Here is a 57,671-nt window from a genome sequence, read left to right on the forward strand (position 1 = left end):
CGGATCCTCCAGCAAAAAAAGATGCGCTTCGAAAATTTCCGCTTTTTGCGCGCCTAGTCTTTCCTCGGTTTTTACGCGGATCTCTTCGATCTCGCCTTTGGATTTCTCGATGGCCTGCCGGAAACGGCCGGCTTCCGCCTCAGCATCCGTAATCGTCTCCTGCTGCGGGATATAGGATGAATGGTTAAACCGAAAAACCTTTGCGATAGCAACTCCGGGAGATGCGGCAACACCGGTAATTATATTAGCCATACTGCGTACCTCACTAATGTTTGTTTTTCTCAAGCCTGGTTCTTAACGCTGATTTGCGACAGCTTCGTAGCTTTCAAGGATCAGCCCGTATACCGGATGTCCTTCCTGAATCGAAGTATAATGCGACACGGTCTGTCCGATACCCTTGTCTTTAATCGATTGCTGCAGCTCGACGGCTTCCGGATCATCGGCGTTAACGAAGTGAAGCGCCGCCGCCATTACTTTTGCCAGCTGAACGGGCCTCATCCCTTGCTCATGGGCTTGCAAAGCCGGCTTCACGAGACGGTCATTGGGCGACAGCTTGCGGATCGGCGACCGTCCAACGCGGGTAACTTCATCGGTCAGCTGGTCGTTGCGGAACCGTCCGATAATCTTCTCGATATATTGATCATGTGCATCTTGGTCGAAGCCATATTGCGCAACAAGTACGGCCCCCGTCTCCTTCAAGGTCGCCTTCACTTCGCCAACGATGGTCTCGTCGGCCATCGCCTTCTGGATCGTCTCGTAGCCGCGAAGGCTTCCCAGGTAGGCGGCGGCGCAATGTCCGGTGTTCACCGTGAACAATTTACGCTCGATATAAGGCATCAGATTGCTTACGTAATGGACGCCGGCAACCGGTTTGTACCCTTCGAGCATCGCGGATTCGTCCACGACCCACTCATAGAATGGCTCAACCGTCACCTCAAGAGGGTCCTCATTGTGCTGAATCGGAACAATCCGGTCAACGGCCGCATCCGGAAAAGCAACCAGCTTGGATGCCTTCGCCTTTGTCTCTTCATCGAGATGCCCGAATACATGCTCTTTCAGCTGGGTGCTGCCGCCGATAGCGTTCTCGCAGGCGATGATATGCAGCTGCCCTCCTCCTGATTCGATCCGCTTCTCGATACCGCGGGCGATGCCCGCCGCAATATGCTTCAAGATGTTGACGCCTACGGCTGTAGTCACCAGGTCGGCTTCCGCTACCGCCGCCGCAACATCGTCTATTTTTGTTCCGTCAATGGCGGTTACGCCTGTCACCTGCAGCTGGTCCTTGGCTTCGTTCGCCAGCGTTACGGTGTAGGCACCGCGCTTCTGAAGCTCCGTAACAAGCACCTGGTTGACGTCGGAAAAAATAACTTCATAACCCGATTGCGAAAGTAGGAGTCCGATAAATCCTCGTCCGATATTGCCCGCTCCAAAATGCAAAGCCTTCATTATTCCATCCCGCTTTCGAAGATCTCGATCATCTCTTCGGCCGTGGAAGCCTTCAAGATCCGTTCCAGATTGTCGTCATCGGAGCAAACCATCGCTACATTCGTCAGAATGTCCAGATGATCGTCGCCAACCGCCGCAATGCCGATAACCAGATGCGCGATATTTCCTTCGCCGAAATCGATGCCAGCCGGAATTTGAACGATGGACAGGCCCGTCGACTTGATGGAGCCTTTCGATTCGTTTGTTCCGTGAGGGATAGCAAGGCCGCCGCCCATGTAGGTGGATAGGGACTGCTCGCGTTCAACCATGCTTTCCACATAGCTGGGATCAGCGTGACCTGCGTTAACCAGCAATTGGCCCGCCATGCGAACCGCTTCGAATTTATCCTTTACCGCTGCATTCAATTTCACTTTATCCGTAGACAAAATACTCATTGTACGTCACTCGCTTCCGCTTTTATATTGAAAAACATTCTAAGATGTATGGTTAAGTAATCTCGAATTGCCTCTTCATCGCCAGCCTCGAGCAGATCAATCATGACCGTATCGAGCAGCATGGCGCTTATTTCGCTTAATACCTCGAGCGCTTCCTTCGTTAAGGTCCGGGGCGCCAGCATTAATAAAAAGTGGCTTAAACGGGACGGCGATGCCGTCTCCAAAGTAATGGGAGCTTCCAACCGGTATAACGATAGCGATGGCCTCGTTATTTCTTTGCCGCGGGTATGAAATAAAGCTACCGCGGTGCCCGGTATCATCTGACTGCCGCTTTGTTCCCGCTGCAGCAGCCGCCGCGCTGCAAGACCGGCATCCGTCAGCACGCCTTTGGCTGCTTCCCGCGCGCAGGCTTCTTCCAGAATAACCGGCAAGTCTCGGCTCTCTTCCTTGATCAACACAACCTCAAAGCGCCGGATCAGGCTCACCATCTCGTCGAGCGTCGTCTTAAGGCTTACCAGCTGCTCGAAGGTAGAGGCTTCGCTTCCCGTCTTCTCTTCCTTGGTCAAAGTGCCGTCCCGTTTCTGGATTAAGCCCGTCTGGACGAAAACCCTCAATCGGTCCGTCTCTGCTTGCGTTAAGAGAGGACTAACCTTAATATATTGCTCGCCGTTAAGAGGCAGATCTACCGTGGATATGATCAGATCGTATTTGTCCTTCTCCGTCCTCGAGGCTTCGTACCACGATACCCGGTCAACGATATGAATTTCCGGCAGTTCCTTCTGGAGCCTGATCTGCAGCAGCTTGGAGGAGCCGATTCCGCTTGAGCAGACCAGGATAGCCCGGACATTTTGCCGCAGCTGCTTCAGCCGCTCGAGCGATGCTCCGAAATGCATGACGAGGAATCCGATTTCCTCATCCGGCACAGCCACATCGGTAAAGACGCGGTTTGCCGCTTTGCGGACGATATGAAATAAAGACGAATAATCCTTCTTAATCTGATCGAGAAGCGGATTACGGATATTCGTGCCTTCATGCAGCCTCTGCAAGGCGTCCTTCAAGTGGAGGAATAGCCCGTCGCGCAGAGAGCGGTCTTTGTTGTATTCGGCATTCATGGCCTGCTGCACATGCTCGATCAGGGAACGAACCGTATCGGTTAAAAATAAATCATCCGCAGGCAGCACGGATAGATCGTCGCTCTGGACGGAACGCAAAAGCTTGCCGATATAAGCCGTCTCTGCCGGCGGAAATGCTCGTTCTGTCAGCGCGGCTAACCTTTCCGTCAGATATACCGCATCGGATTCCTGACGTAACGCCGCAACGGAAGAAGCCTCAACCGTCTTGCCCGCTTTGATTCGCCGCAGCGCAATGGACAGCCTGATCAACAGATCGGTATAAGCGCCCTCGCTTAACCGGCTGCCTCCGTATTCTTCCCAGCTCCATAAGATTTTCTCGACGGCTTCCATCTCCGATTGACCAACAATCGCAAGCAGCCGCCGGTCAACGGGATGAGCCGGAAGCTCGTTGCGGCTGGAGATCAGCTCCGTATCTTCGAACCGGTCCCTTATGATCTGGCGAATCATCTCCCGCATATGCTCTTCCTGCCCGGTAAGCTCAATCCCGTAGCCTCTTCTCCGGGTCAAGGTAGCCTCGAACCTCTGCACCCATTGGTCAAGATCGTCCAGATCATTGGCTACGGTAGGAATCGTCACCTTGAACTCATGCGCCAGAGCGAACAGCTTAACTGGCTCCTCGCTCTCGAGAAGGAGGCAAAGCAAATAGATCTGTCTCTCCTCCGGCGAGTATTCAATCTCTTCCGATACGCTAACGAGCTGGGCTAATCGGTCAAGCGCCGCTTGATTGCCTTGAAGCCTTATGCCGGAGCCTGATTTTTTAAGCAGCCTTGCACCTTCGGCACGCAGGATCTCCTCCACCGCTGCCAATTCCCGGTGTACGGTTCTGGAACTCACCTGAATTTCTTCCGCGATTTGCGCCGCCGTCAGATCGTGATCATTCCGCAGCAGCAGCTCTAGAATTCGGCGGGACCGGCTGGATATACGCATTCACACAACCCTTCCTATAACGATAGAATGGCCCCAGCGCCGGAAAATAATCTCCAGCGCTGGCAGCCTTGATGAGAAAGGATTCTTACGAAAGCCGGTCTACGAGTTTGTCATACTCCGGACTTTTCAAGAAATTATCGATTGAAATATGCTCGGCTTTCGGCGCCTGAATTTTAGCGCGGTCCGTCAGCGTTTTGTGCGTAATGACGATGTCGGCATCGCCGGGAATATCGCTGATTGCCGTATTAATGACGGTAACGTCCGAGCCTGCGGCTTTCATCTTCTTGCGAAGAATCGATGCTCCCATTGCGCTGGAGCCCATGCCGGCGTCGCAGGAGAAGACGATTTTATGAACGTCCTCTTTCGCTTTGACCGTTTCGCTTGCTGCCTCAGCATGCTGAACGGCTTGCGAAGCCGCTGCCGGAGCCGCTGTTGCAGCTGCCGCCGTATTGCCTGCGGCCTTCATTTCCTTCATTCTTGCCGAAGCTTGTTCGAGATCGTCTCCGTCTTCAGCTTCTTTCTTCGTCGTCTTGAGCAGCAGTGCCGCAATGACAAACGATACGATAGCGGCGGTTACGATACCGCTCAGAGCCGCAAGAAGGCCGCCTTTTGGAGCCATGGCAATGTAAGCAAAAATACTGCCCGGCGAAGGTGGTGCAACTAGACCCGCTCCAAACAGGGAGAAGGTGAAGGTACCGGTAACGCCGCCGGCGATAACGGCCAGAATCAGACGCGGATTCATCAGGATGTACGGGAAGTAAATCTCGTGAATACCCCCGAAGAAGTGAATGATCGCTGCGCCGGAAGCCGACTGCCTCGCCGAGCCGCGGCCGGCAATCATGTAAGCAAGCAGAATGCCGAGGCCTGGACCCGGGTTCGATTCCAGCATGAAGAGAATCGATTGCCCCGTCCGGGACGCCTCTTCTAATGCGATAGGGCTCAATACGCCATGGTTAATGGCATTGTTAAGGAACAAAATTTTTGCCGGTTCAATAATAATGTTAGCTAGCGGGATCAGGTTATGGTTAACCAGGAATTCCACGCCGTTAGATAAAATCTTGGTTAATTGCTCGATAACCGGACCAACGCCGGTATAAGAAATCAGCGTAAGAATCGCGCCGATAATGCCAAGCGAGAAGTTATTCACCAGCATTTCGAAGCCGGATTTGATCTTACCCTCGATCGATTTATCGAATTGCTTCAGTACCCACGCGGCCAGTGGACCGCAAATCATTGCCCCGAGGAACATCGGGATGTCCGTGCCCACGATAATGCCCATCGTCATCAGAGCGCCGATAACGCCGCCGCGCTGCTTATGAATCATCGTACCGCCCGTATAACCGATCAGAAGCGGAAGCAGATACTTGATAATCGGATCAACAAGCTTTGCAAGGGTTTCGTTCGGCAGCCATCCCGTAGGAATGAACAACGCCGTTATGATCCCCCATGCTATAAAAGCACCAATATTGGGCATAACCATACCGCTGAGAAAACGTCCAAACTTCTGGACTCCCACACGAATTCCCCCGGTTGGAGAACTGTTTTGCACTTGCTGCATTTTTGGGTTCCTCCTCTATAAAATCGCTTTCTTTTTACCGGACCGGCAGTGCCGCCCGGGTTACTATCATCGTAAAGGATGCCTTCTGCCAGAACAACAAAAGGAAAACGAGGTTTTGTCAATCATACTGTTGACAACATTTAATTAGATTATCAACGACAAAAAGCCACCCCTTATAAAAGGAGTGGCCTATTGGTTTCGGGTGGAGGATGCTTAATTCAAATCGGCTCCGCCCATCCGCTTATTTTCCAGAAACTTTCTTAGTATTCGCCTTTAATGACAAAAAACGAACCGCGAATGGTACCGGCCAGCTTGGATTTCTGTCTGGCGAACTTGAACTTTCCTTCCAGCTCCTGCGGCACTTCCATCCCCTCGGAAAGCTTGAAGCCAACAGCCCGCTTTTTCGCGTCGTCTACCGTATACATAACGTTGAGAGCCAGTCCGTCCTCATAGAAGACGTAGGTAAATTTGATATTCTCGACTTGGAACTGCGACGTCTCCAGCGGTTTTGCCGAGAATTCGATATTGCGTTCCTGCAAGATCCGGTTCACGTAATCCAGGGCATCCTGACTTTCGCTCGCGGGCACAACCGTAAACTCATGCTTGTATTTGGTCATAAAATAACGGGCTTCGTTCGCGCGAAGACCAGCCAGCGTCTCTGCTACAGGCGAAGACTCCAGGCCAACAGTAGACACATTTTTAAAATCGACGGTGTAGGACATTCCCATTCCTCATCTCTCACGAAATTTTCCTATTTACAGCATTTCTAATCTATCAGATATTATACCAAAAAATGTTTGCTAGAAAGCTTCTTATTGGAAAGTTTCCTTCGTGAGCGAATGGGATTAAACCTCTTTTTGTTTCTTGCGGTTAGACAATAATAAGGCCGGAAGGAAGGAAACCGCGGCAAAACCGACCGACCACCAGAAAGCGACCTGATAAGCATCGGCAAGGGAGGCAAGGCTGCCGCCGGCACCGCTTTTCAGCTGATGTCCGATGACCGTTGCCAGAACTGCCGAACCAAACGCTCCCCCAATCGTCTGGAAGATCCGCGTCGAAATGCTGGCATGCGGAATTTGCTCCTTCTGCAGCCCTTCATAAGCGGATACCATAATCTGAATAAAGATGCCGTTCATCGCCGCCCCGCGCACAAGCTGTGCCAAGCCTAGCACGAAATGGCTCGTATCCGTTCCCGCAAAAGCAAACGGAATGCTGGACACCAGCGTGACCGCCAGACTGACAAGCACAATGCTCCTGGAGCCTGCTCGGTCAGCCAGTTTACCGATCCAGCTCCTCGTCAGCAGCATCCCAACCCCCTGAGGAATCAACAGCAGCCCCGTCGTCAGCACGCTTTCGCCGCGAACCTGCTCGTAATAGAGCGGGAGCAGCAGCATGGCACCGTTCATGACCATACCGGAGAAGAACAAAATAATATTGGACGCCAGGAAATGCCGCGAACGAAAAAGATGCAAATCAAGCAGCGGGGCTTGCTTCGTGCGCAAGGCATAAACGACATAGGCAGCCATCAGCGCAATCCCCGCCGCAAGCGGAATCATGGCCCCTGCCGAAGAAAGCCCGTTGGAGCTGGTCTCTGAAATCCCGTAGATAAGGGCGGCGAATGCCGGAGACAACAGCAGAAGCCCAAGGACGTCAAATTTCGGTTTGTTTGCGGCAGCCTCACCCTTTGGAATGTGCCGCCAGGACAGCCATAACGCGACCAGCATAACCGGAATGTTGACGTAGAATATCCAGCGCCAGCTCATGTTGTCCATAATGAGCCCACCCACGACCGGACCAAGAATCGGACCGATCAGCGTTGGGATACTAATAAGCGCGATCAGCCTTCCGAGCCCGCGTCCCCCAGCCGATTGAACAAGCACGTTCGTTATCGTAGGGACGAGCAGTCCCGCTCCCGCTCCTTGCAATAACCGGAAGCCGATTAAGCTTTCGGTGCTCCATGCCAGCGAGCATAGGAGTGACGAGACCAGGAACACCCCCAGCGAGAACAGATATAAGTTCTTTCCGCCGAACCGCTGTATGGCCCATCCCGATACCGGAACCGCTAATCCCATCGTGAGCACATAGCCCGTAATAACCCATTGAGTAGTCGATACCGTGCTGTGCAAATCAACCGCAAGCGTGTTGATTGCCACGTTGATCATGGTTGAGTCCAGTAAGGGAACAATAGCTCCTAGAACAAGAATAAGCGCGATTTTTAAAATGCCGGGATCAATCTTTTCCTTTGGAGCTTTTATTGCCTTTGCGTGGCTTTTGGCCATTCTGCTCACCTCTTCGCAATTTAGGGTACGGTACGTACCGTACCTTATTGCAATACAATATTATAATTCTAGCGAAAATGCAATATACTATTTACAAGAGTCTAGAAGGACGTTGTCCTAACACAACCCGGGAGATGGAACACGCTATGACGGAATCGCGGCAAGATCGCAAGAAGAACAACGAGGATCAACAAGCGGGGGGATCGCGGAGACGCGGAGACGTTCTGGAGAATGCCATATTGACCGCTGCATGGGAGGAGCTGCGGGAAACCGGCTACTCCAAGATGACGATGGAGGCCGTTGCGACCCGGGCAAAGACAAATAAGACCGCCGTTTACCGCAGGTGGCCGAATAAGGCGAAGCTGGTCATCGCCGCAATGATCAAGCATATGCCCAAGCCCTCGCTCGACACTCCCGATACGGGCAGCTTGCGGGATGATGTCCTTTCCTTGATGGATCGGATTATTAGACCCATGCAGCTGATTGGGGCCGAGACCATTCATGGGCTGATGGTTGATTTGCACGGGGACGAGCTTCACGCCAAGATGACATTGTCGCCAAGAGCGGAAGATCCGCTGTCCGTCGCCATGACGAATATTTTGAAGAATGCCGAAAAGCGCGGCGAGGTCATACTCGAAGGGCTGCCGGAACGCGTGATCACCCTTCCCGTCGACCTCGTGCGGTACGAGGTGCTCACCACTCATACGCCGCTGACCGACGAGGCTATTCTCGAGATTGTGGACACGATTTATTTGCCTCTCGTATGGAAGACAAGCAAACAAGGCTGAACCGAATTGCCCCGGCTCAGCCTTGTTTGCTTTTGTTTATTTCCTCCCACTTATCCTTCAAAAATTTCAAATCTTCTTTGACCCTGGCATTCTCGTTTTATCGGCTCCTTTTTAACTTCTTTCAAGCACACATTCAACCGGAGGAACTTCAATAAATCCCTCAATACTAGGCTGCCTTAGCGACCCGCCTTCCGTCCATTCCGCATATTTGATTTTTACGGTCTTTTCTGGCCGCACCCCTATGGCATCCTTATGACGTTGCGGAAGGTTATCAAAAGGAAGATGGCCGATAATCATTCCCCTCAATTCTTCCGTCAACTCTCTCCAATCGTTAACCGTCATCTTCCCTGTGCCGGTATGCCCTATATAATGCAGCCTGCCATTGGAATCGTATAATCCAAGCAAAATGGAATTAATCGTATGATGACGGAGCGTAAATCCGCCAATGACAGCGATGAGATCCTGAAAGTTTTTCACCTTTAGCCAGTCATCCCTTTTCTTCCCGATAGCGTAGGAGGAATTCAGCCTCTTAAGCACAATCCCCTCCATTTCTTGCTTCTTTACGGCATCCAATAAGCCTGTGGCGTAGCTGACTGACGGGACCAACTGGATATGCTTATTCGGCGTAATGATTCGAGTCAGTAGCTCTGCTCGCTCATGAAACGGCTTATCTTGGATCCACGCCCCATTGAAGTAGACAATGTCAAAAATCATATAAAAAATCGGCACCGTTTCAATGGCCCTCTCTATCCGATCCCTGTTCCGGACACCGTCCCTTCTCATCACCCGTTGAAAGGACGGCTTGCCATGCTCTCCCAAGGAGACCACCTCGCCGTCTAAGACGACGGATTGGCTTGCGCAATACTCGCTTAGGTTCCCAATCTCCGGATAATGCATGGTCCTTTCATTTTTCTTGCGATTATAAAGCTTCACTTCACCGCGATCGGCATAAGTTAAAATCCGGACACCGTCCCATTTTACCTGCGCGATCCACTCTTCACCCGTTGGAATGGCTGCGCTCTTCACGGGCTCCATTGGTAAAATAGGCTCCACACTGATTACTCCGTTTTTTGGATAATACATAGTTTGAGCCAAAAGAATCGAAAATATAGAGAAAATACAGGGGGCGGGCATTGGTGGGCGTGGAAGAAGTCGTCGTTGATGGCAAAAGGATTGCCATTACTCATCCCGACCTTATGATTTGGGAATCGCAGGGGATTTCAAAGCTTGACTACATACACTATTTAGTCCGTGTATCGGGCTACATGATTCAACATGCAAGGGACAGGCTGCTCATGTTGTGGCTCTACCCGCATGGAATAGCCGGAAAGAGAATCGAGAAAAGGTCCGTTCCTGCATCGGCACCGGAATGGGTTAGCCGGGTTTACTATAAAAATAAAGAACGGATCTTGCTAAACGATACGGCAACCTTGGTGTGGGCCGCGAATTACGGCGCTCTGGAATTTCACGTTCCGTTCGACCGCTATGATAAAACCGATTTCCCTATGGAAATGGTATTTGATCTGGATCCTCCCGATGACGCAAGCTTTAACCGCGTTACGGAGGTAGCCTTGAAGCTGAAGGAGCTTCTCCATTCCCTTGGATTGCTATCCGTTCCAAGAACCTCAGGCTCTTCGGGGCTTCAGGTTTATGTGCCTATTGAGCCGGTTTATACTTTTGAACAAACCAGAAAAATAACGGCATTTATTGCCGATTATTTCAGAGAACAAATGCCGGAGCAGATTACGCTTGAAAGAGTCGTTTCGAAAAGAGGCAGCAAGCTGTATTTCGATTACTTGCAGCTGTGGAGAGGAAGAACCATGCCTGTCGTTTACTCCCCTCGAGCCAAGCCACACGCAACGGTTGCAACCCCGTTAACATGGCCGGAGCTGGCGGAAGGGATTCAGCCTTCGGACTATACGATGTTGAATATAGCGGGAAGAATAAGCGAAAAAGGGGATTTGTTTCAGCCGCTGACTGCCAACAGGCAGAATCAATCCCTTCATGAAATTTTAGCGTTTATTGAAAGAAACAAGGGATAAGGCCATCCTTCATGGATGTCCTTATCCCTCTTGGGAATTCAACACCGTTTTCTTCGTGCAAGAAGATTAAATCCTAGCGAATCGGGTATTTGAACGTAAGGTTCTTATACGGCTAGGAGGAATGATCATGGATAATAAGAAGACGGAGCAATTAAAGAAATACACCGTTAACAACGAAGGTATGCAAGACTTGACCACCAACCAGGGGTTAAAAATGGCTGAAGACGAGTTCTCCTTAAAGGCGGGGCAACGCGGCCCTACACTTTTGGAGGATTTTCACTTTCGCGAGAAAATGACGCACTTCGATCATGAGCGCATTCCCGAGCGGATCGTTCATGCCCGCGGCGTAGGCGCTCACGGTTTTTTCCAGCTTTACGAATCCTTAGAGGAGTTCACCAAGGCCGATTTTCTTACGGATCCATCTAAAATTACGCCTGTATTCGTGCGTTTTTCCACGGTGCAAGGATCAAGAGGATCGAGCGATACCGTTCGGGACGTACGCGGGTTCGCGACCAAGTTTTATACGAATGAAGGCAACTACGATTTGGTGGGCAACAACATGCCTGTTTTCTTTATTCAGGATGCCATCAAGTTTCCCGATTTCGTCCATGCCGTTAAGCCCGAACCGCATAACGAAATCCCGCAAGGGGCCAGCGCGCATGATACGTTCTGGGATTTTGTCGGGCAAAATCCGGAGACGGCCCACATGGTGATGTGGGTCATGAGCGATCGGGCCATTCCGCGCAGCCTTCGCATGATGGAGGGCTTTGGCGTGCATACCTTCCGCCTCGTGAACGCGGCAGGACGATCTCATTTCGTCAAATTCCATTGGAAGCCCGTCTTGGGGATTCATTCCTTGGTTTGGGATGAAGCTCAGCAAATCGCGGGCAAAAATCCGGATTTCCATCGGGAGGATTTATATGAGGCGATCGAAAAAGGCCAATATCCCGAGTGGGAGCTTGGCTTGCAGCTTATTCCGGAAGAGGATGAGCATAAGTTCGATTTTGATCTGCTGGACCCCACCAAGTTGTGGCCCGAAGAGGAAATTCCGGTGAAACGGGTCGGTAAAATGACCTTGAACCAAAATGTCAGCAATTTCTTCGCGGAGACGGAGCAGGTGGCCTTCCACCCCGGTCATGTCGTGCCCGGTATCGATTTCTCGAACGATCCCCTTTTGCAAGGGCGGTTATTCTCCTATACCGATACACAACTATCCCGGCTAGGCGGTCCCAACTTCCACCAAATTCCGATCAACCGGCCCGTTTGCCCGTTCCATAACAATCAACGAGACGGCATGCATCAGATGAGCATTCATCAGGGACAAACCAGCTATCATCGGAACGGATTAAACGTCAATCAGCCGGCGCCGGTTCCCGAAGAGCATGGCGGTTATGCGCATTATCAAGAGCGAATTGACGGCCGAAAAATCAGAGGACGCAGCGAAAGCTTCCTGGACTTTTTTTCGCAAGCGAAGCTTTTCTACAATAGTCTGGCCCCTTATGAGCAAGAGCATGTCAAGAAGGCATTCAGCTTTGAGCTTGGCAAATGCAAATCCGATCTCGTAAAAGCAAACGCTATCGCCCTGTTAAATCATGTCGACCGCAGCTTGGCGCAAGAGGTGGCGGACCAAATCGGAGCCCCTCTTCCCGATGAGAACCGGGAAGTGAAATCCGACAAAAAATCACCCGCCCTCAGCATGGCCGATACCGTCCTTCTCCCCGATACGAAAAAAGTCGCCATCGTGCGGGTTGGCGATCCTGATGTGGAGCGGTTCGCCGATTGGACAACGGCTCTAACGGAAAAGAACGTTAATTTTACGATTGTTGGCCATAAGCTCCATGACTTGCCTAACCCGCTGAAAGTAACGGCAACTTTCGAGACGACGGACCCTACTCTCTTCGATGCCGTTTTATTGGTAAGCAGCGAGTCTACGATTCCCGCGCCTGCCTTGGCATTCATCGAAACGGCATATAAGCACTATAAACCGTTGGCGCTGGCTCTCAGCGATCATCAAGCGTTAGCGTCGGCAAGGGTGAGATCAGACGAGGCTGGCGTGTACGATTTAGCTCATTCCACGATTGAGGCTTTCATTAACGGAATCGCACAGGGCCGTTTCTGGAAACGACAGCTGTAAGTCCAATCTCATAAGAAAACCGGTTTGTTGGAATACTCTTTATGGATCATGCAGGAGGTGAACGTACAGTGAGCACAAAGGCAAAGCCCGATAATAACACCCCAAAGAGCAGCCCGTCACGGTCTAACGACCCGAACGATCAAGGAAAACCCAAGATGCAAAATAATTCGAAGTAAAGCGGAACGCATTACAAAACCCGGTCTAAATGACCGGGTTTTACTGTATGACAATATGCAATATCCGAGCTTAAATCTGTGCTTCCACGCCATGATCCGGAACGACGGAAGCCGGCTTTACTAATGCTTTCTTCTCCCAGACCCTGCTTCTCCAGCGAAGCAGCATCATAACTCCGCGCAGCCATTCATCCACGGTAAAGGCAATCCATACGCCAAGCAGGCCAATCCCGAAATGAACCCCGAGCAAATAAGCAAGCGGTACCGAGACTCCCCACATGGAGATGACGCCCGCTAATACAGGGAACCGTGCATCCCCGGCGGCACGCAGCGAATTGATGATGACCATATTAAAGGTGCGGCCGGGTTCAAGTATGATGGAAAGCAAAAAGATGCTCGCCCCGGCAGCAATGATTTCAGGGTCCTTTGTAAACAGCCCGATCAGCTCATGCCGGAATATCGCGGCCGTGCCAACAACAGCCAGCGTTAACAGGAAGCTGATTCGTACGCTTTTCATCAGTCGCCGGTAAGCTTCCTTCATTTCTCCCGCACCGACCATTTGTCCGACGATGATCTCCGTACCCATCCCAATCGCCAGAGCCAGCGCCATAAAATAGTTCGATACGTTCATGACGTACACATGCGTGTTTAACGCGGTGATGCCAATCATATTGACGAAACCAATGATCATCAGGTATTGCGACTGGTAAGAGAGATGCTCCCCTGCCGCGGGCAAGCCGATGCTCAGGATTTGTTTTGCGTAAGAAGCTTTCCAGCGCACGTAATCCTTCCGTTGAATCGGTACGGCAATTCGGCGGTACAACAGGATAAAGAGAACAACGATGCCAAGCAATCGGCTTACGACCGTTGATATAGCAGCTCCCGTAACTCCCCACTCCGGGAAGCCCAGGTTGCCGAAGATAAGCAGATAATTCCCTCCCATATGGAGGAGGTTGACGCCTAGCGTTACAAACATAACGCTCTTCGTATTTCCCGTTGAACGGATAACCGACGAGACCGCGTAGGAAAGCGCCTCGACCCAAATAAATCCGCCGATAATCTTTAAGTAGTGGTTCGCGATTCCGATTTGTTCGGGGTTTAAGTGTAACATCCGCAGAAGCGACTCCCCAAAACATACGATAACAATGCTGACGACGATTCCGAAGATCAGATTCATCGAGATCGCCATTGCCGAAATACGGCTCGCCTCTTTCGCCCGCCGGGCGCCGATATACTGGGATACCGCAACGCTGGTGCCAATGCCGACAAAGCCGAACATCATAATGCAAAAATAAATGATTTCGTTCGCTAAGCCTACTGCGCCCGTTGCCTTGTCGGAGATGCGGCTTAACATAAACACGTCAACCGTGCCCAGCAGCATCCGCAGTACGGAGTCTACGAAGATAGGCCAGGTTACGGCATAAAGACTAAGCTTTTTCCAAGATGGAGTATGGTCTGATAAAGTCACGTATACAAGCTCCCACTATGTTTATTCTCTGTCGCCTTCCCTAGTGTAGCGCTCGCAACTTCATACGTCTATGGGGGAAATAATGCTTAATCAAAAGCAAAGGCGCCCAATCGAGCGGGCGCCGGGTCATGAATATTATTGAGCGGTCCAGCCTCAGTCACCATGTCGCCTGCCGGAGACGCAAGATCGTTCAATCATCGGTTTCTTTAGAGTTAAGCTTCTATTTGTTTCATCTCAGCGCGTTTTGCGTCAAGTTCTTTATTAATATTGTCAACGTCCTTATCAGACAGCGGATAGAGCTGCATCACAATCATTGAAACAATAGCAAGAACAGCAGGTATCCAAATAGCCGTCATATTAATCCCTGAAAGGGCGTGAGCTGTCTGGTGCGCAGCATCTCCATTAAATCCATATGCTGCAAGGAACCATAATGGAACAGCACCTCCTAGAGTAAAGCCAATCTTGAAGAAGAGCCCCATAATCGCATTGATGATAGCAGCATTGCGCTTACCAGACTTCAATTCGCCATATGAAACCACTTCGGGAACAAGCGCCCACATGAAACCAGTCGCTGAGGACAAGCCCCACTGCTTGATGAAAGTCGAAACATAGGCCAACCAAAGTTGATCATGCATACCATCGAGACTCCAAATCCAAGTTAGGATTTCGCCGACAACAAACATACCGAGGAAGAGCTGGAAAAAGCCTTTTTTGCCGAAGGTTTTCTTGAGTTTTGGCCAGAATACAGTAAAAGCGATACCAGGTATCGAGGCAATCAGCCCTACAGCACCCATCCAATCGGAATGATCGACAGTATATTGATAGAAAAATCCATTAACCGTATTCATGAAAAACATAAATGTAAATGCCAACATGAAGAAAATGCCCAGGATAATCAAAGGCTTATTATTCTTAAATTCAACAAAGAAGTCATAGACTTTGACTTGTGCCGATTGTTCGGCGTTGGCGACAACGCGTTCTTTCGTAAACTTGTAGCAGAGGAAAAGCGCAATGGCGCCAATAACCATATAAACGGCATAAACACCAAACCATGCATGATCTGCTGAAGGGTCAGTATACGTCCCCATGTTCAGTTTTAATCCAAACAGACCCGTGTCTTTAAGTGAACGATCTTTAGGCGCCACCATTTGAACAAACATGGGGAATAGAGTATAAACAAGAAGATTGGCAACATTTGCAAGCGTCATGCGAGTCGTTGTGATTTGGTCAACAGATTCAGGGTTACGGGTCAATGAGGCGTTCAGCGAGCCGTAAGGAATATTAACGACGGAATATACCAAGTCGAGCAACAAATAAGTAATAAAGATAAAAGGAACAGAACCACGGACGCCGGGAATAGGCGCAAACAGCAGCGCACCCAAGATAACCAGCGGAATACCGGCACGAAGTAACCAGGGACGATATTTACCTGCTCTTGATGAGCGTTTATCGACATAAGTCCCGACCATCGGATCCCATAATACATTGACGATACGGACAAAGAGGAAGATAAATCCCGCAGTTGCCGTACCGATCGCATTGACAGTCGTCAGAAAGAGGGCCAGAAAGCCTCCGACAGTACCAAAAACAAGATTTTGAGCAAAATCTCCGAAGCCGTAGCCCATACGTTCAATAAGATTGAGCTTGCGATATTCTTCCTGCTGAACAACCTGTGTGTTATCACTCATGATGAATGCTCCTTTACTTTCTCCATTAAACATTTGAGATATTAGCTGTTAGGGACGCGTTAATTGCAGCCTTTGAAGTCCATTCTACGAAACCTAATAAAAGCCCTTACATTTTCGAGAATTCATTTAAAGTCAGGCAAATAAAATAAAAAAAAATTCTTATATAAAATACCCGTCCTATGCTACGTTATACCCGCCCTGCTAATGTTATGGCCTAATCTTTGTTTGTTTATTAAATAAACAAAGATATCGCTTATTATCCATAATCGCCTTCAATTAGGCAAGCACTAAAAATATACAATTCCCATATAACAGCAAGTTTAAGGGCCATCCTCTGCGGATGGCCCCTACTTAGCATGTTGATTATAAGCCTGACAGGAGTCTGGTTCTTGCCACAACCGGATAGTGGTCCGACGGATATCCTCCGTTTACTTGGCAGCGCTCAACCTGCACCGACAAGAATTCGAATTCGGCAGTAGCAAAAATATAATCGATCGGTTCTCCGTCATCGCCGCCTTTGAAGTCATGCGCCGTTAGACCGGGATTTCCTTTGATCCGGGAGTATGCATCCGTCAAATCGCTTTTTTTGCCATCCATCTCGATCTCGCCGCGCAAGAAGCGTATCGGGAACTCATCCGGAAACGAGTTAAAATCCCCTGCAAGCAATACGGGAAGCCCATCCAAAGCGCGCTGCTTGGCTATGTGTTTTCCTATTACCTGGATCCCACGGTCTTTCGCTTCCTGGCTATGGTGGTCTAAATGAGTATTGTAAAAATAGAATGAATGGCCGGATTTTCGGTGAAGGAAACAAGTCCAAGTACAGATTCGCGGAAACGCGCTTCCCCAACTAACGGAAGCTTTCAAATCCGGTGTTTCCGACAGCCAAAACTGTCCGTTGTCTTCCATGATTAGCTCGTCGCGGTTATAAAAAATGGCATTGTGCTCGTTCTCATGTTCGCCGAATCGACCCTGCCCGACCCAATCGTATTCCTTCAAACGGGTCTCCAAATCTTTGAGCATCGAGTGATAGCCTTCTTGAGTGCCGATAAGCATAGGATGATGTTTTTCGATAACGGCGGCCGCTCGGTCGATCCGTTCCGGCCAATAATTAGATCCGTCTTTGATTTCCGGATAGCGCAGATTAAATGTCATGAGAGTGAGTTCCAACATACCTGCATCCCTCTTTTCTATCATTTCCATGCCGCGTACACCTTTGTCATCCTGCGTATTACTTGATATTATTTGGTATTACCGAGTGTTACCTGGTATTACTTTGTATGACCCTGTCATACAAAGTAATACCACGTCCGTCCTGCTAGCTCCACGCCTCGATATCCTCATCGTCAATTTCCTCTTGGCCCGTGGAGTGTTCTTCTTCATAGACGACAGCTCCTGCTGCTTCTACCGGATGCTCGGTCTCCTCTACCGCAGCAGCCGCTTGTTGGGGAACCAACAAGTCTTGTCTGTGAATACCTGTCCGCTCCATCGGGATAAACATCTGCAAATTCCGGACGCCATGCTGCATGATTTCGTTCTCCACGAGATAACGAAGGGAATCCATCAGGTTCGTCTGCATGTTTAACCATGCCATGACAAGCGGATCCTCATTCTTCCTCGTCTTCAAGCTAATGTTATCGCCCGCCAGCTTGGTCTTCTTCATCGCCATCACCTGCTTGCTCCGTTAGATTACGCGGGCTGCTCCGCTTTATTTTTCAGCGCCTCGTAAATTTTGCCGCGTACAAAAGCATCCAATCCTGTCGCATTGAGCTCTACAGCGAATTCGGCCGGAATATAGAACAGCTTAATTTCGCGCACGTCGCACAGCTCTTTCAAGTAGGGATACAATATCGTCTGCATGAGAATGCTGCCGCCTCCGTAAACGCAGATCAAGTCAACTTCGTTACGCGCTTTAGTCAATTGCTTCTTTACATGCTGGACGATCTGTTTAACCTGACTCTCCAGCGGTCTCCGGAGTGTCTTAAGCGCCCTTGCATGATACTTATGCTTCGGGTTCTTGAGCACATCGCTGAAGAACTGCCTCGGACTGTCCGGAAGATGAATCAGACGGTTAAACTCCTGCAGCGCTTCTTCAATCGCATAGCCCGCTCCATGATGGCTGCCATGCACGAATTGCCGCAAGAACCGGTTGCCCTCCGTAATGGGATACTCCGTCGATCCGTCACCAATATCGACATGGAGAATCCTTTTATCTTTGAAGAAACTCCCATTGAATTTCTTCTCCATTCCGTATGAAGCAGCAAATTCGGCAAAAATCTCGCCTTCCCGCCAATTGCCAGAAGCGTCCTTTTGCAAAGTAAAAATAACTGGCGTTGCTTCCGGAACGACTTTCACGAAAGGAAATAAGATGTTAACCGATACCCGGAGAATGCCGAGGTGTACCGTCACGTGATGCCTTCCCGAAGTGAACCGCTTCTCGAACTTCGCGGAGGTCTCATCCGTATGCTGCGTAACCGGCAGCGCCGTCGCCATGTCGACCTCGATGTCGAGCTGGGCCGGGATATGCTTCTCCTCCTCATAGGCTTTTTGTACCGCGACAGCGGCGATTTGCGCCAGTGTGTTCACAACAGGCAAATCCATCTCGCTCTTGGAGTCGATGCCGATCTGGATATTATCGAGAATTTCACCGCTCTCCAGAGCAAACTTCCCTATGTAGTACATGCCCGGCTGCGCAGACGGTGAGTCGATGGTCACAACCAACTGGTCCTGCAGGTTCTTAATGAAGCCCTCCGGCGCTTGCTCCTCCCGCCACGGAAGCTCGTCCACTCTACAATTCACATTGGGCTGCTGAATAAGTTTGCCGTCAATCATCAAATCATGCTCGCTATTCCCGTTATCGTTACCTACAAAGAAGTGATAGTTCATCGCTACATCCTCCTATCAATAGGTTTACATGCCTTGGTATTACTTTGCCATACCAGGTGTTAGCGGGCATCATGCCATAGTCCTACGATAGATTAGGTTTCTCTCATTGTAATTTGTCGAACGCTCCTCATAAATAACTATACGGCGAAATCAAAAGGCACTTCCGGATCACGAATGGGCGGCACGCCAGGCGTCAAGCTGCTTTTGCACCTCGGACCTTACCTCGTCGATGCCCGCCTGCCGAAGCTCCTCGTTAAACTTCGGCAGCACTGAAGCCACATCCACACTTCCCGTCATCAGGCTGGGAAAGTATTTCTCCCAGACCATCTGGATGTTCTGCATCTGGATGGGCATCCGTGACAAATCCGGAGTAAAACCCAGCGTACCCGATATAACCGCTTCCTTGTTGCTGGCGCGGAATTGATTCCATTTGTCCAAGGGATCCGGATATTCTCCTCCCATGGTCTTCAAGATGAACCAATTGCCTTGGGTGTACTGCACGCCTCCATAGCTTGGCTGCGCGTCCCGGATTGGATTGCCGTTCTTGTCCTTGGGCGGAATAGGCACCACTTGGCCGTTGCGATCCAAGATGTAGTGTACGCCCTCGATTCCGAAATTGAACAGATTGCGCACCTCGGGATCCGTGTTCAGCAGATTGAGAAACTTTACGGCCTCGACGGGATGCTTCGTTTCCGCGCTGACGGCCATGATTCCTCCTCGAATGGATTCCGTCGTGATGAGCGCAGGGGTTACAGGGTAAGCCACCAGCTTGTAACCGCGATCCTTGCTCCAGCTATTTTCCGCCAGCGGTCCTCCCCCTGCAGCTTTCCAGAAGACTAGCGCGCCCCGCTTCAGTCCTTCGGTTTCCCGCATGGCCGCATCCTCATTGATATAACCCTCCACATAGTAGCGCCGAAGAAGGTCCAGTACTTTCCGGGCTTCGTCGGTTTCGAAAATATTCACGACCGGGGAATCCGGATCCAGAACATTTCTCATAAGCGGCAGCGTTTTATCCGATACGTATTCGTAGCCGTCCAAGGCGAAGAAGTTTTGAGATTCCTTATCGAGCTCCATCGGTATATAAGCTGGTTCCTTCTCCTTGATCATCCTTAACAGCGGTTCGAGGGAAGCCAGCGTTGTGTACTTCGAGATATCGATATGGTACTTCTTCACTAGCGCATCCGGGTACATCCACTGGTCCCGCACGGCTAATTCTTTATTGGTCGGCACGCCGTAGATACCGCTGTCATCCATCCGTACGCCCTGCCAGAAAATAGGATCGATTGCATCATACATATCCTTTCCGACTTTCGACAGATAGTCGTTCAGCCTCAGCCAAGCGCCGCGCTGCGCATAATTGGCGTACTCCGGCGCAAAAGCGATGTCAAAAGGAGTTCCTGCCGACACGAGGGTATTCAGACGCTCCTCGTACTCTTGCCAGCCTACCTTGATATACGTAATGGTAACGCCGATTTTCTTGGCTAAGATCTCATTGATCTTGTCGTTGACCATCTTAAGGTCCTTGTCCGGATCGCCGATCGTGTAATAGATCAAATTGACCGTATTGCCCGCTACTTCTGCATTCTCTTCGTTGCCGGATGCAGAGAAGCAGCCGGATATAGGCAGCGTCAACATGATGACGAGCACGAAGCATGCAAGGAGACGACTCCATTTCCGTTGTTCCCGCATGGCATCGTTATTCCTTTCTCCGCAAATCGGAGGGCGATTTGCCGAAATAAGCGTGGAAATGAGAATAGAAATAGTTCAGGTTGGGATATCCGACAGAAAGCGCGATGCTGATAATTTTCTCGTCCGTGCACTGTATGCGCTCCTTGGCGCGAAGCATTCGGTAAGCCATTAAATATTCCGAGAACTTCTTTTTCGTCTCTTTGAGGAATAACTGCCCTAGGTACGTTCCGTTCATGCGAAAACGTTCCGCAACCGACTTCAAGCTGAGGTTCTGGGCATACTCCGCCTTGACGATGAGCAGAATGCGATTAGTCAGCTTGGACAGGCTGTCATAACGTACGCCGAGTACCGGGTCTATATCCAGGTCGCTGCGATCCGTATCGGCCAGCTTACCGTTCAGATCTTCGACGATAATCTTCTCGACCAGCTGCTGCAGCTTCGAACGATCAACGGGTTTGAGCAGGTAGTCCTTGGCCCCGCAGCGAATCGCCTCCAGCGCATACTGGAACTCGCCATAGCCGCTCATAATAATATATTTCGAGGGAAGGCGCAGCTCATTGAGCTTGTGGATGGCGTCATAACCGCGCTGCTTGCCGATGCATACATCGAAAATCGCCAAATCCGGCAAAATTTCCACGGCCTTCGAAATCGCGCCCTCATAGGTCTCGCTCGTCTCGATTCGGCCAAAGCCGTATTTCTCCCAATCCAGCGTTCGCTTCATTCCTTCCAAAATCTGCGGCTCGTCATCTACGATCAGCAGCTTGTACATCGTTCGTCGCCTCCTTGGATAGGATTACGGTTATTTTAACGCCGGCTTCCTCGTTATTGTCGATCGTCATGGAGAAGCCTTTCCCATAGAAAAAGCGCAGCCGGGTATAAACGTTACGCAGACCAATGCTGTCCACCGAGGCATCGTCGCCTCTGGAGAGCTTTTGCCTGATTTCGGCCAAGTGCTCCCCGGAAATCCGGTTCCCGTTGTCCACGATCTCCAGCATGAAGCGTGCCTCTTCTTCCCAGCCGTTTACAATAAGCAGGTTGAACTCGTTCTCAGGATGAAAGCCATGAATAAAAAAGTTTTCCGCCAACGGCTGCATCCAGAATTTGACGGTGGGCAAGGAAATTAATGAGGGTTCCACATTAAACTGATAATAGAATCGGTCCGGATATTTGAACTCCATAATTTTTAAGTATTTTTGAAGCAAGTTCAGCTCACTGCCAAGCGAAATAATATTTTCGTTTTTTACGATATCGCGGTACAAAGCGCCCAAGGTGGCGATGGCGTCGGATGTATGGTCGGCGCTGTTCACCAGGGCAGAAGAGCGTATCACCTCAAGCGTATTGTACAAAAAGTGAGGATTAATCTGATGCTGAAGCGCTTTCATCTCCGTCTCTTGCTGCTTAAGTTTTAGCAGATAATTGGTGCGGATATGCCGGTCGAGCTGACGGATCATATCATCCAATTCCCGCGCGATCATACCGTATTCGTTCCTCCGGTAGCGGGCCGGGTTAACCGGCGTAAAATCCGCCGTCTTCACGCGTCCGATGGACACGATAATCCGACGCAGGAAGTTCGCATCCTCGCGCAGATTGTAAACAATGAGCAGCAGAACGCAGATCATCGCGGCGAGTACGATAAGAAACACGATAAGCAGCACATTTGCCTTTTGACGAATCAGGGAGCCCAAATCCACGGCGCTGACGAACCGATAATCGAACTCGTTAGAATGAAACGTCACGAAATAGGCACGGTCCAGGAATCCCGTCGATAGAAAGCCATGCGTGCGGCCATCCGCCACGATCCGGCGAATCAGCTCCTCCGAGCTGCGGCCGTTGCCGGCGATCAGGTACACGTCTCCGGAATCGCTGACTGCAGCGGCCTCATCCAAATGGTAATTTTGTACCGTTTTAAAAATACGCTCACTGCTAACCAGAAAACGGAATTCGCCCAGCTGGCGGGAGATTTGGTTCGGATCCGACAGCTTTTTGTGATAGACGAATCCTTTTTGGATGGTCTCGCGGAACGTTTCATCGGAGTTGGGCAGACGGAATAGATAACTCGTATTGCCGTTATTGTCGAAGCTCACCACGTTGCCCTCTTGCTCGGTATGCAGGCTGATTTGCGTGATGTCTCCCTTACCCCCGTTGCTTAAGAAGGATTTCATATCGTCGGGAAAAGAGACAAGCGGCCGGTTATATTGACTGCCCTGCAGCCTGCTCGTCAGATATCCTTCCGCGTTATTTCCCAAGAAACTGCGAATGTCGGATACCAGCCCGCTGTTGGAATACACCCGCTGCATAAACGCTTCGATGCGGTCGGCATCGTACTGGAGGCTGTTTTCCACCCGAGAGAACGCTCCAGTGGCCTCGTTCCTGGAATTCCCCACCCATTGGTCCAGAAGTACCGCGCAGGTGAGCGCGCCGAGCGCCAAGCCGATGAACACCACAAATACCGCATATGCAATGAACTTGCCGCGATAGATCTTAATTTGCATAAATGAACGCATGCGGCGTCTCCTTTGCAATAGGCTTTTGCCCTACCCACTGCTCAAACATATAACGTTGTTATCGATAAAAGCAATCCTAAATTTCGTGCCAGAAAACCCGAACGGCGATCGCCGTTCGGGTTTTTCGGATGTTGATAACAGACAAAACTTATTTGAAGTACGTATCTACTTGCTCTTGGGCGGCCTTCATAATCGCATCCATGCCGGCAGCCTTTAGTTCAGATACAATTTTCGGTACCATCTTCTCCGGATCGGAAGCGCCCGTCAGCAGCTCATACCGGTATTTGTCCCATACCGCTTTCGTATTGGCCACCTCGGTGCTCAGCTTGCTGATGTCCAGCGCAAAGCCCAAGTTCGTGGAGGAAGTCGCTTGATCGTTCAGCTTGCGAACTTGATCCCACTGATCTACCGGAGCGCCTTTCGTTACGGCCAGGTCGAAGAACGTCCCTTGCGTATAAGCGGCAAGCGGCCATGTATCGGACTTGCGCTCAATCACTTTCTCGCCATCCACGTTGTCGTAATCGACGCCCAGCTCGCCGAAGGCCAACATATTGCGCAGCTTCGGATCCGTATTAACCAGCTGCAAATATTTCAAAGCTTCTTTCTTATATTTCGAGTTGGCTGAGATGGCGTTCAGGGAACCTTGAATCGTACTTGTCGTATAAATCGGGCCAAAGATCTGGAACATGTCGTACTTCTCGACACCCTCCGTAATTTGCCAGCTCGCTTCCGCACCCGGGAATGCCTGCGCCGCAAAGAACGGACGGGCTTTATCCGCTTCCGTTTTCGTCGGTGCGTCCGGATTGATGATGCCGTCTTGGTACCATTGGTGCAGCTGCTTGAGTCCCTCCATGATGTCCGGCTGCTCCAAAACGGAGACAACCTTGCGGGAAGCATCGTCGACCTTCACGCCTATCGGAGCCAAACCAAGCGTCATATCGTCGTAGCCGTTGAAGAATCCGTTAAATCCGTCGCCTTGGGTGAGCGACAGAGGGTAGAAGCTTTTGCCCTCGCCAGCCTTCATGTCGTGGAACGGTTTGTCGAGGTCTTTCAACGTCTTGATGCCAGCCGTGTCGATGCCGTATTTCTGCACGTACTTGTCGTCGAACACCCAGTATTGGGTCAAAGACGAGTCTTTGTACGTCGGCACGGAGTAGATTTTCCCTCCGATTTTTGTTCCATCCCACACCTTCTGAGGAATCAGCTTGTAGAGATCGGGCGATTCGCTTTGCACCAAGTCGGTCAGGTCGGCGAACGCGCCCATCGTCACTTGCTGGCTATACTTGGAGTTATTCGTAAACATGATGTCGAACGGTTCGCCGGTATTCACGATCGTATTGATCTTCGTATCCCAGTCGCCCCAGCTTGCTACCTTAATGTCGATTTTCACGCCGATCTTCTCGGCCGTGTAATCGTTCATCGCGGCAATCGCTTTATCGAAGTTGGCTGGAGTCTGTCCGCCGATCGTCCACCATACCAGCGTAGGCACATCGCCCGAATCAGCGGGCTTGCTCGTTTCCGTCTGCGCGCTTGCCGTCGCGTTCGAAGGCGTGCTGGTGCTTGAATCGGAATTGGAATTGGAATTCGAGTTGCCGCAGCCTGCAAGAGCGGTTGTCAAAAGTGCCACGGCACTCATTGCAAGCCATTTTTTCTTCGTCCTTTTCATGTACATTTCCTCCCTTTAATATAGCCCTCTTCAATCCCACCGTCTGCTTTGCGCGGTGGATATCATAAACCGGACGAATCCGAGTTTATTTCGAGTTAACCTTTCACGGCGCCTACCGTCAGGCCGGAAATAAAATATTTCTGGAAGAACGGGTAAGCAACGGCAACGGGAACCACGATGACAATGGCAACGGCCATTCGTGCGGATTCCTTGGGCATGGTTGCGACAAGCTCCGCGTAACTGATGCCCATGCTGGAAGCATTTTTCGCCAGGGCGTCCACGTTGGTCATCAAGCTGTTCAAGAGCGCCTGCAGCGAGTACAAGTTCTGGTTATCGATGTACAGCATGGATTGGAACCAGTCGTTCCAATAGGCGAAGCAGAGGAACAATCCAATAGTCGCCAGGACAGGCAGCGAGATTGGCAGCACGATCGAGAAGTAAATGCGCAATTGGCTCGAGCCGTCAATTTCGGCAGATTCGATCAGCGCGTCCGGAATCGTGCTTCGGAAGAAGGTTTTGCAAATGATGACGTTGAAGGAGGAGACGGCCAGCGGCAGAATAAGCGCCCACACCGTATCTTTCAGGCCCAGCATATTCGAATTGATATAATAGCTGGACACCAAGCCTCCGTTGAACACCATCGGAATGAATACGATCCAGGTCAGAAGCCCTTTCAGCTTGTAATTCGGCCGGGAAAGGACGTACCCCATAGACGTTGTAAGCATCACGCCAATTACGGTACCGAGGGCGGTAACGAGCACGGAGATGCCGAGCGCCTTCGTAATCATCGTCCCTTGCTGCGCGATATAGCGATAAGCATCGCCGGAGAATGCCGTCGGGAAAAGATGATACCCACTGCTGCGAATGGAATCCTCGCTGGTCAGCGATATGGACAACACCACAAGGACAGGTATAAGGCAAAGCAGCGCCAATACGATAAAAATCAGATGGAAAACCACGTTCGTGCCGGTTCGGATCCGGTTGAACTTGTCCAGACCCGTGTCGAATTTCGCTCTAGATGACATCTCCCGCTTCCCCCTTTACATCATTGCGCTCTCTCGGTCTACGAGACGAACAATCCAGTTGGCAATCAGAATGGTCACGCACCCCATCACGGATTGCAAGAATGCAGAAGCCGATGCCATACCGAGCGTTGCGGACTTGAGCTGCTTATACACAAGAACGTCAATCGTGGTCGCTACATTAAACAACGAGTTGGAATCCCGCGGCACTTGGAAGAACAAACCGAAGTCGGTGTAGAAGATGCGGCCTACGGCCAAGATGAACATCATCACAATAACCGGCTTCATAAGCGGAAGCGTAAGGTAGCGCGCTTGCTGCCATTTGGACGCTCCGTCGATGACGGCAGCCTCGTAATACGTACTGTCGATGCCGGCAATGGTCGCCAAGTAGACCACCATACCGTAGCCAAGACCTTTCCATACGTTCATGAATACCAGGAAGTACGGCCAATACTTCGGCTCCATATACCAGTTCACCGGGTCGTTGCCGAGGACGGCCAGGAATTGATTGGCGATCCCTTTATCGAAGCTTAGAAACGCCCATACAATGGCGGAAACCACGACCCAAGAGAGGAAATACGGCAAGAACATCAACGTCTGATAGATTTTCCCGGCCTTGCCGCTATGCAGTTGACCGATCATTAGGGCTAACGTGACCGGTACCGCAATGCTCAGCACGATAAAAATCAGATTGTAGCCCAGCGTATTGCGAATCACGACCCAGGCGTCATTCGACTTGAACAGGAACTCGAAGTTTTTGAACCCGGTCCAATCGCTATTGATGACGTTGCTCAGGAAACCTCCGTGAATCTTGAAATCTTTGAAGGCAATAATAAGGCCGAACATTGGCAAGAAACAAAACAAGATATACCAGATCGTTGTTGGTAAGGCCAGAAACGTCAGTTCCGTATCCTGTGTGCGCCAGCGTGTTCGCAAGCGTTTTCGCCCGCTCTTCATGTCCATGTTCGCCACTCCTTACGTTTGTTTGCACTCAGCATGTACACGCTTTAGCTCTAGCCCTTGGTAAGCGCATTCATTAAACCGTGCTGATCCAACTATTTGATGTCATTTTATAGAAAACCGCCTGCTCAGTTCCAGACTAAAAACATGAGACTGCAGTCAACAAACGTTAGATTTTCGGGGATGTGGAATTAAGAGACTACATTTAGCAGCAAGTTTAAGGGCCATCCTTTGTGGATGGCCCCTACCTGAATATCATTTTTTATGCATCGGGATCTATTCATTAAAAAGTAATAATCCCTACGATGCGCTGTCGCGCGGACTGAACCCGTGTCCTCCTTCGGCCAGAGGTTTTTCTTGAGTCGCCCTGAATAGCGAAATCGGACATCTTGTAAACTGTGTAAACATTGTACATAATGGATTTGAGGTGAATTGTCATGCATCTGAAGAAAAAAAACCACACGGTCACTCCCTCTGCATTCGGTTTGGCCATACAAGGACTTGTCTTACTTTCTCTATCAGATAACGTGCTTTCAAGTAAGGAAATTGCGAATATGATGAAATCTGGAACGACGTTTATGCGCCGGGTGATAGGTCAACTGGTTCGTGCAAATCTTGTCGAGGCTAGGGAAGGCAGAGATGGCGGCTACTTGCTGGCCAAACCTGCAAGCTCGATTACAGTGGCGGACGTTTACCGGGCTCTGCAAATGCACAATCCTCTGGGAAATGGGATGGTCGATTCCACGCTCGATTGCGAACGCAAGGCATCAGTAAGAACCCTTTTCCAGGAAATGTCTTCTCAAGTGGAAGAGAGTACGCTTCACGTTTTCAAGCAGTATACGATTGAGCGCATTGCAGCAGAAGTTTTTAAAAACGAAGTATAAACTGCGCTTAACATAAGCATAGTTTTCTGTTATACTGTGCTCATACAGGGTACAGTATCAATAGAGTTTAACGAAGACTCGCATCGTCATCCCTGCTATGAGGTTAACTGTGCTTAAATCAAGTTCAGTAAGGAGGTGAAAAAGTTGCAAATCGTATCGATTATACTTGAGATTATTCTGGGCGTTGGTTATGTGATCGTCGGATTTATGAAGTTTGGAGCCAAAGAGCCGGTCGAATCATTCAAACAATACGGATATTCGGATGGATTTCGCATTCTAGTCGGTATAGCGGAAATTCTCGGCGGGATCGGGATGCTGATTGGCATTTGGTCGCAACTGGCGGGCACGCTAGCTGGTTTGTGGATTGTGGTCATAATGCTGGGTGCTCTTGTTACCCAAATTCGTGCGAAAAGCCACGCGAATGAAGTAATGCTGCCCGTATATTTTCTGGTCTTGGCCCTGGTGGTACCTGTGCTCAATTGGATTGTTTAATCTCACATCGGCATTTAAGGTGTTTAACCCGCAAACGTTACATCTATCTAAGTGTGACTGACATACGCATAGTTCCGCGATATACTGTGCTCGTACAGAGTTCAGTATCACCAGAGCCTAGCGATTCGCATCAGGATCCTGGTATGCGGTTAACTGTGCTTAAATCAAGTTCAGTAAAGACACAGATCACGCTGTCCTTTCTTGATCAAATAACCGATCAATACATTGAGTCGATTACTAATCTGGCGGAAAGAACAAAAAAAAGGTCTATAACGCCTTGTAATCCCCCAACGCCATGACCACGTTATTTAAAGCAGATAGGTTGAACGTTAATTGAGTCAGCCCCTTCCACCTAAAACGGTGTAAGGGGTTCTTGCTTTCCGAAAGCAAAACAAGCAACACAAAAAACGACATCCTGCGTTGCGCTCGATCCACTCCAAAAACTTGCCGTTATTTATGGTACGGTTCACCGCGGTTAATCTTCACCGCGCGGTAAATCTGCTCGATCAGCACCAGCCGCATCAGCTGGTGCGGCAGCGTCATGCGCCCGAAGCTGAGCTTCTGCTGGGCGCGCTGCAGCACCGCGGGAGCAAGTCCCGTGCTCCCGCCAATGACAAAAGCCACGTGGCTCCGCCCATACGTGGCCAGCTTATCGAGCTGGTCCGCGAGATCCTCGCTGGACCAGAGCTCGCCGCCAATCGCGAGCGCGACAACATGGGCGTCCGGCTTCAGCTGCGCCAGAAGCCGTTCCCCCTCCCGCTCGCGTACTTGCGCTTCCTCCGCCGGACTCATCGTCTCCGGCGCCTTCTCGTCGGGCACTTCCGTGAGCGTTAGCTTCACGTACGGCCCGAGCCGCTTGGCATACTCCGCGATGCCTTGCACCAAATATTTTTCCTTAAGCTTGCCAACCGAAGCAATCTGTATATGCATGAATGTTCATCCCTTATGTATATTGGCATACCTATTCCCTCTAGCATACCGTAAAAAACGCTCAACTTTCCGCGCTGCGATCCCATTAGTATCCATTCAAGCCAGCCGCTCTTACGTTCCACGTGGAACTCTATTTGCTACTTGGCTCCGGCGTCAACCAGCAGCTGCTCGATTTCTTTAAACCCTCTCTTGCGGGCATGCTGCAGCGGCGTAACGCCGTCGTTGTCGGCCAGATTGACATCCGCCCCGTGCTCGATCAGCAGCTTTACCGTTTCTACCTGCCGCTCATTACCGTTATTTAGAATAATAGCTTCGAGTAATGCCGTCCAACCCAGATTATTGACATGATTCACATTCGTATCCGTTCGCTCAAGCAGCTCCCGAACAACCTCAACATAACCATGCTCCGATGCCGGGATAATGGCAATGCCTCCGTAACGGTTCGTTATCTTCGTATCCGCTCCGGCATCAATCGTAAGCCTCAGAATGTCCAAATACCCTTCTGCCCCGGCATACAAGAATGGCGAGTTCAGCATCTCATCCCGTAAATTCACATCCGCTCCCGCTTCAGTCAGCACCTCTGCCACCGCAAAATCCTTATTGTAGGTCGCAATCATGAGAGGAGTACGTCCCTTGGCATCCTGAACGTCCAGGTTTGCGCCGTTTTGAATCAGTTGGCGGACTTTATCCGCATGTCCATCCTCCGAGGCTTGAAGCAGCTGTTCATCCATCGTTCCCATTACGCTTACACTCTCCTTTTCTTGAATATGACGTTCGTCCCCGGCACCGTTGCCGCATCCTTGAAGCAGCAGGAGGCATGCAAACATCCATTTCTTCATAGGGCATCCCCCTGTACAGGCCAACCCTGCTTTATGAAAAAAGCGCCCCGCACCCATGCGGCAAGCGCCTCAAAGTCATTCCTCTTTCTATACCACCAAAAACTCGGCCGCTGCTTCCCCGCAAAGATCGCAGCTGCGGGGCGGATCCCAATCCGCAAATTCCGTTTCCTTCAAATCGACGATATCCGGCGCATCCTCGTATTCGTCCACAAATTTATCAATCGCCAGCTCTACATGCTGCTTGCACACACAATACATACGAATTTCGCTTCCTCTTCAAAGTTGTTTATTATACAGCTAGCATAGCAAACAAGCCTGCCGATGTGAAGTAATCCGGCCAATTCTCCCTTTCATTCCCTTCCGACTGCCATCCCGCTATAATGATTACAAGTCAATTTGAAGAAGGAGTCTATCCCGTGTTTATCGCTATTGTTCTGTTCGTGATTGCCGGACTGGCCGAGATTGGCGGCGGTTATCTTGTCTGGTTATGGCTGCGGGAAGCAAAGCCGCTCTGGTACGGCATCGTAGGCGGCATCATCCTGATTGCTTACGGCGTCATACCCACCCTACAAAATTTCCCCTCATTTGGCCGCGTCTATGCTGCTTATGGAGGAGTCTTTATCATTCTGGCCGTTCTCTGGGGATGGCTCATCGATAAAAAGGCACCCGATCTCTACGACTGGATCGGAGCCGCTGTCTGCATCATCGGCGTTGCCATTATGCTCTATGCTCCGCGTGGCAGCTAACCGCAAAATAAAAGCCGCACGGGCATTCGCGCAACCCGTGCGGCTTTGTATTTATGGTTGGCTGATTCGAATACTGCCGCTGTCCGTACGAACCTTGATGACTTCTCCCGAAGTCCCTTGCTGATCCGGTTTATGAATGGAACCGGAATCCGAATCCAGATCAAACATGCCGCCGTACGAGGAAGGAATTTCGATTCTCACGCTGCCGGAGTCGCTCTTTACGTCCGCGCCGGTTGTATCGTCCTTCACCATGCGGATACTGCCGGAATCGGAACGTAGGACAGCCTTGCCGTTCAGATGATCAATCGTAATACTGCCGGAATCGGACGAAGCTTTTAGCTCCGCAGCAACAGTTCCCGCATGAATGCTTCCCGAATCCGACTTGATCGTTAAGCTGCTGCCTTTAAAGCTCTCTAGCTTAATGCTTCCCGAATCGGCCTTCAGCGACAACGTGCCGCCCTCAAAGCTGCCAAGCCGGATGCTTCCCGAATCGGTCTCCACCTGGCTGTCAGCCGCCTTTGCGCCATCTACTTTCACGGAACCCGAATCGCTTTTTACCTTCAACGATTCAAGAGACGACATGGCTTCTTCGGTCAGCGACACCGTTACGACCTGCTTCTCGTTCCAGCCGGAGAAATCGAATAATCCGAAATGCCACTTCTCCTTCAACCGAAGATCAAGCTTTCCGTTCTCGACTCTTGCGTTCTTGATCTGATCGATAACCTCCGGCTTTGCTTTGCCTTCGATATGAATCGAGTTGCTTCCGTCCGTGCTTGGAACAAAATCCACTTCCAGTCCAAGGCTGTCGGATGTAAGGCTAAGATCCTGCATTTTATCCTCGAGCTGCAAAGTATGGGCATATTCCTTGCTCTTCACTCCGCCGAATTGATATTGCAACAACGCCATTATTCCGATCGCCACAAGGACCACTCCTATCGTATTTCTAACCCATCGTCTATTCATGGTTGATTTCTCTCCCTCTGTGCTCTTGCTTCTTGATTATAGTTTACGCCAGCGGAGATTTGCCAGAAACCTTCCAGAGGATGGCTCGAGGGTTAGACTTTAGTCGGGGAATGGCACAACGCACAAAAAAAGCCGTGCCAACCGTTTCCCGTCAGCACAGCTTCTTTACGCTTTATTCATCCTTCGTTTTCTCCGCCAGCTTGAACGATGCCGTCTTCAGCTTGCCGTCACGGTAGAAGGTCACTTTGATCTCATCACCGATATGCTTCGTCTGGTACAAGTATTGGCGCAGCTCCAAGGTGCTGCTAATGCTTTTCTCGTCCAGCTTCACGATCACATCGTTCAGCTTCATGCCCGCGTCCTTCGCCGGTCCTACGGCTTCAAGCACGATAACCCCATTGAACACTTCATCTGGGAGATTCAGCTCAGGCAGATCGGATTCCTCGCTTCCCGAAGCTGCGCCGGCACCCTGGTCAGTCTTTCCGTCGCTGCCAGCCGCCTGCTCTTCCTGCTGCTTTTGCGCGAAATACTGCTCCAGGTCTACCGTGTAGACGCCAAGATAAGGGCGAGATACATAACCCTTCTCCATTAAGCTGTCGATAATAGGCATCGCGTTATCGATCGGAATCGCAAAGCCTAATCCCTCAACGCCTACCTCGGCAATCTTCATGCTGTTAATGCCAACAACCTTGCCGTCCATATCAATCAGGGGACCGCCGCTGTTGCCTTCGTTAATCGAGACGTTTACCTGAATGACTTCCTGCTGCCAGTCGTACACCCCATCCTCGTTCAAGGATACCGGCACGACCCGGTGAGTCTTGCTCACAATCCCCATCGACAGCGAATCGCCAAGTCCAAGCGGATTGCCAATCGCAAGAACGAATTCGGCTGGCTGCAGCTTCGACGATTTGCCGATCTCCGCTGCCGTCTTTATGTCCTTGCCGTCCATCTCGAGCACCGCCAGATCCGTAATCTGGTCGCTGCCAACGATCTTCGCTTCACGCTTCTCGCCGTTCACGAGCATAACCTTCACCGACTCGGCGCCTGCAATGACATGATGATTCGTAATAATGTAGGCCTTGCCGTCCTTCAGCTTGAAGATAACGCCGGAGCCAACGCCTACCTCCTGCTTCGAACCCTGAATCTGTCCTTCCTCTCCGCTGCCTGCTTGTTCCTGGGTGCCGTCACCGGGAGCAAGCCCATAAGGAACCGTCTGTTCATTAATAACGCTGACTACCGCCGGCCGGACCTTAGCCGAAGCTTGAATCGTTCGTTGCTCCAGCGAGGCGCTTCCGGATGCCGATACGCTTGCCGCATGCGAGCCCGGACCGATACCCCCGCCGCCAAAGACAAGCACAAACAACAATACCGCTGCCACCGCGCTGGTGAAAGAAGCAACAAATGCGATTCGGACATTCGACCAGTTACGCATTCCCTTTTTATTGGAGAAGGCAAATTCATCCTTCGAAGAAGTGGAACGAGCACGTCTTGATACTTTGGTCGAGTAGAAATCGTCATCAAATATTCCCATCGTTACCGCTCCTTTCGATGCTTATGCTTGCCTTTGAAAAATGTACAAAAACTATTTTTACAATCTAAGAATGTTTTCGGAAGATTAGACTACAATAATAATAGATTCACTTGCGCACTCCTCCATCATAACCAAAAAGGAGCGAACCGTATCTATGAAAACAAAACCATTCTCCCCATGGGAGCAAGTAGAGATTGCAGCTAAATTGGCCGATCTGAAGGATGATCATTACCGCACCGTCCTTACCCTAAGCGCTATGCTTGAGCTGCTTGTGGACAAGGGACTGATCACCCGCGAAGAGCTGACCGCTAAAGCGGACAGCCTGGACAACCAGCTGGAGTCCTTTATTTCCGCCTCACTTCATCCCATGCCGTAGGCCGGTCATGATACGTCGGGCGCAGCGGATTCTCGTTCTGCTTGAAGAAGATTCCGTTATCCTCCATAACGTTCCGAACCGTCAGCATAGCCAGATCCATCAGATTATGGTCCAGACTAAGATGGGCCAGATACACCCGCTTCGTCCGGTCCGTCAGCAGCTCGCATAATGCCTCCCCGGCGGCAACATTCGATAAATGCCCGACATCGCTTAGAATGCGGCGCTTAATGTTCCACGGGTAACGGCCCATGCGAAGCATCTCCGTATCGTGATTGGATTCAAGCACAAGCACGTCCGAATCGATAATCGCCTGCTTTACTTTGTCACTCATATAACCAAGGTCGGTCGCAAGACTCAGCTTTTCCCCGTTATCGACAAACGTATAGCCGACCGGCTCCGCCGCGTCATGCGAGATCGGGTAGGAGCAGACCTCCATCGTGCCGAACCTGAGCGACTCGCCCGTCTCCATAATGACCCGCTTCTCCGGCTCAATGGTGCCGACATGACGCTCCATTCCGCCCCAGGTTCCTTCATTCGCAAAGATCGGCAGCTCGTATTTACGGGCGAATGCGCCCAGTCCTTTAATATGGTCGGAATGCTCATGCGTAACGAACAACGCGGACAATTGATGGCCGGACACGCCTTGCTCGCGCATAAGCTCCTCTATTTTTTTCATGCTGAGGCCGGCATCCACCAGCACCATTTTATCCCCGTTGCTTACTATCGTCGCATTGCCCGTAGATCCGCTTCCCAGTACTGTAAACGTAAGTCCCATCGCTTTACTTCTATCCTTTCCCCTGCTCCCATGAACACTAAAAACATTCTATCCATCCGCCGCAACGCATCGCCCATCAAGCTACCGGACGCGGTCCAGCGGTACTTCTTCCTTCACCTGCGCAACTTCCCCGTTAATCGCATGAATGTAATACTCGTTCCCGTCCTCCAGCAGCACCCGGTAATAAGGCGCCGCCACCTGCGTCTCCGTATCAAACATCTGACCATGGTAGCCAAGCTGGATGTCGGTAATAACCGCGCCGTCCGGCAGGTTCCGCTCTATAAAAGGCGCCATGGCCTTCGAAGCCGGCAATACCGTCTGTTCCTTGGCTTCGCCCGGGCCCGTCAGATCTACCCGCACTTGGCGGAAGCCGGTTATTTTCTGATTGCTATAGTAGAGCTCCAGCTTTACGTCAAACATGGGACGGTTATCCGCCATCCGGTACAGCACGTAGACGCCGTCCCTTGTCATTGCCGGATCGAACTTATACTTGTCCAGGTCGACAATTTGGCTGCCCAGCGTCTTAACGAGATCCTTCTCGGAAAAAATAATCCGGCTGTCGACGGGCGTCGCAAGCTTTGTCTCCGGCAGACCCTCTAGGTTGCCGCTGCGCAGCATATACGTTAAATCTCGCAGCTTCGGGGTTTCGACCGGTAGATTGGCGGTCAGCTCAATCCCCTTCTGTTTCATGAAGGCGTAGGTCTCGCTCGGAAGCTCTGCTGTATTCTTGTTGGCGTTCAGCTGCTCGCCGACGTTCGACCATACCTGATAGCCGAGCAAAATATTGAGCAGCAGAAACGAAATAATAAGCACGCTTTTGGCCCTGCCCCAATCCACCTGATCTTCCGCCTCCGTTCGTTACGGCTTATTGCTTGCTTTCTTTACCCGGCTCGATTGAATTTTGCAGCGGATCGGAGACTCCGAACAGGCTGTTGCCGTCCCTCTCTGCGGTCTCATGTCCCGAAGCTTCCTTTCCGCCTTTATCCTTGCCGGTTCCTTCATCCGAATCATGGGTGGAGCTCGGGCTGTCCTTTATTTCCTGAGGAACAAAACCTGCCGGATACGCCTCGGTGAGTGCCTCCTGCGCACCGTCTTCGAGCTGAACCGCCCATATCGGAATAAACTTTAATTCATTGTTTTCAAGCGGTTCGGCTTTAAGAGCCGGGAACAGCCGGACAACCTCCGAACGGCGGTCATAATGGTCCAGCGCGCTGCGCAGCTGGGCGCCGCCCGGCAGCCATCTGGCTTCCCTCGTCTTCGACCGGCTGGCAAGCGTAATGAGAGAACGGCTGTACTCCGTTACGACTCCCTGCTGCAGCGTAAGCCGCATGCTGCCGTACTCGAAGTCTTTGGTCTCGATCACCGGGTAGTTATCGACATACTGCTGGAACTCTACGTATTTACCCGTCTTGCCCTCTAGATTTATTCCCGGGTTAACGAAACGGTGAACTCCGTCCCATCCGCCATGATCGTTAATAAATTCAATTGAAGCAAAAACATTCTCGCTAAGCGGATTTTCCTCGCTCTGCGAGGCGGCGGGGTTGGTATAAATCATCCATTTACCCTTCTGCTCGATCTGCAGTCCCCTCTTGCCGTCCGTGAAAATCTGCGAACCGCTTCGGTCGTAGAGTGCCTTCGTCGTGGCCGTATCGAAGAACAGATTCTGCTGCATGAGCTCGGAAGAGTAGGCCTCATAAGTGAAGACCATCTCTACCGATTGAATCGGCTGCTTCGGCAAATAGATGCCATCCGACGTCATCTGGTACTTCGGCTGATACTCGCCGAAGCCGACATAGTCCTGCACGTCGCGGACGGTAAGGTCAGCCTGGGTAGACTCGTATACCTTTTGCCCGTCGGCGCTGAAGAAGAAGGTCCGGACTTCCTCGGAATCGGTCGCCTTGAATATCCAGATCCGGTCGATCGTCTCACCTAGGAACAGCAAATCTCCCTGCACCTTAAGCAGCTTCTTCAAGAGCTCTACCGGAATGCCGTTCTGGAAGCGCAGCTCAACGCCGATATCGTTCTTCCTTACTTCATCCCAATTAAGCACGTTGGCCGGATTGCGCTGGAAGCCCTTGAACTCGCGGCCCTGAATCCGGTCTTTCAGAATCATATTGTAGAACGTAGATCCCGGGTACAGCACGGTATGCTCATTACCGCCGAAGTGGAGGACAATCTCCTCCGGGAAAATGACGTTTTCCGCGTTTGATTTTTTGCCAAGCGGATCGGCATTGATGTAATCCTGTCCCGTCTTCACCGTTGCGCCAAGACCCGGCATGCTGTATGCAAGGAAGTACGATTGAATCAAGCTGAGGGCGACAAGCATAACGAGCAGGAGCGTCTTCGCTTTCTCCATCATGCCGTCTCACCTTCCTCTTGCAGCGCCGGCAGCGTAAACGTAACCGTCGTGCCGTCGTTCAGCTCGGACTTCAGTGAGATCGTGCCGCCATGCGCTTTAACGATTTCCCGGGCAATGGATAAACCAAGCCCGGTGCCGCCCATGTTACGCGAGCGGGCCTTGTCCACCCGGTAAAAACGGTCGAAAATACGCGATAAATCCTTCTTCGGAATACCGATACCCGTATCCTTTACGCTAATCGCAATCGTAGCGGCGTCCTGCTTTTGGGCACTGAGCTCAATTGCTCCGCCCTCAAGCGTATATTTGATGGCGTTCGATATTAAATTATCGAGAACCTGGTCAATCTGGTCGCGGTCAAGCCATGCCGATTTGAGATCGCGGTCTACGATAATCGTTGCCAGGATCGACTTCTGGCGAAGCTGGAAGGAAAAACGATCCGTCACTTCGTCCAGCATCTCGTGAATGTTGGTCTTCCGCCGCCGCAGCGGCGCCTGATTGGAATCAAGGCGCGACAAATGCAGAAGGTCCGTAACTAATCGGATCATCCGCTCCGTCTCGTTGCGGATAACGCCAACGAACCGCTCGGACAGCTCGCGCTCATCCAGCGCCCCGTCATTCAGCGCCTCCGCGTAGCTCTTGATCGTGGTGAGCGGCGTGCGCAGCTCATGCGAGACGTTCGCGACGAATTGGCGCCGCGACTGCTCGAGCTTTTCCTGCTCCGTCACATCCTGCAGGACGGCAATCGTACCGGTAATCCCTTTGTCCCGGCGGTGAATCGGCGTAAAGGTGACGCGGAGAACCCCCTCTTCGTCATCCATCTCGGCTTCTTCTTCGCCGCGCGGCAATATGACCGTCTGCTCCCGGCCGTTCTGCAGCTCTTGGTATTTCTGCTCCGGCATGCCAAGCAGCTGTGGCAGACTGCAGCCTTCGCAGGTGCGCACGTCAAGCATCTCCTGCGAGCGGCGGTTCCAGACGATCACTTTGCCGTTCTCGTCGGCCGCGATTACGCCGTCACTCATATTCGACAGAATGGAGGCGAGCTTCTCGTTCTCCTCTTCGTTGACCGAGAGCGCCTCCTTCAGCCGAATGGTCATATCGTTAAAGGCCAAGCTTAGCCGCCCGATTTCATCGTCCCCAAGCACCGGCACCTGCAGATCAAACTTTCCGTCCGCCACGGCTGCGGCCTGACGCGTCAGTCCCTGAATCGGGCTCGTAATCGTATGGGCGAGCAGGATGCCCAGAATTCCGGTAAGACCAAGCGCGATAAGCGTGCCGGAGAAAAAGATCTGGTTCACCCGGTTCACCGTATCGTACAGGCTGTCCATGGACGCCAGCATATAGACCGCGCCAACAACCTTGTCGTTATCGTTGTACGTAACGGGAAGGGCGATAATTTTTTTGCGAATGCCGTTTTCGTCGATAATCTCTTCTTCGTTATCGGAGATGCCCGTTAACGCGCGGCTTACCGCCAGAGAAGTATTTTTCTTCCCAATGTACGATTCCGGCACCTGCAGGGAGGTCGCAACAACCCGCCCGCTGCCGTCGAGCACTTGCACCTCCGTTCCGCTTATGCTGAACAGATTGCGGACCACAAGGCTTAAATCCTCCGTGCTGCTCGTATCGGTCTCGCTATCGCTATTCGGCTTTTCGGACAGTTCCTTTGCCGCCAGCTTCGAGAGAATATCGGCCTGCTCCTTCAGATTCGTCGTGAAGTTGTCGGTCAATGACGCCTTGACCGTACTGATAAAGTACACGCCAATGAGCTGCATCGCGACAAGGATGAGCAGGAGATAAATAATGACCAGCTTAACTTGAATGGTGCGAAAAAACCTCCGCCCGCTCATGCGTAGCCGAGCCCTCCGGACTTCGGATTGCGCATCATGTAACCAAGGCCGCGGCGGGTCATAATATATTCCGGACGGCTTGGATCATCTTCAATCTTCTCGCGAAGACGGCGGATCGTGACATCCACGGTACGCACATCGCCGAAATACTCAAAGCCCCAGACCGCCTGCAGCAAATGCTCGCGCGTCATTACTTTGCCGCTGTTGCGCGCCATGTAATAGACTAGCTCATATTCGCGGTGGGTCAGGTCAAGCGGCTCGCCGTCCTTATAGACGACATACATATCGGTATCAATAAACAGGTTAAACAGTTTAAGACCCTGCTTCTCGTCCGCTGCACCTTGACCGTTATCGCCGGCGTTTGCGTTGTCGGTCGAAGAAGCCGCGGCTTCCGAGGTTTTCTGCTGCCTGCGCAAATGGGCTTTGACACGGGCCAGCAGCTCCCGCGTGCTGAACGGCTTCGTTACGTAATCATCGGCGCCAAGCTCAAGGCCCAGCACCTTATCTATTTCCGTATCCTTTGCTGTCAGCATGATGATTGGCATATGCAGACGCGTGCGCACCTCGCGGCAGACGTCCATGCCATCCTTCACCGGCAGCATCAAATCAAGTAGAATCAGGTCCGGCTGCTCTTCGAACGCGAGGCGTACCGCCTCGCCGCCGTCAAACGCGCAAATGACCTGATGCCCTTCTTTCTCCAAGTTGAATTTCAATATATCTGCAATGGGCTGTTCGTCGTCGACCACTAAAATTTTCCCGTGCATCGTTACACCCGCCTGTCGCTCGTCCTATTTTTACTCTTTTATTTTAACATAGTGCGTCGTCAAGTTCCCAATTAAAGTTCGTTCAGCCCTTTTCCAATAAAACTCATAATTCGTACTCAGAGACGTGTTTCGTTCCGACAGCTTCAGGGTAAAAAAAGGTAAAAAGAAGACTGCCCTCATGAGGACAGCCTTCTTGTGAAAGAAAATAGATTATAAGTACTTTAACGGATTTTGCAGTACGCCGTTTTTCGTAATTTCGAAATGCAGATGCACGCCGGTCGATTCGCCGGTACTGCCCATAATGCCGATACTGTCGCCTTTTTCGACAATCTGGCCTTTCTTCACGCCGATGGACTTCAGATGTCCGTACAACGTTTTGTAACCATTCTTATGATTAATGATAATGCAATTGCCATAGCCGGTCTTCTGGCCAACAAACTCAACAACACCGTTATCCGGTGCCATGATGGTCTTGCCGCCCGTCATGTCGATGCCTTTATGCATCCGTCCCCAGCGCTGACCATACTTGCTCGACAGCGACCAGCCGGATACAGGAGATGCAAAATGGCCTGTACCTTCGCCAAGAATAACCTTGGTTCCCCGGATGATAACCTCGGCTACCGGCTTCACGACAACCTGGCTATCTACGAGCTCTTCCGTCATAACCTTACCGTTCTGCTTCACAACCCGGTATGTAAGAGTCTTCTTGCCGCTCTTGCCTTCCGTCAGCACCTTCGACTCGCCAAGCTTCATGGAGTCGCTCTTGCGGATCTCGACGGGAGCATCGTAAGTAATCGTTTCGGATTGGCGTTCTTCCGTCTTTACCGTCAACTCCGGCTGCAGCACGGTCAGATCCAGGACATCGCCTTCCTTGATCATATCCTGCTCAATCCAGCCGTTGTTATCGTAAATCACTTGTTCGGAAATATTGAACTTATCGGCAATGCATCCGATGCAATCGCCTTTTTGTACCGTATACTTCGTTGGTTTGACGCTGCCCTTCACAAGCTTCAGGTACAGCTCATTAGCGTCCATAATCTTGTTTGGATCCACTTCTACTTCGTCCGTCTTAACCTCTTCAACGAATTTAACGCCCGTCAGCTTTTTACCGCTGGACGATTCTGTCTTTTTCTTCTCAGCTTCCGTCTTGGAGTAAGACAAAGTCTTCACTTCGTTCTGCTTCTTCGCTGCCGCAAGCTGCGGAGCGTATTTGCTCTGCACGCGGTTCAGAATGGCATCCGCGGTTTCCTGATCCTTCACCACACCGGCTACCTTGCCGTCGATAACCAGTTCCACGCCTTCCGCATGCGAGGTCAGCAGACCTTTCAGCTTGCTTAACGTTTCTTCGGTCTCAGGGTCCGCTTTAAAGCCGCTTTCCCCGCTGTACGTAATCTCCCCGGTGTCGAGCACCATGCTGAGCTCCGGATTCGCTTTCTTTACTTCTTCGGTCTGCTGCTGAATTAACTGTTCAACCTCTGCGGGATCGCTGATGGAGCCCACGATATTGCCGTCTTTATATACGTTGTAATAATCGACTGTGTTCGCTTGTACGTATCCGGTACCACCGATACCGGCTGCTGCTAGGACTACCAGCACTCCTGCTGTAAGCATGACAGGTTTTCTCTTCCACATTGGAGTATGTGGTCTCTCTCCTGCCGAAGGAGGCTGCTTCTTGCCTTTCGAGTCTTGCAGATCACTAGGCCGAAAGTACTGGTTTACAAGATTCCAAGTCTTCCGGAAACGATCCTTGGGGCTGAAAACGGTCATGATGGTCTCCTTTTCGCACTTTTCCTGCAATAAAATACGGAATCCGACATAAAAAAAGACGAATGTCCTGTCGGATCACTCGCCTAATACTTTAACATATGGTTAATAAACGCGGCAACCATTCTTGTCAAGAGTCGAAATTAATATTTTTTCAGAATTGCCATCATTTGTTCATACTGGTCTCGGTCCAGATACTGTGCCATCAGCTGCTGGATCTGCGTAAGCTCCTCATCCGTAAGCCCGTTTTCCATGTAGCCGGAGATCGTCTGCATCGCTTCCTGCGGCAGCTTGCTCATGAGCAAACCGAATAATTGATCCTTATCGGCTTCGCTCATCTGGCTCTTCATATTGTTCATGTCCTCGGTTGTAATCGCCGTTTCCGTTCCGTCGATCGACGGTGCTTCATCATCGTCCGTCTGGCTGCTGCCCTCCGTCTGACCCGTGCTTGTACCCGCTTCCTCCGATTGACCGGCTGTACCGCTCTCCGCCTTCGAGCCTCCGCCAATGCCGATATCCGTAAGCGGCGCTGTGGATGGCTGGTCGGCAAACGCATCTACGGCAACCTTATCCCCGTCTGCCCCTTCCGTGCCCGTCTTCTCGTTATCCTCCGTCTGGACCGGCTCCTCGGCGCCCCACAGCTTGCCCCATACTCCGGACATCGCCATCGGCTGTACCTCCAGCGGCATATTATACTGCTTCAGCAGCGTCTCTACATAACTACTAACGATATAACCGGTTGTCCATATCGAGAGAAAGCTGACAATGAGACCCGCCGCTACGATTTTTGCGATCCATACGGCTGCTTTTAACCACATTTACGCTCATCCCTTTCCTTCTGCTATCTACCATTATGGTCAAAGAATAGGGAGAGCAAACTATGAAAACGACAAAAAAGGATAGCCCCGGCATCTCTGCCGCGGACTATCCTCTGTAAGTTTAGATTCTATTCGTAGATTGCGCGAACTGGATTTGTCTGCTCGCGGTTGCGTCCTACCGAGAAGATTGCAATTGGAATACCAGTCAGCTCGGATACGCGGTTCAGGTAGTTCAGCGTGTTCACCGGAAGATCTTCCAGCTTCTTCGCTCCCGTAATATCTTCGCTCCAGCCCGGCATTTCTTCATATACCGCTTCGCATTCCGCCAGCATCTTGAGGCTTGCAGGGTAATGCTCGATCACTTCGCCGCGGTATTTGTAAGCTGTACAGATCTTAACGGTCTCAAGGCCGCTCAGTACGTCAAGCGAGTTAAGGGACAGGCCCGTAATGCCGCTGACGCGGCGAGCATGGCGGACAACAACGCTGTCGAACCAGCCTACACGGCGTGGACGGCCGGTTACTGTGCCATATTCATGGCCTTTGTCACGGATCAGGTCGCCGATCTCGTTAATTTGCTCTGTCGGGAACGGGCCGTCGCCTACGCGGGTTGTGTATGCTTTTGCTACACCGATAACCTGCTGGATTTTCGACGGACCTACGCCGGAACCGATACATACGCCGCCAGCCGATGGGTTCGAGGAAGTAACGAATGGATAAGTACCTTGGTCAATATCAAGCATTACGCCTTGAGCGCCTTCGAACAGGACCTTCTTGTTCGCGTCGATCGCGTCGTTCAGAACAACCGAAGTATCCGTAACGTACGGACGAAGCGTCTCCGCGTAGCCTAAGTATTCGGCAATAATCGCTTCGGCATCAAGCGGCTCGCCGCCGTATACCTGCTGAATCACTTGGTTCTTCTCTACCACAAGGCGGCGCGTTTTCTCCGTGAACTCTTCTGCATCCAGAAGATCCGCGATGCGGATGCCGTTACGGGCAGCTTTGTCCATGTAGCAAGGGCCGATGCCTTTGCGAGTTGTACCGATTTTGTTATCGCCTTTACGATCCTCTTCCAGACCATCAAGCACGAGATGGTAAGGCATGATGACATGGGCGCGGTCACTGATTTTCAGATTGTCGCTAGAGAACCCGTTGTCATGAATATAGTTAATTTCGTCGATCAGCGCTTGCGGGTTAATAACCATCCCGTTGCCAATGACGCAAGTTTTATTTTGATTAAAAATACCCGATGGAATCATCGTCAATTTGTACTTTTTGTTGTCAATGAGAATAGTGTGTCCGGCATTGTTACCACCTTGATAGCGAGCGACGACGTCGGCTCCGTCCGCCAAGTAATCGGTAATTTTGCCTTTCCCTTCGTCTCCCCACTGCGTACCGACAACAACAACCGTAGACATAAACATACCCCCGTCCGGTGATTTTGCACACCGAAAATTACCGTCTTAGCATTAACCGGATCGGCGCTTCTTACTCAGAAATGCTCCTAATCGCGTAAAGACAGCAATAACAGTGTATCAGCCTCGTATGGAGAAGTCAAACAAAAAACGAACAATTGCACAGTCGCCCATACAATTGTTCGGATATTATACATAACCTTATGATGCCTGCGACGGGTCCTCGTGGGTCCTGTCTAAGCTTACGAATTTATTGAATTGCTTGAGGAAGACCAACTCGACCGTACCGACGGGGCCGTTACGCTGTTTGGCAAGAATGATCTCGATGATGTTCTTCTTCTCGGATTCCTTGTCGTAGTAATCGTCGCGGTACAGGAAGCCTACGATGTCGGCATCCTGCTCGATTGAACCCGATTCCCGAAGGTCGGACATCATCGGACGCTTGTCCTGACGCTGCTCGACGCCACGGCTGAGCTGCGACAGGGCAATGACCGGCACTTCCAGCTCACGGGCGATCTGTTTCAGAGTACGCGAAATCTCGGATACTTCCTGCTGGCGGTTCTCGCCCGCTTTGCCGCGGCCTTGAATGAGCTGCAAGTAATCAATAAGAATCATGCCAAGACCTTTTTCCTTTTTCAGGCGGCGGCATTTCGCGCGAATATCGGCTACCGTAATGCCTGGCGTATCATCTATAAATACATTGGCTTCCGACAAGGCGCCAATCGCCATCGTCAGCTTCTCCCAATCGTCGCCCTCGAGCTGACCGGTACGCATCCGGGTCGCATCTACGTTCGACTCGGCGCAGACCATACGCTGAACGAGCTGCGCCGCGGACATCTCGAGCGAGAAGATGGCGACGGTCTCGCGGGCGCGGACGCCTACGTTCTGGGCTATGTTCAGGGCGAACGCCGTTTTGCCTACGGAAGGACGGGCCGCAATAATGATCAAGTCACTGCGCTGGAAGCCGGCCGTCATTTTGTCCAAGTCGACGAATCCGGAAGGAATGCCCGTTGTTCCTGCACCCTTCTGATTGTAGAGCGTCTCGACCTTCTCGAATACTTCCATCAGAACGTCGCGAATGGAAATAAAGCCGCTGCTTGAACGGCGGTTCGAGATCTCCAGAATCTTACGCTCCGCATCGCTTAGAAGAATACCGACTTCATCCGTGCTTGCGTAACCGTCCGACACGATATTGGTGGCTGTCCGAATTAACCGGCGAAGCATCGACTTCTCTTCCACGATCTGCGCGTAGTAATCGACGTTTGCCGCCGTTGGCACGGCGCTTGCCAGCTTGGCCAAATACGAGACGCCGCCAATCTCTTCGATCAGCTGCCTGTCCTGCAGATAAGCGGTCAGCGTGATCAGATCGACCGGCTGTCCGCTCTCCCCAAGCTCAACCATCGCTTCGTATATATGTTGATGGGGAACGCTATAAAAGTCTTCGCTGCGCAGCCGCTCCATCGCGGTGATCAGCGCCTCCGACTGAAGCAGGATCGCGCCGATTACGGCTTGCTCCGCCTCCAGGTTTTGCGGCGGCACCCGATCAAACATCAGCTCCGTACTACTCATGCTCATGCTTTAGGCTCCCTTCCAATGAATGCTGAATGGCTTCCGATTCCGTTCATGCTACAACGAACAGTGTAGCAGTTGCAGGCCGCCGAAAGCTATGGAAAGTTCCAGCATCGGCCTGTCCGATTGGACAACAATGGCGATGCTCTCACATCGCCATTGTCGTCTTGCTTCTATTACGCTTAATAAGGGCTCTTATTCTTCGGTAACATGAACGTTAAGCTTCGATTTAACTTCCACATGCAGCTTCACCTGTACTTGCGTCACGCCAAGGGTGCGGATCGCGTCTTCCAGCTCGATTTTGCGTTTGTCAATTTTAACGCCCGCCTGAGCAGCCAGTGCCTCGGCAATTTGCTTGCTTGTGATGGCACCGAACAACCGGCCGCCTTCGCCCGCTTTGGCCTTGATAACAACCTTCAGCTCTTCCAGCTTCTTGCCGAGCTCAACCGCATCCGCTTTTTCCTTCGCTTTGCGTTTCTCTTCCGAAGCATTCTGCACTTCCAGCGTCTTCAGGTTGCCGTCGGACGCCAGCTTCGCCAGTCCTTGCGGCAGCAGGAAGTTGCGTACGTAGCCTTCCGACAGCTCCTTCACATCGCCTTTTTTACCTTGACCTTTAACGTCTTTCAAGAAAATTACTTTCATTCGAATAACCCCTCTTCCGCTTCAATTTGTGCGAGTACGGTCTTGAGCTTGGCAGCCACTTCCTGCACGGTGCCCTCTAGTTGAGCCGCCGCGTTCGTAAGGTGGCCGCCGCCGCCCATCCGTTCCATCACGACTTGTACATTCATATGCCCGAGCGAGCGGGCGCTTATGCCGATAAGTCCATCCGGCCTTTCCCCAATAACAAACGAGGCATAGATATCCGTCATGTTAAGCAGCGTATCCGCCGATTGCGCAATGAGCAGCTGAGCCACCTTTCGGCCCGGCTCCGTTACCGCAATCGCCACATGATCGTAGTACACCTCGGCATGCTTGATAATCTCGGCCTTGCGTACATACTCCTCAAGATCCTCCTTCAGCATCCGCTGAATCATCGTCGAGTCCGCACCGTTGCGACGCAGGAACGATGCTGCGTCAAACGTGCGGGCACCCGTCCGGAGAGAGAAGTTCTTCGTATCGACCGTAATGCCTGCCAGAAGCGCGGTTGCCTCGCGTACATCCAGCAGTACCCGGTCGTGAATATATTGCAGCAGCTCGGTGACTAGCTCGCAGGTTGAGGAGGCGTAAGGCTCCATATAGACCAGAATCGCGTTCGAGATAAATTCCTCGCCACGGCGGTGGTGGTCAACCACTACGATTTTATTCGTCTGCGCCAGGATCCGCGGCTCTTTCACCATCGACGCTTTATGCGTATCAACCACAACGGCCAGCGTTCGGCTGTCCGTTATGCCTAACGCCTGCTCCGGCGTAATGAACCGCTTCGTGAACTTCTCGTCCTCGCGCAGCATTTCCATCATCTTCTGAATGGCCGGGTTGATGCCCTCAAGCACGATATAGGCTTCCTTGCCAAACATCAGAGCCGCTTTCAAAATACCGATAGCCGCGCCTATCGCATCCATATCCGGCATTTTATGACCCATGATGACGACGTTGCCGCTCTCCTTGATCAAATCGCGAAGCGCGTGCGCAACGACGCGGGCGCGGACCCGCGTACGCTTCTCCACCGCATTGGTCTTGCCGCCGTAGAACGACTGGCGCCCGCCAACCTTCACCGACGCCTGGTCGCCGCCGCGTCCAAGCGCAATGTCCAGACTGGACTGCGCCCATTGGCCAAGCTCGACAATGCTTTCCGCTCCGGCTGCGAAGCCGATACTGAGCGTAATCGGGATTTTCTGATCGGCGGTCATCTCCCGCACTTCATCCAGAATGACAAACCGCGACTGCTCCAGCTGTCTCAGCGTCTTCTGATCGGTAATCAGAAGAAACCTGTCCGAGGTTACCCGCTTCAAGTACAGCTGATACCGCTGCGCCCATTCGGTAATTTCGGTCGTCACCTTCGACTGGAGCGAGCTGCGCTGATGGTCGTCCATCCCTTGCGTTACTTCCTCCAGGCTGTCGATCATAACGACGCCCATTGCGAGCTTCTCTTCATCGTAGCGCTTGCTGAGCTGCCAGAGGAGCGTAATGTCCTGTACGTACAAAATCCGCTCCTTTTGCTTGAAGAGCAGCTGGTAGACATGCCCGTCAACCGTCGCTTCAACGGTTCCTTCTTTGTCCTTAACCTGCTGCAGAGCCGGGAACAACTCCGTGAGCGGCATCCCGATCACCGATTCCTCGCCCGCAATTTGCGCAATGTATGGATTATGCCATTCTACCGTACGGTCTTCGTTATACAAAATAACGCCAAACGGAAGCTCGCCGATGACGTCATTGCCGACCTTTTTCACCCGGTAGGATAACGTCCCGAGATAAGACTTCAAATCCTTGCGGAAAGCCCGCTCCGCAAGAACCGTATAAACAGCTGCGGCTATAGTGAGAAGAAGCGCGATAAGCCCAAGCACCCACCAAAACCAAGTGAGCACGACGGTCATAAGAACCATTAATGCGATAGACCAGACCTGATGCATGCCATGCCATCGCGTGACAAGAAACTTCGGCATTTCCTATTCGCTCCTATTGCTTATGATGATTTCGAAAACGACTTACGGATCGGAAAAGCGGCATCAAGTACGCCAATCAAGCTTAGCGGCGGGAAGATAAGAAGCGGAATTGCGATAATAACAGGGACCGCCTTATTCCATCTCCGCTGATGCGCGATGTAGAAGAAGAATCCGATCGCTTGAATCGTGAACGCATACCGCATAAGCGGCACCACATTCATAAGCGCTACGGAATAGAAGGAACTGCTGGTGCTGTCCGCAAACATCTGCAGGATATAGACGACCAGGTAGTAAAAGACCATAATGCGCGGAAGCATCCAGTCTTTTGCCTTAGGCATGGTAGGAATATCCTCGATGGATGTTGCCAGCGCCTTGCGTGCGAAATATTGCGTTATGACCGCATACACGAAGGAAATCAGAATGATCGCCTGCGGAATCGATTGGATCATAATCTTGATGATGGATTCCGTATAGTCGCTGTTCCACTCCTTCGGAAGCACATGCTCCGAGTCGAGGTCAGCCACCAAGCTGCGGACAAACTCACCGATCTGATCAATAAACGATTGTTTCAGAACCCCTTCGAAAATAAGCAGCTCCGCCAGCAGACAGAATAGAATCGTCAGCGTCGTCCGCCTTAATATTAACGGTGCTGACGCCTTCTTCCGGTACATCTGCCCCATCACCATAGCGGGGATCAAGAAGAATAACGCGATAATAAGAACCGACGGCCCAAGAATAACGGCCGCGATGATCCATACCGGTACAAGATGCAGTAAAAAGGACCTGGTCGACAGCGTCGTATACAAAATGACGTAAGGCACCATTAGCAGCATAATGGTCAGCATATTAAACACGGGTACTGCCAATGACAAAATTAGAAGCAGAGACGCACCGCTCCATAGAACTGCTTTCATACCGGGCTTACCTTTCAAGCCGTTCACCTCTTGCGCACATAATCAGTAAACAAACATTCAAACTCCATTATATCATAAAAGCAAAATAGATCACGCACATCCTTTAGCGCTTGCCGCCCGTCTGTTGCGATCAAGCGCCGGCGGGCTCAACTTGCCTTCCATGACGCAGCGCCCGCCGCGGTTACTTCAAGCCCCAGCTTGTCCAGCAAGGATAATGGCATAAACGTCCGGGTTCCGATCGAGATCAAATTCGCCTTTACGTCTCCTGCCTCCAGCCGATATCCCCGCTCCAGCATGAGCATTCCTTCCGAGGGAGCAAGCTCGGCGCCGCTAATCACGGGAGGCGCCTGACTATTGCTACGCTTGGCTATAACTTTATGGGCCGCTTTATCCCATACCAGCCTGTAGCCCTGCTGCTCAAGCGAACGGACATCCACGTACGGCATGCCTTTATAATCGATCACGGCATATTGAAGTGCTCCCCAGCTCAGCAAGCCTGCTCTGCTCTTCACCCTGACGAACTCGCTGCGAACAGGCTGACCGGCCTGGATATCCTTATTCAGCTTGCCGTTATCGAGAACGAGACGGCCTCCAACAAGCACATAACGGATTCCAGCGGATAGTTGCTCCGGATGCTCAACCGTTGAGCGGTCTTTAATCGTCTTGTAATCGAAGATGACGATATCCGCATCCATTCCTTTGGCTAGCCTGCCTTTCTTGCGCAGCGCAGGGGCTTGCTTTTCCAGCCTCTGAGCTGGCATAAGACTCATCTTCGCGAGAGCATCCATTAGAGAAAGGGTATGCTTCTCCCGGACATACCTTCCGATCGTTCTGGCGAATGTTCCGGAAGCACGCGGATGATTATTGTGGCCGGGCTCCAGGATCGCGTCGCTCCCAATCATCACGTAAGGCGCCTTGAGCGCCTTTACGACATCCTGTTCGGGGATAGCGTAGGCTACCGCCAGTTTGCCTTCCGCGCGGTACCGGCCGAACGTCTCCTCGGTCAGGCGGTGATTGGTTCCCGCAATCTGCAAGTCACGGAACGTAATCCGGAATCTCGATTGCCAGCCCTCATCGAACCTTGTCGAGTTCAGGAAGGTCCCCCAATAATCGTAGGGATAGACGCAGGCGGTAATATCGAGTCCTTGTTTGCGGACAGCCTCCAGAAGGGAGAGCGACCTTTTCATCGAGAAAGTGCCCCCCGTGCTGTTGATATGATCAATATGGACGGCTGCCCCCGTTCTCCGGGCATAACCGATCAGCTCGTTAAGGGCATCCATATTGGTGCCCGGCTCCTCCATATCGGAATAACGGGCATGGAAGTAAACAGGCACGTTGTAATCATAGGCAAGCTGCATCATCGGCACAATCTCGGCTGCCGTTATACCCGGCACGTATTCAAGGCTGAAGGAAATGCCGAGCGCTCCGTTATTGAGTGCCTGCTCCGCCTGCTTGACCATCTCCGCGATCTGTTCCGGCCGGGCGCTGTCATAACGGCTGAGCCCGTATCGGTTGCGGGCTTCCGTGTAGAAGAACGAGGCTCCGAAATGAACCGGCGTCGTGCTTTTTGCATAATAGTTATACCACTCTTTAGGCGTGGAGGTTCCACCGTGCATGGCAATATTGGTCGTGACCCCGTCTGCGATCTTGTTCCAGACCCCCAGCGGGTTCGGATTGTAGGACAGGTTGTCGATAAATCCCGGCGCCACGATAAGACCGGCTGCATTTATGACATGCTTACCCTTTAAAGGCTTAGATGTAACAATTGCAATACGGCTGCCGTTTACGCCGACATTCCAGCCCTTCTTATCCAGCCCGGTTTCGGGATTCATAACTCTGCCGCCGGCAATAACCGTATCGTAGACCGTCTCCGATGCTGCCGCTCCGGATGCCCTGCCGCTGCTCAACATTCCCGTTCCCCCTATAACCAACGCAATTAATAAAACAAAAAGACGGTACCGTTTGCGGCCTCCGTCTTTTTGGTGCTCATTCCTATTCATGAAGCCCCTCCTGAAGTCATGCTCGCTTGGCCTATTTTCTCCTACCCTATCTGAAAATATAGCTGCGCAAGCCATGCTTTTTGGAGATGCTGAATGCTCTTCGTTCATAATGGCCAATTGAAACCGGTCAGGCCTCCATCGCAACCGACGGCGAACCCGGAATAAAGGACTGGCAGTAATCGATGATTTCGCTTCTGCGGACGATGCCAATGAAATGGCCGCGGTCGTCCACTACGGGGACAAAGTTCTGAACCTTCGCAAGGGCAATCAAATCCTTCATATCCGCATCAATCCGAACCGAGCGGTTCATCATGCGGAGCGGCACATCCTGCAGCTTCACCTTATTGGCGTTCTCAAAGCTTATGCCCGGCGTGTTCTTCATGTACCAGAGAAGGTCGCCTTCCGTTACCGTCCCCGCATAGCCGCCTTCCTCATTAATAATCGGGACCGCAGAGTAGCGGTGATGCTCCATCTTCTCGAGGGTTTGCCTGAGCGTTGCATCTTGCGTTACCGTAATAACCTCCTGCTTGGGCAGCAGGAAAAACGCAATATTCATCCGTCATTCAACTCCAATCTTTCCTAGTGGCTTCACTATAACATACGTAATGACATATAACTTTTCGGACATGAATACAATCTTCTCGAGAGAGTCGATTATAGAAAGGATGAGATCCGTTCATGTCCAGCGCTTCCTTCGAGCCTGATCGTTCCTCAACAGGTATAGACCCCAAAGTGGCAGGACTGCTTGCTTATTTCCTGGGCTTTATCACCGGTATTATATTCCTGGTCGTGGAGAAACAGAGCCGGTTCGTAAAATTTCATGCCCTTCAGTCTATCGCGATTTCCGTTGTATTCATTGTACTCAATATCGTGCTTGGTTTCATTCCCGTTATCGGCTGGCTTCTTGGTCTGGTTCTGACACCTCTTGGCTTTATTCTATGGATAGCCCTGATGCTGCTTGCCCTGCAGGGCAAGCGCTTCAAGCTGCCGTACATCGGCGACTGGGCGGAACAGCAATCACATAAATTCTGATTAGCTGAGGCAGTACGGGAGCGCAAGGCTTTCGTTGCTGCCTTTTTAAATCACCTGCCTATGTGTATGAACCGTTTAAGAATTCAGGAACAAGGTGGCATGACAGTACCGTTTGGCGAGCGAATGAAAATAAGAAGTACGGATCGAGATGACGGCGATGAACAAAATATGGCGCAATGCCTCCGTCTGCTCCTCGCTTAGCCGCGGCAATATTTGCAGGAACGGCTCCGAAGCGCTGTGAAGCATCTGCTCCATAATTGCCTCTCTATCCTTCGCATCCGTATATGGACGAGCCATATCGAACAGCCGGTAGCCGCTCGCGGCAAGCTCTTCATACATGGAAGTATAAGCCGCATACAGCTCGAGTGGACCAATCAAGTCGTCTGTTTCGTCTTCCGGTTTATTGAACAGCCGGTCGAACAGCTTCCTTATGGAACCAAAATCGAGACTGGATTTCAGATCTTCGATAATAAACAAGAGCGCTGTCTGATTCAGAGAATATTTCTTGCCGATTTTCGGACAGTCGAAATAAGCCTTGAAATCTCTCTTTACCCAGTTTTGCATCGATGTAATCGACATTTGCGAAAAATTTATCAATCCGCCTAACGCGGATATCTCCTGCAAAGAGAATCCTTTTACCTCGCGTCCTTTAATCAGCTTCACCAGGACAGGCGGAAGCGCCGTCGATAGGAAAGCCGGCAGCGACGATCCGGATTCATAAGCATCACGGTGCGATTGTTTCCAAGCCTGCTGCAGAACCTGTAGGGGACCACAGCAATTTTGGCCTTGCATCGCAAGCAGCAAATCCGCCATCTCTTTGCGGGTAAGCGTAAAAGCTTCCATATCGCTTACCTCCTTATGACATAAAGGGATTGGCTTGATGATTACAAGCTCATCTGAACTTATCATACGCCCCTGTACAGAGCCTTGTAAAGACGAGGTATTTGCCAAAATTGTAATGTTAGCTCCGAATTTTTCGTCATAATGGATGGTATTGCGCCCGTAAAGTAAAATAGCAAGTTTGCATCTGCTAGCTGAAGTTCGTTATAGTAGATCATAGGAACTTATAATATTTGATAAAGGATTGTGAAGAACCCAAATGGACAGTAGTATAGGATTTAATTTGTTTATGATTGCTGTATTAATTGTATTGACCGCCTTCTTCGTTGCTACGGAGTTCGCAATTATCCGCCTTCGCGCAAGCCGAGTGGATCAGCTGGTGCTCGAAGGCAAGAAAAACGCGCTTGCCGTACAACGCGTGACAAGCAACCTTGATGCTTATCTTTCGGCTTGTCAGCTCGGTATTACGATTACCGCCCTCGGACTTGGTTGGTTAGGCGAACCGACCGTTGAACGAATTATCCATCCGTTATTCGAGAAATTGGGCGTAAACAGCGATTTGAATCATATTATTTCCTTTGTTATAGCATTCGTTGCCGTTACATTCCTGCATGTGGTCATGGGTGAACTTGCACCGAAGACATGGGCCATCCAAAAAGCCGAATTTATCAGCTTTGCCGTAGCCAAACCGATTATCTACTTCCACAAGATCATGTACCCGTTCATCTGGGTGCTGAATGGTTCCGCAACAGGCCTGATCCGCATGTTCGGACTGAAGGCTGTAAAAGAGCATGAAGAAGCGCATAGCGAAGAAGAAATTCAGATCATTCTGAACGACAGCTTCCAAAGCGGTAAAATCAATAACACCGAATACGGTTACGTGAGCCGGATCTTCGCCTTTGACGAAATGCTCGCCAAAGAAATCATGGTTCCGCGTACCGATATGATTTGCTTATATACGAATAATTCGATGATGGAGAATATGGACATCATCCGCAAAGAACAGTACACCCGCTTCCCGGTTGCAACGGGCAGCAAAGACAACATCGTTGGCATGATCAACACGAAGCAGCTGTTCCTTGAATTCCAGGAAAACAAAGAATTCAATTTTCAGAAGCTGGTTCATCCGGTCCTGGCCGTTTCCGAGGTTTTGCCGGTTAAGACGCTCCTGAAGCGCATGCAGCAGGAACGCGTTCATATCGCGATTCTGATGGACGAATACGGCGGTACTTCCGGTATGATTACCATCGAAGATATTCTGGAAGAAATCGTCGGCGAGATTCGGGATGAATTCGATACCGATGAACGGAAAGAAATCGAGAAGCTTGCGGATAACTGCTACCTGCTGGACGGTAAAGTCTCGCTTGACCATGTATCGGAAATAACCGGCGTTGCCATCGATCAGGAAGATGTCGACACGGTCGGCGGCTGGCTGTTCACGGAGTTTACCGATCCGAAGCCGGGCAAGGAAATGCACTACGAGAACCTTCGTTTTATCATCCGTGAGGTTGGCAAGCACCGGATTAAGAAAGTCGAACTTATTATCGAAGAAGAAGCTGACGAGAGTACTCATGAAGCCGAAGTGGAAACGGCGTAAATTATACGATGAACAAAGGGCAGCCCGCGAAGGCTGCCCTTTTCTTTTTATCCGTTATGCCGTCTGCCTTTCTTTAAATACCTGCTTGAGGAGCGGCGGCGTAATAAGCGTCGTCAGAATAACGACCAGGATAACCGACGTAAAATATTCCTCCGGCAATAATCCGGACTCCAATCCCGATGCCGCTATAATTAACGCCACCTCGCCCCGCGATACCATTCCCGCTCCAATCGCAATGGAAGACCGGTTATTAAATCCCGTAAGCCTGGCGCCTAGACCGCCTCCGAGCAGCTTTGTAACGGCCGCAACAATCGTTACAAGCACGATGAAGAGCAGCTGCTCCCCTACGCCGTCAAAGGTTATGTGCAGCCCGATGCTTACGAAAAAGACTGGCACGAATAACGTATAGGCAATCGGCTCTACCTTGGACTCCACCTGATGCTTGAATGGCGTTTGTGATACGGCAATACCGGCGGCAAATGCCCCGATAATGCCTGCAATCCCCATCTCTTCCGCGAAATAGGAGAAGGCAAAGCAGATGATCAATGCGGCGCTCATGGCCGTTTCCGTTACCTTCAGCGGCGCAAACCATTTCAGGAATCGCGGCACAAGCAGCCAGCCCACTAGCCCGATAACGACAAAGAATAGTACCTTCTTGCCAATCAAGAGCCCCAGCGATACATCATTAGCCGGTATTAGGAAACTCATCATGACCGCCAGCAGAATGACAACAAGCACATCATCCACCACTGCAGCGCCCAGAATGGTCGTCCCTTCCCTCGACTGCAGCTTATCCATCTCCTTCAACGTCTGCACCGATATACTTACCGAGGTCGCGCATAAGAGCAGCCCCAGAAACAGCGCCTCGTTGCTTGATAGTCCAAACGCTGCCGCAATCCCGTATCCTCCAACAAAGGGCAATAGGATGCCTCCAACCGCTACGGCAAAGGATGGCTTCCAATTCCTTCTCAGCTGATCAAGATCCGTTTCGAGTCCCGCAATGAACATAAGCAGCAGTACGCCGATTTCCGAGAAATGTCCGATAAAATCATCCGGCTTCACCCATCCCAACACAGCCGGTCCGATGAGAATGCCCGCAATCAGCTTTCCTAACACGGCCGGCTGTCCCAGCCTGACCGATAACGCGCCAGCCAGCTTGGTTGATACGATAATAATAGCCAAATATAGAATGAACTCCATTTCCGCTCCTTCCTCCTTCTTTTCAGCATAACAAAAGGAGCCTGCTCCTATGCAGACTCCCGGAAATAGACAGAAGGAGCCCGCAGTGGCAGGCTCCTCCAGATCATGCATATTTTCTTATTCATACGGGCGAACCGAGTAACGGTTTCGCTGTTTAATAAAACTATTTCAAGAACGAGAACAGACCGTTAACGTGAGTCAGGTAACGAACGTTACTTGCCTCTTTCATCAGTGTAGCCGCTGTACCTCTCAGCTTCAGCTGGCTTGCACCGATTGTACCGATTGCATCTTTGCGGCCAAGGCTCGCAAGTACGCCGGAGTTAACGAATTGGAACGATTTCATCGGGATACCTTTCGCTTGCGCGAACAGGTTGTAACCGATGCACTCGCCCATTTGCCATGCGATTTGCGCGCTTGGCGGGTACGGACGGCCTTCTGGACCCATAACGAACGCGTTGTCGCCGGCCAGGAAGATATCCGAGTGGGATGTCGATTGCAGGAATTCCGTTACCGAAGCGCGGCCACGGTTTACTTCGATGCCACAGTTAGCTACTACAGGGTTGCCTGTAACGCCGCCTGTCCATACGAAAGTATTCGTTTCGATGGAGCTGCCGTCTTTCAGCATAACTTTGTTACCTTGAACCTCGGTTACCGCTACGCCCATGATCAGGTTAACGCCACGGTTTGTCAGGCTGGATTTCGCGCGCTCAAGAAGGTCAGCCGGGAAGCCCATCAGAATAGTTGGACCAGCTTCGATGTTGTACAGGGAGATTTCGCTCTTGTCAACGCCGTACTGTTCACACCATTTTGGAAGCATATCAACGATCTCGCCGATCAGCTCGATGCCTGTCAGGCCGCCGCCGCCAACAACGATTGTTGCGTCTGCTTTGTTTTTCGATTGCGCGTAAGCTGCAATGCGGTTTTGGATATGCGCGCTAACCGCTTTCGCTTCTTCAACCGATTTCAGCGTCAGGCTGTTTTCTTCCAGACCAGGAATGCCGAAGAATGCTGTTTCGCCGCCGAGAGCGACAACCAGCTGGTCGTATCTAACTGTGCCGTTGCCAGCCAGCTTCACTTGTTTTTTCTCCGGATCAATGTTATCTACAGTGTCGATAACCAGTTTGATCGATTTGCCTTTCAGCAGTTTATCCAAAGGAAGAGCTACGTTTCCTTCGTTTACGCCGCTAACAGCCAGACGGTGAAGCTCGGTAATGATTTGGTGGTAAGGAGTTTTGTTGATCAGTGTAATTTCAGCTTCTTCAGCCGAAATATATTTGCGAGCTGTCAGTGCGCTAAGAAGACCGCCGTAACCGCCGCCAAGAATTAAAATTTGCTTAGCCATGTTTACCCTCCGCTCTTGTATGATTAACCGTTTTTACGCTCAGCCAATACGTTCAGGAACGATTGGGCGAAACGAAGCGTTGCTTGTACTTGCGGATCCTTCAGCATTTTCAGAATGCCAAAGAGACCAATTGTAGAGTTGTCGGCTTGCGCGCGGTCGCCAGCTTCAACAGCTGCGTTAGCGATGCCTTTAGTCGTGTCTACGATTGGTTTAACGAATTCGCCAAAGCCATGAACCATATCGTTCACAAGAACTTTGTCGTTAGCTACGGTAGTAGCCACATCATAAGCTTTAGTAAGCAGGGTCACCAGTTCTGCCAGTTTAGGCAGGTTTTCCACCAATTGAGTCAGCGATTGCTGAATTTCTGGCTTCAACAGTTGCTCAAGCACGTCCAGTTCACGTACGGAACCGGATTCTTCAGGTAATTTCGTTACGGTTTCAGACATACGAATGCATCCCTCTTTCCATCTGTAATCGATCAATTGATTTACTTGCATAAGCCGTTATTCCACATCTGTCATTTAAAGTGAAATTATTCACAATGAAGACCCAACATCATCGCCGACTTGTATGCACGAACTATATCTTATTGTATTCCTCTTCCGCCAAATGATCAATTCCTATTTTATAAAATAAAAGAAAAAAAGCCCATTGGTTTCCCAATGGGCTTTCTTCCAAAAGAACTACTCAGTTGTGTACGGCAGCAAAGCCACAGTACGAGCACGCTTGATAGCAACCGTCAGCAGACGTTGGTATTTCGCGCTAGTTCCAGTTACACGACGTGGCAAGATTTTGCCGCGCTCGCTGATGAACTTTTTGAGCAGATCAGTATCTTTATAGTCAATGTGAGTGATTTTGTTCACAGTGAAGAAACATACTTTACGGCGTTTGTTGCGTCCGCCTTTGCGGCCGCCGAATTTGCGTTCTGGACGCTCTCCGTCTCCGCCTTCTCTTTGCTTGAAGCTCATTCGAACCCATCCTTTCGATTAAAATGGCAAGTCATCTTCTGATATATCGATCGGTCGACCGTCATCCGAGAACGGATCACGGCTGTTGTTGTTGCGTGGAGTACTAGGCTTTCCGCCGCCGCCGTTACCGCCACCATAAGGAGCGTTACCGCCGCCGCCAAAAGATCCTCCGCCGCTGTTGTTATTGCCTCCGGCATAACCGCCACTCTCTTGCGGAGCTCCGCCTTCACGGTTAGATTCCAAGAAGCGAACGTTATCGGCAATAACTTCCGTCACATAGACGCGTTTACCTTCGTTGTTCTCGTAGTTACGCACCTG

53 protein-coding genes (2 of these 53 cut by a window edge) are annotated in these 57,671 nt (G+C 51.1%); 9 read left to right on the top strand and 44 right to left on the bottom strand.

From position 1 onward, the window contains the following. The 7 genes from ptsP to ACR9FF_RS30235 all read right to left on the bottom strand — a co-directional run. On the bottom strand, nt 1-252 hold the 5' portion of the coding sequence (gene ptsP, locus ACR9FF_RS30205; RefSeq protein ID WP_201003065.1) for a phosphoenolpyruvate--protein phosphotransferase. 1,467 nt of this gene lie to the left of the window's left edge; 252 of the gene's 1,719 nt are visible here — the first part of the coding sequence; it begins with the start codon at nt 250-252; the stop codon falls past the left edge of the window. A 42-nt stretch (nt 253-294) separates the two neighbouring features. Continuing rightward, nucleotides 295-1,446 carry a mannitol-1-phosphate 5-dehydrogenase gene (locus ACR9FF_RS30210; protein ID WP_435168004.1) on the bottom strand — a complete coding sequence of 384 codons (1,152 nt, stop codon included), beginning with the start codon at nt 1,444-1,446 and terminating at the stop codon, nt 295-297. After that, nucleotides 1,446-1,880, bottom strand: a complete 435-nt coding sequence (locus ACR9FF_RS30215) for a PTS sugar transporter subunit IIA (protein ID WP_435168007.1) — start codon at nt 1,878-1,880, stop codon at nt 1,446-1,448. Before ACR9FF_RS30215 ends, ACR9FF_RS30210 begins: the two co-directional genes overlap by 1 nt. Next, nucleotides 1,877-3,940 (bottom strand): BglG family transcription antiterminator, encoded by a 2,064-nt coding sequence (locus ACR9FF_RS30220; RefSeq protein ID WP_435168010.1) that lies wholly within the window; start codon nt 3,938-3,940, stop codon nt 1,877-1,879. Before ACR9FF_RS30220 ends, ACR9FF_RS30215 begins: the two co-directional genes overlap by 4 nt. An 85-nt stretch (nt 3,941-4,025) precedes the next feature. Next, entirely contained in the window at nt 4,026-5,498 is a 1,473-nt protein-coding gene (locus tag ACR9FF_RS30225) for a PTS mannitol transporter subunit IICB (protein ID WP_435168013.1), read from the bottom strand. Between the two features lie 260 nt (nt 5,499-5,758). Then, entirely contained in the window at nt 5,759-6,220 is a 462-nt protein-coding gene (locus ACR9FF_RS30230; protein WP_116394566.1) for a phage tail protein, read from the bottom strand. A 123-nt stretch (nt 6,221-6,343) separates the two neighbouring features. Beyond that, nucleotides 6,344-7,777, bottom strand: a complete 1,434-nt coding sequence (locus tag ACR9FF_RS30235) for an MDR family MFS transporter (RefSeq protein ID WP_435168016.1) — start codon at nt 7,775-7,777, stop codon at nt 6,344-6,346. 146 nt (nt 7,778-7,923) lie between these two features. On the opposite strand from ACR9FF_RS30235, the gene ACR9FF_RS30240 reads away from it, so the two are divergent. Beyond that, nucleotides 7,924-8,565, top strand: a complete 642-nt coding sequence (locus ACR9FF_RS30240; RefSeq protein WP_435168019.1) for a TetR/AcrR family transcriptional regulator — start codon at nt 7,924-7,926, stop codon at nt 8,563-8,565. 111 nt (nt 8,566-8,676) lie between these two features. Here the strand turns inward: ACR9FF_RS30240 and ACR9FF_RS30245 are convergent, their stop codons facing one another. Further along, nucleotides 8,677-9,600, bottom strand: a complete 924-nt coding sequence (locus ACR9FF_RS30245; RefSeq protein ID WP_435168022.1) for a DNA ligase — start codon at nt 9,598-9,600, stop codon at nt 8,677-8,679. Between the two features lie 101 nt (nt 9,601-9,701). Here ACR9FF_RS30245 and ligD point away from each other — a divergent pair, with 101 nt between their 5' ends. Both ligD and ACR9FF_RS30255 read left to right on the top strand, forming a co-directional pair. Beyond that, the gene (gene ligD / locus ACR9FF_RS30250; protein ID WP_435168025.1) at nt 9,702-10,607 is read left to right on the top strand and encodes a non-homologous end-joining DNA ligase; all 906 of its coding nucleotides are present in this window, start codon (nt 9,702-9,704) and stop codon (nt 10,605-10,607) included. 127 nt (nt 10,608-10,734) lie between these two features. Then, a complete protein-coding gene (locus ACR9FF_RS30255; RefSeq protein WP_435168028.1) occupies nt 10,735-12,741 on the top strand; it encodes a catalase in 2,007 nt (668 codons plus the stop codon). A gap of 246 nt (nt 12,742-12,987) precedes the next feature. Here ACR9FF_RS30255 and ACR9FF_RS30260 read toward each other — a convergent pair whose 3' ends face one another. The 11 genes from ACR9FF_RS30260 to ACR9FF_RS30310 form a co-directional block, all read right to left on the bottom strand. Beyond that, on the bottom strand, nt 12,988-14,382 hold the full coding sequence (locus ACR9FF_RS30260) for an MATE family efflux transporter (RefSeq protein ID WP_435168031.1): 1,395 nt from the start codon (nt 14,380-14,382) through the stop codon (nt 12,988-12,990). Nucleotides 14,383-14,594: 212 nt separating this feature from the next. Then, nucleotides 14,595-16,070: an MFS transporter gene (locus ACR9FF_RS30265; RefSeq protein WP_435168034.1), complete on the bottom strand. Its 1,476-nt coding sequence runs from the start codon at nt 16,068-16,070 to the stop codon at nt 14,595-14,597. 363 nt (nt 16,071-16,433) lie between these two features. Further along, complete coding sequence (locus ACR9FF_RS30270; protein WP_435168037.1) at nt 16,434-17,240, bottom strand: endonuclease/exonuclease/phosphatase family protein; 807 nt, start codon at nt 17,238-17,240, stop codon at nt 16,434-16,436. 145 nt (nt 17,241-17,385) lie between these two features. Then, nucleotides 17,386-17,730 (bottom strand): hypothetical protein, encoded by a 345-nt coding sequence (locus ACR9FF_RS30275; protein ID WP_435168040.1) that lies wholly within the window; start codon nt 17,728-17,730, stop codon nt 17,386-17,388. 26 nt (nt 17,731-17,756) lie between these two features. After that, nucleotides 17,757-18,953 carry a ParM/StbA family protein gene (locus ACR9FF_RS30280; protein ID WP_127496891.1) on the bottom strand — a complete coding sequence of 399 codons (1,197 nt, stop codon included), beginning with the start codon at nt 18,951-18,953 and terminating at the stop codon, nt 17,757-17,759. Nucleotides 18,954-19,121: 168 nt separating this feature from the next. Further along, on the bottom strand, nt 19,122-20,642 hold the full coding sequence (locus ACR9FF_RS30285) for an ABC transporter substrate-binding protein (RefSeq protein ID WP_435168044.1): 1,521 nt from the start codon (nt 20,640-20,642) through the stop codon (nt 19,122-19,124). 7 nt (nt 20,643-20,649) lie between these two features. Then, nucleotides 20,650-21,411, bottom strand: a complete 762-nt coding sequence (locus ACR9FF_RS30290; RefSeq protein ID WP_336776228.1) for a response regulator transcription factor — start codon at nt 21,409-21,411, stop codon at nt 20,650-20,652. Then, the gene (locus ACR9FF_RS30295; RefSeq protein ID WP_435168049.1) at nt 21,386-23,146 is read right to left on the bottom strand and encodes a sensor histidine kinase; all 1,761 of its coding nucleotides are present in this window, start codon (nt 23,144-23,146) and stop codon (nt 21,386-21,388) included. The genes ACR9FF_RS30290 and ACR9FF_RS30295 overlap by 26 nt, the downstream gene beginning before the upstream one ends. 148 nt (nt 23,147-23,294) lie before the next feature. Next, complete coding sequence (locus tag ACR9FF_RS30300; RefSeq protein ID WP_435168052.1) at nt 23,295-24,812, bottom strand: ABC transporter substrate-binding protein; 1,518 nt, start codon at nt 24,810-24,812, stop codon at nt 23,295-23,297. Nucleotides 24,813-24,907: 95 nt separating this feature from the next. Beyond that, nucleotides 24,908-25,837, bottom strand: a complete 930-nt coding sequence (locus ACR9FF_RS30305; RefSeq protein ID WP_336776231.1) for a carbohydrate ABC transporter permease — start codon at nt 25,835-25,837, stop codon at nt 24,908-24,910. Between the two features lie 15 nt (nt 25,838-25,852). Then, nucleotides 25,853-26,797 carry an ABC transporter permease gene (locus ACR9FF_RS30310; RefSeq protein WP_435168056.1) on the bottom strand — a complete coding sequence of 315 codons (945 nt, stop codon included), beginning with the start codon at nt 26,795-26,797 and terminating at the stop codon, nt 25,853-25,855. Between the two features lie 434 nt (nt 26,798-27,231). Between ACR9FF_RS30310 and ACR9FF_RS30315 the strand changes: the two genes are divergently transcribed. Together ACR9FF_RS30315 and ACR9FF_RS30320 are read left to right on the top strand one after the other, a co-directional pair. Further along, nucleotides 27,232-27,678, top strand: coding sequence for an RrF2 family transcriptional regulator (locus ACR9FF_RS30315; protein WP_435168059.1), 447 nt, complete (start codon nt 27,232-27,234; stop codon nt 27,676-27,678). Between the two features lie 144 nt (nt 27,679-27,822). Next, the gene (locus ACR9FF_RS30320) at nt 27,823-28,170 is read left to right on the top strand and encodes a DoxX family protein (protein WP_435168062.1); all 348 of its coding nucleotides are present in this window, start codon (nt 27,823-27,825) and stop codon (nt 28,168-28,170) included. A 450-nt stretch (nt 28,171-28,620) separates the two neighbouring features. On the opposite strand, the gene rlmH is transcribed toward ACR9FF_RS30320, so the two are convergent. From rlmH to ACR9FF_RS30335, 3 genes are all read right to left on the bottom strand, one after another. Continuing rightward, nucleotides 28,621-29,100, bottom strand: coding sequence for a 23S rRNA (pseudouridine(1915)-N(3))-methyltransferase RlmH (gene rlmH, locus ACR9FF_RS30325; RefSeq protein WP_127496882.1), 480 nt, complete (start codon nt 29,098-29,100; stop codon nt 28,621-28,623). Nucleotides 29,101-29,237: 137 nt separating this feature from the next. Next, on the bottom strand, nt 29,238-29,939 hold the full coding sequence (locus ACR9FF_RS30330) for an ankyrin repeat domain-containing protein (protein WP_435168065.1): 702 nt from the start codon (nt 29,937-29,939) through the stop codon (nt 29,238-29,240). Nucleotides 29,940-30,026: 87 nt separating this feature from the next. Further along, nucleotides 30,027-30,197 carry a CxxH/CxxC protein gene (locus tag ACR9FF_RS30335; protein WP_015847785.1) on the bottom strand — a complete coding sequence of 57 codons (171 nt, stop codon included), beginning with the start codon at nt 30,195-30,197 and terminating at the stop codon, nt 30,027-30,029. 158 nt (nt 30,198-30,355) lie between these two features. On the opposite strand from ACR9FF_RS30335, the gene ACR9FF_RS30340 reads away from it, so the two are divergent. Next, nucleotides 30,356-30,685, top strand: coding sequence for a YnfA family protein (locus tag ACR9FF_RS30340; protein ID WP_015847786.1), 330 nt, complete (start codon nt 30,356-30,358; stop codon nt 30,683-30,685). 51 nt (nt 30,686-30,736) lie between these two features. On the opposite strand, the gene ACR9FF_RS30345 is transcribed toward ACR9FF_RS30340, so the two are convergent. Together ACR9FF_RS30345 and ACR9FF_RS30350 are read right to left on the bottom strand one after the other, a co-directional pair. Further along, nucleotides 30,737-31,648, bottom strand: coding sequence for a DUF4097 family beta strand repeat-containing protein (locus ACR9FF_RS30345; protein WP_435168070.1), 912 nt, complete (start codon nt 31,646-31,648; stop codon nt 30,737-30,739). Between the two features lie 172 nt (nt 31,649-31,820). After that, nucleotides 31,821-33,179 carry a S1C family serine protease gene (locus tag ACR9FF_RS30350; protein WP_201003111.1) on the bottom strand — a complete coding sequence of 453 codons (1,359 nt, stop codon included), beginning with the start codon at nt 33,177-33,179 and terminating at the stop codon, nt 31,821-31,823. A 154-nt stretch (nt 33,180-33,333) separates the two neighbouring features. Between ACR9FF_RS30350 and ACR9FF_RS30355 the strand changes: the two genes are divergently transcribed. Next, complete coding sequence (locus ACR9FF_RS30355; RefSeq protein WP_116394526.1) at nt 33,334-33,555, top strand: hypothetical protein; 222 nt, start codon at nt 33,334-33,336, stop codon at nt 33,553-33,555. On the opposite strand, the gene ACR9FF_RS30360 is transcribed toward ACR9FF_RS30355, so the two are convergent. From ACR9FF_RS30360 to ACR9FF_RS30425, 14 genes are all read right to left on the bottom strand, one after another. Continuing rightward, nucleotides 33,524-34,330, bottom strand: a complete 807-nt coding sequence (locus ACR9FF_RS30360; RefSeq protein ID WP_116394525.1) for an MBL fold metallo-hydrolase — start codon at nt 34,328-34,330, stop codon at nt 33,524-33,526. The two genes, ACR9FF_RS30355 and ACR9FF_RS30360, sit on opposite strands and share 32 nt — an antisense overlap. 81 nt (nt 34,331-34,411) lie before the next feature. Further along, on the bottom strand, nt 34,412-35,167 hold the full coding sequence (gene yycI / locus ACR9FF_RS30365) for a two-component system regulatory protein YycI (protein WP_116394524.1): 756 nt from the start codon (nt 35,165-35,167) through the stop codon (nt 34,412-34,414). Between the two features lie 28 nt (nt 35,168-35,195). Beyond that, a complete protein-coding gene (locus ACR9FF_RS30370) occupies nt 35,196-36,689 on the bottom strand; it encodes a YycH family regulatory protein (RefSeq protein ID WP_435168075.1) in 1,494 nt (497 codons plus the stop codon). Beyond that, nucleotides 36,686-38,533 (bottom strand): cell wall metabolism sensor histidine kinase WalK, encoded by a 1,848-nt coding sequence (gene walK, locus ACR9FF_RS30375; protein WP_435168078.1) that lies wholly within the window; start codon nt 38,531-38,533, stop codon nt 36,686-36,688. The genes ACR9FF_RS30370 and walK overlap by 4 nt, the downstream gene beginning before the upstream one ends. Next, nucleotides 38,530-39,297, bottom strand: a complete 768-nt coding sequence (gene yycF, locus ACR9FF_RS30380; protein WP_116394521.1) for a response regulator YycF — start codon at nt 39,295-39,297, stop codon at nt 38,530-38,532. The genes walK and yycF overlap by 4 nt, the downstream gene beginning before the upstream one ends. 210 nt (nt 39,298-39,507) lie before the next feature. After that, nucleotides 39,508-40,908, bottom strand: a complete 1,401-nt coding sequence (locus ACR9FF_RS30385) for a M23 family metallopeptidase (RefSeq protein ID WP_236013258.1) — start codon at nt 40,906-40,908, stop codon at nt 39,508-39,510. 296 nt (nt 40,909-41,204) lie between these two features. Continuing rightward, the gene (locus ACR9FF_RS30390) at nt 41,205-41,879 is read right to left on the bottom strand and encodes a hypothetical protein (protein WP_435168082.1); all 675 of its coding nucleotides are present in this window, start codon (nt 41,877-41,879) and stop codon (nt 41,205-41,207) included. Between the two features lie 128 nt (nt 41,880-42,007). Further along, nucleotides 42,008-43,294, bottom strand: coding sequence for an adenylosuccinate synthase (locus ACR9FF_RS30395; protein WP_251653254.1), 1,287 nt, complete (start codon nt 43,292-43,294; stop codon nt 42,008-42,010). Nucleotides 43,295-43,492: 198 nt separating this feature from the next. Next, complete coding sequence (gene dnaB / locus ACR9FF_RS30400; protein WP_116394517.1) at nt 43,493-44,866, bottom strand: replicative DNA helicase; 1,374 nt, start codon at nt 44,864-44,866, stop codon at nt 43,493-43,495. Nucleotides 44,867-45,055: 189 nt separating this feature from the next. Next, complete coding sequence (gene rplI / locus ACR9FF_RS30405; protein WP_435168086.1) at nt 45,056-45,502, bottom strand: 50S ribosomal protein L9; 447 nt, start codon at nt 45,500-45,502, stop codon at nt 45,056-45,058. Beyond that, nucleotides 45,499-47,460, bottom strand: a complete 1,962-nt coding sequence (locus tag ACR9FF_RS30410; RefSeq protein ID WP_127496874.1) for a DHH family phosphoesterase — start codon at nt 47,458-47,460, stop codon at nt 45,499-45,501. Before ACR9FF_RS30410 ends, rplI begins: the two co-directional genes overlap by 4 nt. Before the next feature lie 20 nt (nt 47,461-47,480). Next, nucleotides 47,481-48,374 carry a DUF2232 domain-containing protein gene (locus tag ACR9FF_RS30415; RefSeq protein WP_435168089.1) on the bottom strand — a complete coding sequence of 298 codons (894 nt, stop codon included), beginning with the start codon at nt 48,372-48,374 and terminating at the stop codon, nt 47,481-47,483. Between the two features lie 146 nt (nt 48,375-48,520). Then, nucleotides 48,521-50,374 carry an amidohydrolase family protein gene (locus ACR9FF_RS30420; protein ID WP_435168092.1) on the bottom strand — a complete coding sequence of 618 codons (1,854 nt, stop codon included), beginning with the start codon at nt 50,372-50,374 and terminating at the stop codon, nt 48,521-48,523. 127 nt (nt 50,375-50,501) lie between these two features. Beyond that, entirely contained in the window at nt 50,502-50,930 is a 429-nt protein-coding gene (locus ACR9FF_RS30425) for a CBS domain-containing protein (RefSeq protein WP_116394512.1), read from the bottom strand. Nucleotides 50,931-51,052: 122 nt separating this feature from the next. Here ACR9FF_RS30425 and ACR9FF_RS30430 point away from each other — a divergent pair, with 122 nt between their 5' ends. After that, nucleotides 51,053-51,406, top strand: a complete 354-nt coding sequence (locus ACR9FF_RS30430) for a DUF4870 domain-containing protein (protein ID WP_116394511.1) — start codon at nt 51,053-51,055, stop codon at nt 51,404-51,406. Nucleotides 51,407-51,481: 75 nt separating this feature from the next. Here ACR9FF_RS30430 and ACR9FF_RS30435 read toward each other — a convergent pair whose 3' ends face one another. After that, the gene (locus ACR9FF_RS30435; RefSeq protein WP_435168096.1) at nt 51,482-52,249 is read right to left on the bottom strand and encodes a DUF1836 domain-containing protein; all 768 of its coding nucleotides are present in this window, start codon (nt 52,247-52,249) and stop codon (nt 51,482-51,484) included. A gap of 286 nt (nt 52,250-52,535) precedes the next feature. Between ACR9FF_RS30435 and ACR9FF_RS30440 the strand changes: the two genes are divergently transcribed. Further along, nucleotides 52,536-53,843, top strand: coding sequence for a hemolysin family protein (locus tag ACR9FF_RS30440; protein WP_236013260.1), 1,308 nt, complete (start codon nt 52,536-52,538; stop codon nt 53,841-53,843). A 54-nt stretch (nt 53,844-53,897) separates the two neighbouring features. Here the strand turns inward: ACR9FF_RS30440 and ACR9FF_RS30445 are convergent, their stop codons facing one another. From ACR9FF_RS30445 to ssb, 5 genes are all read right to left on the bottom strand, one after another. After that, the gene (locus ACR9FF_RS30445) at nt 53,898-55,043 is read right to left on the bottom strand and encodes a cation:proton antiporter (RefSeq protein WP_435168100.1); all 1,146 of its coding nucleotides are present in this window, start codon (nt 55,041-55,043) and stop codon (nt 53,898-53,900) included. Nucleotides 55,044-55,206: 163 nt separating this feature from the next. After that, nucleotides 55,207-56,385: an NAD(P)/FAD-dependent oxidoreductase gene (locus tag ACR9FF_RS30450; protein ID WP_435168103.1), complete on the bottom strand. Its 1,179-nt coding sequence runs from the start codon at nt 56,383-56,385 to the stop codon at nt 55,207-55,209. 23 nt (nt 56,386-56,408) lie between these two features. Then, complete coding sequence (locus ACR9FF_RS30455; protein ID WP_116394506.1) at nt 56,409-56,831, bottom strand: DUF1641 domain-containing protein; 423 nt, start codon at nt 56,829-56,831, stop codon at nt 56,409-56,411. A gap of 237 nt (nt 56,832-57,068) precedes the next feature. Continuing rightward, nucleotides 57,069-57,353, bottom strand: coding sequence for a 30S ribosomal protein S18 (rpsR, locus tag ACR9FF_RS30460; protein WP_015847810.1), 285 nt, complete (start codon nt 57,351-57,353; stop codon nt 57,069-57,071). Between the two features lie 18 nt (nt 57,354-57,371). After that, nucleotides 57,372-57,671, bottom strand: the 3' portion of a protein-coding gene (gene ssb / locus ACR9FF_RS30465; protein ID WP_317978993.1) for a single-stranded DNA-binding protein. Its footprint extends 231 nt past the window's final position; 300 of the gene's 531 nt are visible here — the last part of the coding sequence; its start codon lies off the right edge, out of view; the stop codon is at nt 57,372-57,374.

The sequence above is a fragment of the Paenibacillus glycanilyticus genome, from assembly GCF_051200795.1.
In the GTDB taxonomy this organism is placed as follows: domain Bacteria; phylum Bacillota; class Bacilli; order Paenibacillales; family Paenibacillaceae; genus Pristimantibacillus; species Pristimantibacillus glycanilyticus.

Bases quoted from the DNA above. Each gene is read 5' to 3' on its own strand.
- ACR9FF_RS30210 (WP_435168004.1), bottom strand. From the start codon at position 1,446: ATGAAGGCTTTGCATTTTGGAGCGGGCAATATCGGACGAGGATTTATC.
- ACR9FF_RS30215 (WP_435168007.1), bottom strand. From the start codon at position 1,880: ATGAGTATTTTGTCTACGGATAAAGTGAAATTGAATGCAGCGGTAAAG.
- ACR9FF_RS30220 (WP_435168010.1), bottom strand. From the start codon at position 3,940: ATGCGTATATCCAGCCGGTCCCGCCGAATTCTAGAGCTGCTGCTGCGG.
- ACR9FF_RS30225 (WP_435168013.1), bottom strand. From the start codon at position 5,498: ATGCAGCAAGTGCAAAACAGTTCTCCAACCGGGGGAATTCGTGTGGGA.
- ACR9FF_RS30230 (WP_116394566.1), bottom strand. From the start codon at position 6,220: ATGTCCTACACCGTCGATTTTAAAAATGTGTCTACTGTTGGCCTGGAG.
- ACR9FF_RS30235 (WP_435168016.1), bottom strand. From the start codon at position 7,777: ATGGCCAAAAGCCACGCAAAGGCAATAAAAGCTCCAAAGGAAAAGATT.
- ACR9FF_RS30240 (WP_435168019.1), top strand. From the start codon at position 7,924: ATGACGGAATCGCGGCAAGATCGCAAGAAGAACAACGAGGATCAACAA.
- ACR9FF_RS30245 (WP_435168022.1), bottom strand. From the start codon at position 9,600: ATGGAGCCCGTGAAGAGCGCAGCCATTCCAACGGGTGAAGAGTGGATC.
- ACR9FF_RS30255 (WP_435168028.1), top strand. From the start codon at position 10,735: ATGGATAATAAGAAGACGGAGCAATTAAAGAAATACACCGTTAACAAC.
- ACR9FF_RS30265 (WP_435168034.1), bottom strand. From the start codon at position 16,070: ATGAGTGATAACACACAGGTTGTTCAGCAGGAAGAATATCGCAAGCTC.
- ACR9FF_RS30270 (WP_435168037.1), bottom strand. From the start codon at position 17,240: ATGTTGGAACTCACTCTCATGACATTTAATCTGCGCTATCCGGAAATC.
- ACR9FF_RS30275 (WP_435168040.1), bottom strand. From the start codon at position 17,730: ATGAAGAAGACCAAGCTGGCGGGCGATAACATTAGCTTGAAGACGAGG.
- ACR9FF_RS30280 (WP_127496891.1), bottom strand. From the start codon at position 18,953: ATGAACTATCACTTCTTTGTAGGTAACGATAACGGGAATAGCGAGCAT.
- ACR9FF_RS30285 (WP_435168044.1), bottom strand. From the start codon at position 20,642: ATGCGGGAACAACGGAAATGGAGTCGTCTCCTTGCATGCTTCGTGCTC.
- ACR9FF_RS30290 (WP_336776228.1), bottom strand. From the start codon at position 21,411: ATGTACAAGCTGCTGATCGTAGATGACGAGCCGCAGATTTTGGAAGGA.
- ACR9FF_RS30295 (WP_435168049.1), bottom strand. From the start codon at position 23,146: ATGCGTTCATTTATGCAAATTAAGATCTATCGCGGCAAGTTCATTGCA.
- ACR9FF_RS30300 (WP_435168052.1), bottom strand. From the start codon at position 24,812: ATGAAAAGGACGAAGAAAAAATGGCTTGCAATGAGTGCCGTGGCACTT.
- ACR9FF_RS30305 (WP_336776231.1), bottom strand. From the start codon at position 25,837: ATGTCATCTAGAGCGAAATTCGACACGGGTCTGGACAAGTTCAACCGG.
- ACR9FF_RS30310 (WP_435168056.1), bottom strand. From the start codon at position 26,797: ATGGACATGAAGAGCGGGCGAAAACGCTTGCGAACACGCTGGCGCACA.
- ACR9FF_RS30315 (WP_435168059.1), top strand. From the start codon at position 27,232: ATGCATCTGAAGAAAAAAAACCACACGGTCACTCCCTCTGCATTCGGT.
- rlmH (WP_127496882.1), bottom strand. From the start codon at position 29,100: ATGCATATACAGATTGCTTCGGTTGGCAAGCTTAAGGAAAAATATTTG.
- ACR9FF_RS30330 (WP_435168065.1), bottom strand. From the start codon at position 29,939: ATGAAGAAATGGATGTTTGCATGCCTCCTGCTGCTTCAAGGATGCGGC.
- ACR9FF_RS30335 (WP_015847785.1), bottom strand. From the start codon at position 30,197: ATGTATTGTGTGTGCAAGCAGCATGTAGAGCTGGCGATTGATAAATTT.
- ACR9FF_RS30345 (WP_435168070.1), bottom strand. From the start codon at position 31,648: ATGAATAGACGATGGGTTAGAAATACGATAGGAGTGGTCCTTGTGGCG.
- ACR9FF_RS30350 (WP_201003111.1), bottom strand. From the start codon at position 33,179: ATGGGAATATTTGATGACGATTTCTACTCGACCAAAGTATCAAGACGT.
- ACR9FF_RS30355 (WP_116394526.1), top strand. From the start codon at position 33,334: ATGAAAACAAAACCATTCTCCCCATGGGAGCAAGTAGAGATTGCAGCT.
- ACR9FF_RS30360 (WP_116394525.1), bottom strand. From the start codon at position 34,330: ATGGGACTTACGTTTACAGTACTGGGAAGCGGATCTACGGGCAATGCG.
- ACR9FF_RS30370 (WP_435168075.1), bottom strand. From the start codon at position 36,689: ATGATGGAGAAAGCGAAGACGCTCCTGCTCGTTATGCTTGTCGCCCTC.
- walK (WP_435168078.1), bottom strand. From the start codon at position 38,533: ATGAGCGGGCGGAGGTTTTTTCGCACCATTCAAGTTAAGCTGGTCATT.
- yycF (WP_116394521.1), bottom strand. From the start codon at position 39,297: ATGCACGGGAAAATTTTAGTGGTCGACGACGAACAGCCCATTGCAGAT.
- ACR9FF_RS30385 (WP_236013258.1), bottom strand. From the start codon at position 40,908: ATGCTTACAGCAGGAGTGCTGGTAGTCCTAGCAGCAGCCGGTATCGGT.
- ACR9FF_RS30390 (WP_435168082.1), bottom strand. From the start codon at position 41,879: ATGTGGTTAAAAGCAGCCGTATGGATCGCAAAAATCGTAGCGGCGGGT.
- ACR9FF_RS30395 (WP_251653254.1), bottom strand. From the start codon at position 43,294: ATGTCTACGGTTGTTGTTGTCGGTACGCAGTGGGGAGACGAAGGGAAA.
- dnaB (WP_116394517.1), bottom strand. From the start codon at position 44,866: ATGAGCATGAGTAGTACGGAGCTGATGTTTGATCGGGTGCCGCCGCAA.
- rplI (WP_435168086.1), bottom strand. From the start codon at position 45,502: ATGAAAGTAATTTTCTTGAAAGACGTTAAAGGTCAAGGTAAAAAAGGC.
- ACR9FF_RS30410 (WP_127496874.1), bottom strand. From the start codon at position 47,460: ATGCCGAAGTTTCTTGTCACGCGATGGCATGGCATGCATCAGGTCTGG.
- ACR9FF_RS30415 (WP_435168089.1), bottom strand. From the start codon at position 48,374: ATGAAAGCAGTTCTATGGAGCGGTGCGTCTCTGCTTCTAATTTTGTCA.
- ACR9FF_RS30420 (WP_435168092.1), bottom strand. From the start codon at position 50,374: ATGAATAGGAATGAGCACCAAAAAGACGGAGGCCGCAAACGGTACCGT.
- ACR9FF_RS30425 (WP_116394512.1), bottom strand. From the start codon at position 50,930: ATGAATATTGCGTTTTTCCTGCTGCCCAAGCAGGAGGTTATTACGGTA.
- ACR9FF_RS30430 (WP_116394511.1), top strand. From the start codon at position 51,053: ATGTCCAGCGCTTCCTTCGAGCCTGATCGTTCCTCAACAGGTATAGAC.
- ACR9FF_RS30435 (WP_435168096.1), bottom strand. From the start codon at position 52,249: ATGGAAGCTTTTACGCTTACCCGCAAAGAGATGGCGGATTTGCTGCTT.
- ACR9FF_RS30440 (WP_236013260.1), top strand. From the start codon at position 52,536: ATGATTGCTGTATTAATTGTATTGACCGCCTTCTTCGTTGCTACGGAG.
- ACR9FF_RS30445 (WP_435168100.1), bottom strand. From the start codon at position 55,043: ATGGAGTTCATTCTATATTTGGCTATTATTATCGTATCAACCAAGCTG.
- ACR9FF_RS30450 (WP_435168103.1), bottom strand. From the start codon at position 56,385: ATGGCTAAGCAAATTTTAATTCTTGGCGGCGGTTACGGCGGTCTTCTT.
- ACR9FF_RS30455 (WP_116394506.1), bottom strand. From the start codon at position 56,831: ATGTCTGAAACCGTAACGAAATTACCTGAAGAATCCGGTTCCGTACGT.
- rpsR (WP_015847810.1), bottom strand. From the start codon at position 57,353: ATGAGCTTCAAGCAAAGAGAAGGCGGAGACGGAGAGCGTCCAGAACGC.